This is a genomic window from Comamonas sp. A23, from assembly GCF_004522605.1.
GTDB classification, from domain to species: Bacteria; Pseudomonadota; Gammaproteobacteria; order Burkholderiales; family Burkholderiaceae_C; genus Comamonas; species Comamonas thiooxydans.
On the sequence record NZ_RSDT01000001.1, the window covers coordinates 1 to 53,312 of the forward strand.

A 53,312-nucleotide genomic window follows, 5' to 3' on the forward strand; every position below is an offset into this window, starting at 1 on the left:
AGGACTGGCGGCCGAAACCGCGACCGCCCTGATTGAGAGCTCCGCTGTCGGGGCCGATACCCATCTCCAGCGTGAAGGATGCGCTCAATCCGCCTCCCAGATCCTCGCGGCCGCGAAAGCCCAGGCGCGATGGAACGCTGCCCGCCAGATTGGGCATGCGTGTGAGGCTGGACTTGGTTGCGCCCACGTTGTTCATGGTTTCGACGGCCGTGTCCATGATGCCGTAAATCTGTACGGACGATTGTGCATGTGCCAATCCTCCCACCCCCAGAAGCGCAATGGCGCTCGCTACCTTCTTCAGCATGAATGTCTCCAATTTTTAATGTCGTTCAGTATTTTTTGCATGCGTGGCTTGATGTGATGGAGCTATTGAGTCGTGAGCCTCCTTGCTGGTCGGTGCAAAAACAGTGCTTACTTGTGCAGAGACTGGAGCCATTCCCGGCATTCGGATGCAGATGTGGCAGGCCACTCGACACAGATCGTCTTGTCCATCTGACGCACTTCTACGCGTATGACCTGGCCGGCGCGGCGTGCATTGCGGGTACCTCCGAAGATACGGGCCCACCAGCCGGCTTCGCTGTATGTGTCCTGTGTCGAGGCTGTGATGGCTGCTTCCATCTGTCCCTGCGGTACTACGCTAGAGGAGATGGTCGATGCGGCGACAGGTTTGATCTCAGGGCTCGCGACAGCTTGCTTGGCCAATGAAGGCATGGTGGGCGCTGTCGAGGGGCTGGCGGAGGAATGTGGTGCGGCATCAACGATCAAGCCACCAGCCTCGATGCGAGCAGCCAGATTGCTGCCAAACTCTTCCCAGAGACGGTCGGCCTTGGTTTTCATGACCGACAGGCCGAAGGCGCCCAGGCGGCCCAGCACGTCGACATTGACCTTGATGCGCAGATCCGTTCCGCCGTTGGCAGCAGGCGTCAGGAACACTTCGCTGGTCTGCTTGAGCGAACTGGCCACCGAGGCATCCTCGCCGGTGCCTTCCACGCGCATGTATTCCGGAGCCTTCTGCTCGACGATCCTGGTCTTGAGCTTGAACTTGGCGCTGATGAAGGAAATCTTCTGGTGCATCTCCGCCACGTATTCCGTGGGGCTGATGACATCGATGGACTTCATCCCAGGCACGGCGCCGGCCATGATCTGGGGATTGAGGAGCAGATCCCAGACCTGCTGAGGAGGGGCTGAAACGGTCAGGGTTTTTTCAATTTCCATGATGCATCTCCTGTGCCGCATGCAGCACGGATTCGACGATTTGGGTGTAGCCGGTGCAACGGCAGAGATTGCCGCTGAGGCCGTGGCGAACTTCCTCGCAGCTGGGCTGGGGCGTGTTCTTGAGCAGGTCGCAGGAGGCCATGATGAAACCCGGCGTGCAGTAGCCGCATTGCAGGCCGCCGCACTGCATGAAGTTCTTCTGCAGGGGGTGCAGCTGCTCGTTGGCGGCCAGCCCTTCGATGGTGGTGATGCTGCGCCCCTGAACCTGCACGGCCAGCATCAGACAGGATTTGATGACTTCACCGTCCAGCAGCACCGAGCAGGCGCCGCAGGTGCCGGTCTCGCAACCCCGTTTGGTGCCGGTCAGGTGCAGGTCGTCCCGCAGGAAATCCGATAGCAGTCGCCGTGATGCGACTTCGGCGCTGTGCGATTCGCCGTTGACCTGGCATTCGATGTGATGCGTGCTCATGCGGCAACTCCTTCATTGATATCGATTCCGAACAGCGTGGCCACCGTGCGGCGGGTCACCGTGCGCACCATGGCGCGGCGAAACTCGCTGCTGCCGCGCAGGTCGGAGACCGGCTGGATGTCCTCGGCCACGATGCTTGCGACCTCTGAAGCGAGATGCGCATTCATGGTCTTGCCGCGCAAGCAGTCTTCGGCACGGCGCAGCCTGGTGGGAATGGGCGTGGATGCGCCCACAGCCAGACGTGCCTGGTGACATATCTGCCCTTCTCTTTGCACGACCAGGGCCACGCTGACCAGGGGGCGGTGCTCTGCTGCCGTGCGCAGAAAGCGCGTGTATTCCCCCTGAGTGCCGGGCGCCTGCAGCGGCACCCGGATTTCCAGCAGTAGCTCATCGCTCTCCATGGCCGTGGTGTAGTAGTCGACCAGGAACTCTTCCATCGACAACACGCGTTCTCCGCGTGTGCTGCCTAGCACGACCGAGGCGTCGAGGGCCATCAGACAGCCGGGCGGGTCCGTGGATGGGTCGGCATAACAGAGATTGCCGCCAATCGTGCCCTGGTTACGCACCTGTGGATTGGCCACCTGGGCGGCCATCCGGGCCAGCACCGGGGCATGCGTTTTCACCAGTTCGGAGCGAGCCACGTCGATATGGCGGCTCATGGCCCCGATACGAAGACCTTTGCGCGGATCAAAGTCAATGCCATGCAGTCTGGGCAGCTTCGCCACTGAAATCAGGTGCGTGGGCGCGAGCATGCGTTGGCGCATGGCCAGCATCAGCGCCGATCCGCCCGCGATGATGCGTGCATCGTCGCCGTATTCAGCCAGCAGCTGGCTTGCTTCCTCGATGGAGTGGGGCTCTGCAAAATCAAATTCACGCATGGCTTGCTCCTTGCTGCTGCTTGTCGCGCAATGCAGCCAGCACTTTTTCCGGGGTGATTGGCAGATCTGTGATGCGCACGCCAATCGCGTCATAGACAGCGTTGGCAATGGCTGGTGCGCCGGGCAGGATGGCGGTTTCGCTGGCACCCTTGGCGCCATAGGGACCATTGGGGTCGTTGGACTCCACGAGGCCGCCACGCAGCATGGGAACAGCATCGGCGGTGGCCATGTTGTAGTCCGCGAAATTGCCGTTCGCCAGGCGCCCGCCCTCGTAGTGCAACTGCTCATACAGCGTCCAGCCTATGGCCTGAACGGTGGCGCCATTGGTCTGGCCGTGAATCGCAGTGGGGTTGAGCGCCTTGCCGCAGTCGTCGGCGACATAGCTGTCGATGACGCTGACCTGGCCGGTCTCGATATCCACTTCGACTTCAACGGCCTGGGCGGCGTAGGAGTAGGCAGCGGCGATATTGCCGTAGAGCTTGTCGTCATGCATGACGGTCTTGGGGTCCCAGGTTCCGGCGACCTGGATACCACCTCCACCATGGCGCCAGATATGCTGGCGTGCCAGCTCGGCCACGGTGCTGCGGCGTTCAGGCTCCGCGCTCACATAGACGGCACCGCCTTTCAGCGTCAGCGCGTCGTGCGGTGCACCCAGGCGCTCGGCAGCCAGGCTCAGCAACTCTTGCCGCGCCTTGCGCGCAGCGATGATGGCCGCGTTGCCGCCCGACATGGTGACGCGTGAAGCCAGAGTACCCACGGCCACTGGTGCGACATCGGTGTCGGGTGCAAGCACATGAATATCGGCCAGAGGCAGGTCCAGTTCATGGGCCACGATCTGGCTGAGCATGGTGCTCGCTCCCTGGCCCATATCGCATTCACCGCTGATGAGGAAAACTCGACCGTCCTCATTGATCTTGATGACCAACGTCGATCCATCCCAGTTGCCTATGGTGCGATTGCCGCTCACATGCATGGCCGCTGCCATGCCCACGCCGCGGCGCTTGATGCCACTGGCCTTGACGCGTTGGCGTTTGCTTGCCCTCCCTATGGCCTTGGTTGCCATGTCTATGCACTCCAGCAGTCCTGTGCTGCCGATATGCCAGCCGTGAATCGAGACATCACCGGCCTTGAGCGCGTTGAGCTTGTGCACCTGCACCGGGTCCAGGCCCAGTTTCTCCGCCATGGTGTGGATATGGCTGTTGAGCGCAAACTGCATCTGGGTTCCGCCAAAGCCCCGGAAGGCACCGCGTGGCGGATTGTTGGTGTAGTACAGCGTCGCTTCAGAACGCACATTGGGATTGCGGTGCATGTTGTCGCTGCGCATGGCACTGACGTGCATCACATCACCGGCAAGGCCTGCATATGCACCGCATTCGGCAATGATGCGAACCTGCTTGGCGACAATGCAGCCGTCCTTGAGCATGCCCAGCTTGAGGGTGATGCGCTCGGGCACGCTGGCACATGCGGCCTGGAAGTCCTCCAGGCGGTTGTTGACCAGCCGCACCGGACGTCGGGTATGCAGAGCCAGCAGGCCGGCAAGCAACTGGTTGTCGTCCTCCACGATCTTGCCGCCGAAGCCACCTCCGGTCGCGGCCTGAATCACGCGCACGTGGGAAATGGGCAGACCCAGGGTCATGGCCACCTGCATGCGCACCAGATTCACTGCCTGGGTCGAGGTATAGAGCACAAGCCGGCCATCGGGGTCCAGCGAGGCCACCGTGGCCATGGGCTCCATATAGCCGGGGTATTGAGAATGCGTGGTGTAGGTGGCTTCGTGAATCAGATCCGCGGCGGCAAAGCCTGCCTCCACGTCACCGCGCTCGAACTGGATATGCTGGGCCACATTGTTGCGCCCTGGATGGATGCCGAAGGCTTCCTCGTCCATGGCTTCCTCGGGCGTCAGAATGGCGGGCAGTTCTTCGTATTCCACCCGAATCAGATCCAGCGCGTCGCGTGCGATCTCTTCGGAAACAGCGGCCACGGCGGCCACCTCTTCGCCGCAATAACGCACCACGCCTTTGGCCAGGACGGCGCGCTCCTTGTGATGCGCCCCCCAAAGATTGGCGGGCGCATCCTCGCCGGTCAGGACCGCCTTGACGCCAGGCAGCGCGCGCGCCTCGGTGGTGTCTATGCGAGCGATGCGCGCATGCGGGTAAGGGCTGCGCAGAACCTTGCCATGCAGCATGCCGGCAAGCTTGAGATCTCCTGCGTAGATGGCCCGACCAAGCACTTTTGCCTTGGCCGTCACCTGTGGAGTGTCCATGCCCAGCGTGGATCGAGATGAAAGAGCAGATGTCATATCCGTACCTCGCAGCGGAAGGCCCGGGGTCGCTGCGGACCAGAGGCTTGTGCCACTTCAGTCATATAGAGGTCTGTTGGAATCGCCCAGGACTGCGCCTGAACGATTCATTGGTGTCACTCGGCCACGATGCCGAGTTCCTTGATGGCTTTGCCCATCACCATGTACTCGCGTTGATTGAGATCGCTGAGCACCTTGGGCGACCCGCCCGCAGGCAGGGCGCCGAAGACAGCCAGTTTTTCCACGACTTCGGGCTCACGCAAAATGGCATTGAGGTGCTCGTTGAGCAGATTGATTACCGCTGCCGGAGTCTTTTTCGGCGCGAAGAAGCCGTTCCAGGCGCTGACCACCACATCCTTGTAGCCCAGCTCGGTCAATGTCGGAACGGCAGGTGCCAGCGATGAACGCCTGGTATCGCCGATGGCCAGCGCCACCAGCTTGCCGGAGTCCAGATACTGGCGCACAGGCCCGAAAGTGACCCAGGCAGTATCGACATGGCCGGCCACGACATCGGTTACCGACGGGCCGACGCCGCGGTATGGAACATGGGACAACTTGACGCCAGCGGCTTTGTTCAGCCATTCGCCGGCGATGTGCATGGGCGAGCCGGCGCCGGGGCTGGCATAGGAGACGGTGGCGCCACTCTTGGCCCTGGCAATCAGTTCGGGCAGGTTTTTGACACCGAGCTTGGGGCTCGTGACCAGCACCAGGGGCTGGGTGGCGGTGTTGATGATGGCTTCGTAGCCGTTGAGTACGTCGTAGGCTGCAGCGCCCGACAGCTTCATGACCAGGGGGGCGGTGGTGAAGGGGTTGGGAGTGAACAGCAATGTGTAGCCATCGGAGCGTGCACGCCCCACCATGCCGTTGCCTATCGCCCCGCCGGCACCCGGGCGGTTGTCGATCAGCACGGTCTGCTTGAGCCTGTGGCTGAGCTTGTCGGCAAAGAGGCGGGCGATTGCATCGGTATCCCCGCCCGGCGGGTAGGACACGATAACCGTGATGGGCTTGCTCGGATAACTTTCTTCGGCAAGCACCGGCTGCGTAAGCAGCGTGCCGCAGGCAAGAGCGGTAAAGCAAAACTGGCGTCTATCAACTGACATGGTCGCCTCTCCTTGGGCCGTGGGTATAAATCTGGCGTGCGATCTCAAATGATTCATAAGTGAAACATTGAATCGCAAAAGAAACAATAGACGGAGTTATACGCTTATGGTTGATCGATCAAATTGCCGTTTTCACTATTGACATATGAATTTGTTAATTCGGATGGAACAATGGCGCATGAACAAGAAAACATGCGAAACGCCCTGGTCGCAGCTCAATGCGCAAGGCGACGGACTGACGGTGGACGACTTCATCACCACCTTGATGAGCCAGGTGGGAAATGCTCTGCGGCGCACGATTACCGTGCCCTATGCCGAGAAACACGATCTGACGGTCTCTGAGTGGCGCTTGCTGGCCTTGATTGCTCACTCGAAGCGGTTGGCCTTCTCGGATCTGGTCATTCAGTCCACCTCGGACAAGGCCTTGGTGAGCCGCGCTCTCAAGCGGCTGCAAGCCAAAGGCCTGGTGGATCTGCAGGGTGAAGGCAATACGCCGCGCAAGAAGATTTTTTGTCAGGTCACCGAACAGGGCGAGGCCCTGCATGCACAGGTCATGCCCTTGGCGCGTGCCAGCCAGGCTGCCGCCATTCGGGCATTGCCTGAAGATGAGCGCAATGCCATGTACAACGCGCTGATGCGCTTGCGTGCACATTGCGAGAAAGCAGGCGCTTTGTCCGGCGAGGATGAAGCAGGTCTGGAATAGTTCCTGTGTCCCTGTGTTGGACAACCGCCAGAATGCTGTTGCAACACATATAGACGCACGAATTTCCGCATGCTGCAGGCGGGGTCATCCGCACATTAAATGTGCTTCGCCGGTTGATGCGCCATTTGAGAATGAGGGCCGGGGTCCGCAACTTCCAAAGCAGCGGCCGGAAGTCACAGGCCAGTACTTTCTCGCCTGGCTTCCGAGGCCGCTCGTCACCGTCCTCTGACATGTCTCGCAAGTCAGCAGCGCTTGGCGAGATCCGGATCGATGCGCTCCCGCAGACGCCTGTTTTCTTGCTCATGGGCAGAGGCAGGCTCATGCAATGGGCCAAGCAAGGCATGGGCGCCTGCCAGCCATGCACCGTGGCTTTTCGCCAGATGCCGACAGCGCCACGATGCCCGTTCAAGACCGCACCATCAACCCCCGAAGGCGCTGCGCAGGGCAACACTGCCGGGGTGTACTGTCGTTCAGGTAGAGCAGGCAACCGGCTCGGCCGTCAAAGCAACTTGCCACGCGTCATAGCCATAGACCCAGTCGGCATTGCCTCCGGCACGCAGCCAGTTATTGCCTCGCGAGCCTATCTGGATCTGGCTGGTGCGCTGCTTGCGCATGGCCTCGTAGTTCTGCAAGGCTTGCGCAACGCCTTCGGCATCCTGCACTGCATCAAGGTTGCGGGCCAGCACCACGGCATCTTCGATAGCCATGCCGGCGCCCTGGGCCATGAACGGCATCATGGGATGGCTGGCATCGCCGAGCAGCGACACTCGTCCCTGCGACCAGTGCGGCAGCGGGTCGCGTTCATACAAAGCCGTCTTGAGCACGCTGTCACACGCATCCAGCAAGGCTCGTGCATGTGGATGAAAGCCGGCATAAAAGCTGCGCAGTTCGGTCACGCTGCCCTCGGTGGTCCAGGATTCCTCATGCCAGGATTCCTGCGCCGTGGTGGCGAAGATAAAGGTGTCGCGGCCCTGATTGAGCGGAAAGGTCACGATCTGGCTGTCAGGAGTCGGTCCCCACCATTTGGTGAAGGCCCCGATATCGGGAACATGGCGCACACGCTCGGTGGGCACCACGGTGCGAAATGCCACCACACCGGTAAAGCGTGGGCTCTCTGCGCCAAACAGGGATGTGCGCACCACCGAATGAATTCCGTCCGAGCCTATCAGCGCATCCAGTCCATCGACTCGCGCGCCGTCGGAAAATTCCACGGCAACACCGGCATCGGTTTGCACAATCCGGTTGACGCGTTTGGCGAACTTCACCTGCTCATGGGGAAAGGCATCGGCCAGCGCAGCCAGCAGGTCGGCGCGATGGATGGTGAGTTGTGGCGCACCGTATTGACGCTCGGCCTCATTGCCCATGGTCAGGCGCGATGTTTCCTCGCCGTTGTCCCAGGTGCGGCTGATACGGTGCGTTGGGCGGGCTGCCGAAGCCCGTACGGCAGCCGCAATGGCATCGCCCAGTCCGTCTAGTGCGCGCACAGCATTGGGCGTCAGATTGATGTCGGCGCCCACGCGCAGGTATTGCCGGCTCTGCTCGAACACCGTCACCTCGTGTCCGCTGCGGTGCAGCGCGTTGGCGGCGGCCAGGCCACCAATGCCGCCTCCCACAATGCCTATTTTCAATCGTGTCTTGGACATGCTTGCTCCTTGATATGGGTATGGTTTGCACGTTCCGGGCTGCGCAGGCAGCCCGCATACGGTGCCTGCCAGTGTCGACAAGGCCGCCTGTCACGTGAAGCGCAAAGCATCCATAAAATGACACAAATCGTCCGGAATCCTCCATGAAACAAAGCAGCGACCATTTAAGCGACGTGCTGGCCATCTGTCGAGCCGAGCGCGCGGTGACGGCCAGCTTTTCATTGGGTGAGCCTTGGGCGCTGGCGTCCGAGGGAGTGCCGGGGACCATGATCCGCATCGCCCAGGGACAGCCGTACTGGCTGCAAGTACAAGGCCAGTCACCGTTGCTGGTTTTGCCTGGCGATCTGGTGGTGTTGCCGCTGGGCAGTCCGCACGTAATTGCGTCGGACCTCGCGCTGGCACCGGTTCCGTTCGCACGCATGATCGAACGCTTTGCCCAGGGGCCGAAGGACGAGAATCCTCTGACGTTCGAGCATGGCGGAGGCGGGGCCCAGACCCGCATCGATTCGGTGCTGCTCTGGATATCTGCCTACTGCCGGCACTCCATATTGACTCTGCTGCCGCCGCTGCTGCACATACCTGCAGCGCAGGCCGCTCCACCGGCCATGCTGGGCAATATGCTGCAGACTCTGATAGAGGACTCGCTGGCGCGACGCGCCGGCTGGCGTTTGGCAGCCGCGCGCCTGGGTGAGTTGGTCCTGATCCACGTGCTCAGCAACCATTTCGCCGCACAGCAGCAGCGCGGTCAAGGCTGGGTGCGCGGCCTGGCCGATGTGCAGATTGCCAGGGCCATGGCCGCCATCCACGGCCGCCCCAGCCATGGCTGGACCTTGCAGGCCCTGGCCAGGGAGGCGGCTATGTCGCGCTCGCTCTTTGCCGAAAAATTCAAGGCGCTGGTTGGAGAATCGCCCATGGCCTATCTGCAGCAGCAGCGTATGGCCCATGCAGCCCAGCAACTGGAATCGGGTTTGCCGCTGGCCCAGATCGCCGAGGATTGCGGCTACGAGTCAGAGCGTGTTTTTGCCCGCGCCTTCAAGCGCTGGTGCGGTTTGCCACCGCGCGCCTATCAGCGCAGCGCCAAGGCGCTCAGAAACGAATTTGCTGCGCTGAAATGAGGTTCTCCAGCCGCTTGCGTGCAGCACTTCAATCAAACGCAGCCTGCCTTGCCAGCCGACCTCACAAACTGCAGAGAAGGTGTCTTTGACGCCTTCGCCTCGGATCCATAGTGGCGGCTGGGCATTGTTCGCATTGCCTGCCCGTTCAGTAACGATAGGTGGCAGTCAGCAGAAAGTTGCGGCGTTCGCCGTAGAAGCAGTCGCCGCGCGACAGGCATTGGGTGATCACCACCTTGTCGCCGATATTGTTGGCATGCAGGGCAAGGCGCCAGTCGCCGGCGTCATAGGCCACCATCGCGTCTGCCAGCAGGGATGAGGGCGTGTCGATGGCAGAGGTGCCGCTCCACTGTGGTCCGATATAGCGCAGACCGGCGCCGAGACTCCAGCCTCCGCGGCCCTGAGCGGCAAATCGATGCATCAGCCAACTGGAGGCCATATGGCGCGATACCGAGGCCACGCGCTGCCCCTGGTCGCCAGCATTGCTGCGGCTGATTTTTGCGTCGGTATAGGCATAGGCCAGCGTCCAGTCCCAGTTTCTGGCCAGGCTTGCGATCAGCTCGGCTTCAAAGCCCTGGGTTTTGACCTCGCCCAGTTGCAGGCTGTTGAGCGGGTTGCCCGGATCATTGGTCTTGCGATTCTGTTCGCGCAGGCCGTAAACCGCGGCATAGCCAGAAATGCCTCTGCCCTCGGGAATCCATTTCACGCCGGCTTCCAACTGCTTGCCGCGCTGGGGCTTGAACGGCGTGCCGTAGAAGTCCACGCCGCCCAGTGGCTGGAAGGACTCCGTGTAGCTGACATACGGAGCCCAGCCGCCACCGGCCTGATAGGTCACACCCAGGCGCTTGGTGGTGGCAGAGTCGTCGGCAGCCGCTGCCGGGCGACCTTCGGTCTCGGTTTTGGCCTTGTCGTGACGCAAGCCTACTGTCGCGGTCCAGGGGCCCCAACGCAACTGGTCCTGCAGATAGAAACCGAGCTGGCGCTGTGACACGTTGGGCGCACGTACCAGCCGGGAGGCCGAGGGCGGCGTGAACGTGCCATACACGGGGTTGTAGACATCGAGCGCAGTGCCTGGCCCGCGCCAGCTGGATTGGTTGCTGGTGTTGCGCTGCCAGTCCATGCCTGCAAGCAGCTGGTGCTGAACCTCACCGGTTTGCAGCAGGCCTTCGAGCTGCGTGTCGACCAGCAGCATGCGTCCGCCATTGATCTGCCATACGGCATCGCGCTGTACGGTGCGGCCGTTGGCGTCAAACACCGGACGTGCCGGACGGCCCGTGGCTGCGTTGGCTGCAAAGCTGGTGTAGAGCGTGCGGTAGTCCACCTCGCTGATGGTGCGGCGCAGGTTCTGACGCAGTGTCCATTGAGGGCTCAGACGATGGCTGAACAGATAGCCAAAGGACTTGTTTTCGGAGTCGTACTTGTCCCAGTCCGGTTCGCTGATAAAGGTGTTTGTCGGAATCTGTCCGTAGGGGCTGGGCAGGCGCGTGCCCTGCCAGGGAAAGAACTGGGTGATGGAGCCGCTCTTGTCCTTTTGGTACAGGGCTTGCAGCGTCAGCGAGGTATCGGTACTGGGACGATAGGTCAGCGAAGGCGCAATCACCACGCGGTCGTCCTTGACATGATCGACCTGGGTGTTGCTGTCGCGGCCAACGGCCACCAGTCGGTAGAGCCACTTTCCTTCGTCGTCCATGGCGCCCGTCATGTCGCTGGCAATCTGTTTGCGGCCGTGGCTGCCCAGCTGTATCTGCACCTCACGCATGCGCTCGGCCTGGGGGCGTTTGCTGGTCAGGTTGAGCACACCGCCCACGCTGCCCTGGCCATAAAGCACGGAGGAGGGGCCGCGCAGGAATTCCACGCGCTCCAGCGTGTAGGGCTCGACTTTGATGTTGTTGTAGGTGCCGTAAGTGCGCAGCAACCCGTCCTGGTACTGACTGACATCACCGCCGCGGGCCTTGAAAGAGTCCACGCGGTTGTCGAAATAGCTGGAGTTGATGCCCGCCGTGTAGCGTGTGGTTTCGCGCAGTGTGGTCACGCCCTGGGCTTCGAACTGGTCGCGCGTGACCACGCTGATCGATTGCGGCGTTTCGATCAAGGGTGTATCTGTCTTGGTGGCCGAGATCGCACGCCGGGCGACAAAGCCGCTGACCGGACCTGTGGCAGTTTCGCCGGCCAGGCTGTCTTGCACGGTAACGGGGGCCAGCATGACTTCGGCACTGCCGTCTGCGCTGGGTGCGGGAAGCGAGGTCTGTGCCTGAGTGCCCAGGCTCAGGCAGGCCAGGGCGCTGAGCAAGGTCAGCGATGGTCGGCTGGGTACGCCGGGGAATGGGTAGTTCATGATGCTGTTGTCAAATAGATGGTCACGGACAATGACCATCAGGGTTGGTTGGAGCGGTTGCTGGAGTGAATGGGAGGCTCTGCGTCAGGGCTTGATGGCGGACGGCAGGGCGGGGGATGGCATGCCGTCCTTGACGCTGAAGCTCAACGTGGTCACATAGCTGGCTTCGCCATAGCGCTTGCCTTGCGCTTCGCCGCCTTGCTTGTCGCTGTGATGCACTTCGGCCACGTACAGGCCCTTCCAGGGCAAGGCAAAGTTGACCCGGCCCTGCTCGTCGCTTTGCGCCTCGCGCGACCAGCCCGAGGGGGCGACGATTTGCACCTTGGCCTTGGGCAGGGCCTGACCGTTGAAGCTCACCATGAATTGGCCCGGCTGGCCCGTGGGCACCAAATCCAGGGCCTGGGCATTGACGGCCACGGCCTGTGTCGGCGTTGCTACCCAGCGGGCCGCAGGTACCCACAGCAAAGCTGGCTCATTGCGCTTGCTGCGGTCGATCAAGGGATAGGAGGCGCTGGCAAAAAGGGTTTGGGCCTGGTTTGCCGCGTTGTAGCTGAAACCCGTGGCATTTCGCTGGCCGCTCAGTTGCAGCGTGCCGCTGGCTGTTTGCTGGGCCAGCGTGGGTGTGGCCAGAAATTTGTCCAATGCACCGGGCGAAGTCTCGCGCAGGTTGTCATTGAACTCGCCAAAAAACAACTGGGTCTGGCCGCCATCGTTCTCCAGCCAGACTTGATGAGCATGGGCTGTGCCCAGACTGGCAAGCAGCAGAGTGGCGAGAGCAATGGGATGATAAAAATTGCGCATGAAAATCTCCTTGGATGCTGGATAGGTGAATGAATTGCTCTGCACGAGTGAAGGTCTTCTGCCCGATATCCAGACTCAAGCACCGGTCTGGACTCCAAGAAAAGAGCGCCTGTTGATCTCTTGTATGGCCCTGTGCTCTTTCCTTGCACCTCTTGTTCAATCGATTGGCCACGGCCAGCCATGCAAGGGCCGAGGCGGCTGCTGCATCGCGATGCGCATGCAATGTCCTTGCCCGGTCATGATCGGGATTCCTGTTGCATCAATAGCTGCCTGGGTTCTCAGTCATTGATGCTCAGCGACTCTCTGATTCGTGGCCCCTGCAGGTTCTGAGTGCAGTCCGTCAAGGACCGAGGCGGTCGAAGGTAAAAACCAGTATTCCCAGTGCCAGTGCCATCAAGCCAAACAGAGGCAGGCGCTGCGCTTGCCAGGTCGCCATGCTGGTGGCGGCCAGAGCCGCCAGGCAAAGAGCGGCCGTCCACACGGTGGCCGACATGGCTGCGGTGGTTGCGCCCGGAAAGCCCAGAGCAATGCCCAGTGACAAGGCCAGCAGGATCCAGCCGGCTTGGAACAGGCGCTGGCGGCGCAGTACTGCGGCGGGAGCTTCACTCTCGATATCCGGCCAAGCGTCTTCATGGTGTCGGTCCATGGCCAGGGCAAGAGCCGTCCAGGCGGCAAAGCACAACAGAAAGTCGAGCAGCATTGCTATGCCTCCTGCGCAGTGTTGTTGCCAGGGATCCCTTGGGAGCCGGGCTTGCGTCCAGGGGCTGCCGCGGCCTTGGCGGGGGGCGCATGTCTGGCTGCGGGCAGGGGCCTGTGTTTCAGCAGATGTCGGGTGAGGGCGGCAAGCATCAGCCCCGTGACCGCAAAACTCAAATCCATGCCGGCCCAGCTCCACTCCATGGCCGGCAGGCTGATGCCCAGATGAGTTGAGGTGGTCAAGGCATTGACCAAAGGCAATAGCAGGTATGCGGTGGCGGCCATGCCCAGAACCAGTGCCCATCCTTGGCGCGTGGGCCGGATCAGGCCCAGCAGCAAGGCCAGAGCCCAGGTGCCGAAGAAGCAGGACAGTTCGGCATCGGGGCGGCCTGGCATCTCCAATGGCAGCAGCCGGTTGGCCAGCAGGTAGGCCGCGATCGCCAGCGGCAGGCCGCCCATGAGGCCGATATTGAAACTTGCCACCAGCCGTTCGCCAAAGGGCAGGGGGGCGGCAGGTGTCTTGCGCAGGGCCTGGGTGCGGCGCTTGACCGACCACAGTATCAGGCCCGAGGCAATCATCAGCGAACCCATGACGCCAAAGCCAAACAGCACCCAGCGCATCCCGATGTCGGCGAAACGCCCCAGATGCAGGCCATAGAGCACGCCATAGGTTTTGATGGCTGGGCTTTGTGGATCGACCTGGGTTTGCAGCTGGCCGGTGCGGCCATCGAAGCGCAGCCGCGCTGGTCCGTATTGCAGCCTGTCGCCGTCGTGGCGGGTGATCTCCACCAGCGGGCCCTGGCTGTCGCTGCGCACGGTGATGCTGCCGACACGACCGCCCTGCCACAGCTGACTGGCCTGGCTCAGCATGGGGGCCAGATCCAGCATGGGCAGGGGTTCGGCCTGTGCGTTGCTGCCACGCCTGGCGCTGCGCGCACCGGGAACATCGCCCTGCAACTCGGAGAAATAGCTTTGCGAATCCGTTCCTTTCGCACCAGGGTAGGCGGCGGCTATGCCGGCCGGCATATACATGGCGTGAAAGATCATCAGACCGCTGAACGTAATCATCAGATAGAACGGCAGCACCAGTACCCCCGAGACGTTGTGTGCGTCCAGCCAGGCGCGCTGTCCGCCCTTGCGCGGGCGAAAGGTGAAGAAGTCCTTGACGATGCGGCGATGCGTGATCACGCCGGTCAGCAAGGCAATGAACATCATCAGCGTCGCCGCGCCCACCACCCAGCGGCCCTGGATCGTCCAGCGGCCCTTGTGAGCGGTGCGAAGCTCGAAATGGAAGCGGTAGAAAAATTCTCCGCCAGCGGTCTCTCGGGCCTGCAGTGCGGCACCGGTTTGCGGGTGCAGCAGCAAGGTGTCGAAGCGGCTGTTGGGCTTGTCGCGCCACAGCACATTGACGGCCGGCGTGCGTTCATCGGGCAGACGCATGATGAAGTTGCTGACTCCCGGCGCGTGCTCGTGCAGCGCCGCCTGGGCGCGTTGCGCAACGTCGCTGTCGGGTAGTGGCAGACCATGCAGCTCGGGTCGCATCCACAGATTGAATTCGTTCTTGAAGAAGCTCAGCGTGCCGGTGACGAAAATCGCAAACAGAAGCCAGCCCAGAATCAGTCCCGACCAGGTATGCAGCCAGGACATGGCTTGGCGAAAACCCTCCTGCTCGGGCTGGTGCGTGGTTCTGGCGCTTGTCTTGGTTTGAGGGGCGGTCATGCTTCCACCCCCAACCACAATGGCCCATACAGCGCTGCGCTTAGGGCTAGGGCAGGAAGGAGTACACCGGCCCAGGCAAGCCAAGCCGTGCGTGCATAGAAGGTCCAGGCAATAGCCATGGCGTAGATGACCCAGGACAGCAAGGTAGCTGTCATCACCGCCTCCACGCGGCCCATCAGGGAACTCAGCAGCAGACTCAGGGCAGCCGTACTGACTGCGGCCAGCGCATAGCCTCCAAGGATGGCAGCCAAACTGCGCGAGGCAACCGCAAGGCGGTAGTGAATAAGGGGCGATGTGGCTTTCATACCGCCTCCTGATGCGCTGGAGCTGGGCGGCAAGAATTGCCGCAGACAGGAGCTGCAACGACAAAGCGCGGGTGAATCACCCTTGGCGAGGAAAAGCAGGTATACGGAGAGCTCAGCATGACAGACAACCAAACGATGCAGTCGGTTCGCTGGCTGGCTTGTGTCAAGAAATCATGCTGGCATGCGAAGAAATGTAAAGCCGATTATAGATGAAATTGAGAATGATTGTTATTTATTTGTGATTCGGCTTACAGGGCCTAAATGCACAGGCCCTGCATGGGCTCTCTGGCCGTTCTGGTCTCTTTGCTGTTGTGGTTAACCTCGGCTCAGGTGGGCGACGATGTCGGCATGTCGGGCCTGCTCTATGGACTGACGGTCTGGATGCTCCTGCCGCAGGTCCTGCTTTACCGGAATCCCGCGGCTGCCGCCGTGCTGCTGCTTGTCATGGGCTGGCTCCATGGAACGTCTGCGACGGTATCGATTACCAACAATTGTCGGCATTGGCCTGCAGACTTCGGAGTTGCAACGCACAATGCCAGCCTGTGTTTTTTAATCGTCGTGATCATGTCCGATTCCTCTGCGGCTTTGCCAGCCAGTCTGACACCATCCATGCGCGATGTGCTGCGTCGCATGGAGCGGGCCGCGCGCACTCCCATGCACGAGCTCGGTGCGGAAGCTGCCAAGGCGGCTTATGAAGCTGGCGCCGGCGTGCTTGAAATCCCCAAGCAGGCCTTGCCCCGTGTGGAGGACCTGCAGATTCCCGCACGCGACGGAGCGAATCTGCCGGCCCGCCTCTATGCTCCTGTGACCCGCGATGAGGCCCCCGCTGCGGGCTTGCCTGCGCTGCTGTATCTGCATGGTGGCGGCTTTACGGTAGGCAGCGTGGCCACGCATGACCAGCTTTGCCGCCAGCTTACACACCTGGCGGGTTGTATGGTTGTGTCGCTGGACTACCGCCTGGCGCCGCAGTTTCAGTTCCCCATTGCACATGACGATGCCTGGGATGCGCTGCAGTGGCTGACGGCCCATGCGGCGAGCCTGGGGGCGGATGGCAGCCGCATGGCTGTCGGTGGCGACAGCGCCGGCGGTACGCTGGCGGCAGCCTGTGCCATCGAAGCGCGCAACACCGGCCTCAAGCTTGCCTTGCAGCTGCTGATCTATCCGGGAACCACGGCGCACCAGGATACCGACTCCCATCGCCGCTTTGCCCATGGACTGGTTCTTGAAGAAGCTTCCATCACCTGGTTTTTTGCGCAATATATCGCCAGACGCCAGGATCGCGAGGATTGGCGCTTCGCTCCTTTGCTGGCTCCCGATGTCGACGATGTCGCACCCGCCTGGATCGGCCTGGCCGAGTGCGATCCCCTTGTGGACGAGGGCGTGGAATATGCTGACAAGTTGCGCATGGCAGGCGTGCCTGTGGATCTGGAAATCTACAAGGGCGTGACCCATGAGTTCGTCAAGATGGGGCGCGTGATTGCCGAGGCGCGTCAGGCGCACCGGGACATGGCGCAGGCCTTGCGCGGCGCGTTTGGATTGAATTGAAACCAGAGTGAGAACCATGAATCGACAGGACTTTCGCAGCTTTACGCGTATCGAGGTGCGCTGGGCCGAAGTGGACGCGCAGAAGATCGTCTTCAATGCCCACTATCTGATGTATGCCGATGTGGCCATCACCAACTACTGGCGCCAGCTGGCCATTCCTTACGAGGCAGGCTTTGCATCACTGGGCGGCGAGCTGTTTGTGAAAAAGGCCAGCACGGTCTATCACGGATCGGCCGCTTTGGGCGATGTGCTGGATGTCGGCATCCGCTGTGTCAAACAAGGCAATACCTCGCTGCAGTTCGAGGCAGGCATCTTCCGGGGCATGGAGCTGCTCAACACCGTGGAGCTGGTCTATGTGTTTGCCGACGCGGCGACGCAGACCCCCAGGCCCGTGCCCCAGGCCATGCGGGATCTGCTCACGGCCTATGAAGCAGGGCAGGAGGTCGTCACGCTGCGCTCGGGCAGCTGGAACGATCTGGGGCGCGATGCCGAGCGCCTGCGCCTGGCCGTGTTTGTGCGCGAGCAGGGCGTGCCGCGCGAGATCGAGATCGACGAGCTCGACCCTGTGGCGCGTCATGTGGTCTTGTTCAACGGCTTGAACCAGCCCGTGGCCACGGGCCGGCTGGTCAGCGATGCGCCGGGCGTGGGGCGTATCGGCCGCATGGCCGTGGATCGCAGCGTGCGCGGCGGCCGCTGGGGGCGCATGGTGCTCGAGAGCCTGATGGATGCGGCGCGCGATCGCGGTGACAAGGAAATCGTGCTGCACGCGCAGCGCCATGCTGAAGCCTTCTATCTGCGCGCAGGCTTTACGCCGGTAGGCGAGCCTTATGAGGAGGCTGGCATTCCCCACATCACGATGTGCAAAGTGCTTTGATACATCTTTTTGATAGCTTATAACGTTTTATATGTAAGCGTTTAAGCCCGATTTGATGCTTGATGCGAAGGAGCGCCCATGGCAAGAATCATGACCGTCCTCAGCCTGATCGGGGTGGCGGTAGCCGCCTATGTGGCTTATCGCTACGGGGTCTTCTGAGTCCGTTCGGCCGAGGTCCGGGACAGAGGTGAGCGGGCGGCTGAAGGTGGGGGCCACCCGCTGGCGAGAGCGCTCTGCGGCGGCCTGCTTCGCAGGCCTTGCCGCACGCAGGCTCGAGCCCAGCCCTTTCTCCGCTGCGTGCCGGCGGCATTGCTGCAGCTGATCCTTCAGCGCGGTGATGGCCTTATGAGCGCAGGCTTCGTCCAGATGGCCGCCAGGCGCACCGGCCACGCCAATGGCACTAATGGCACCAGTGTTTCATTGCCGATCTTCAGGGGCACGCCGCCGCCCAGCACCAGGAAGCCGGGGATATTCGCCATGCCGGCCGCATCGGGATTGGACTGAATGGCTTTGGCGATGCCGCTGGTGGGGTTGCGCGACGAAGCAGAGGTGAAGGTCTTGGCGTGCGAGGCTTCAGCGGTGTGAGGGCCGGCACCATCGGCACGCACCATGGCCAGCAGCACGCCAAAGCGGTCCACCACCGAGGCGCTGACGTTGTAGCCGTCGGCGCTGCAGGGCACCACGGTCTGCCGGGCCAGCTGCACGGCGCTGGTGCTGGCAATGTTGCGGGTGGAGGCGGTCGCTGGAGCTGCGCTGCGGGCTCCAGCAAAGTCTGGCCGTTGAGGCGTCGCAGACCACTGCCATCCGGCAGGACGTTGTCGTCCAGCAAGTGAGAGGAATCAATGCGAACGCAGAGCCAGCTTTCGGGGTCTGCTATCTTTTTGAGGAAAAGATAATGACCCGGGTGCAAGTGAAGTTTAGCGGTGGCCGGGCCCGCACTGCCAGGCCTGCGGCAGTGCGGGTCCGAGACGTTCAGATATTCGCCAGCAGCTCGTAGGGCAGGGGCTGGGTCTGCAGTGCGATTCCCTTGCCCGCATCGGCGCTCTGGCCTTCGGCCAGCGCTGCATGGGCAAACAGGTCGTCGCGGGTGGAAGAGGCAATCTGCATCGAGACGATGGCATCCCAGCCGCCTTGCACAGCTGCTGCTGCCTGCACCACGGTGCCTGTTGCCTGCTCGAGGTCTTCGGCGCTGAAGACTTCCTGGCCGACGCTCAGAGCCTGCTCGGCATGAACCAGATAGGCGCGGCGCTTGAGCGTGCCGCGGAACTGGCTGCGAGCCACCACTTCCTGGCCGGGGTAGCAGCCCTTCTTGAAGTTGACGCCGCCCAGGGATTCGTAGTTCAGCATCTGGGGCACGAAGGCATCGACCACGGGAGCCGATAGCGTGGCCACGCCGCTCTGGACTTCGGACCATTGCCAGAGGTCTTCGCTCAGCAACTGTCCTTCGGGGGCCTGACCCGCAGGGCCTACCCACAGCGCACGCTGGTTGCCTGCAGCGGGGTAGAGCGCGATCACATGGGCATCGCCTTGCTGCTTGAGCGCCCAGGCGGCCGCATTCTTGCCGGCAAGCTGCTCGGCGGCCTGGCCGGCCAGGCCGTAGAGGGCGAAGTCAGCCGTCGCATCGCTGAGCTTGCACTGGGCGCGCAGCACAAACATGGACAGGCGCTTGAGCGTGGGGGCCAGCAGGCTGCGGTCACAGATCAGCACGATTTCATCAGCGCTGCGCCTGAAGCCGATGAAGCTGGCCAGCATGCGGCCCTTGGCCGTGCAAAAAGCCGCAAGGCGGGCCTGATCGAACTTGAGCAGCGCGAAATCGTTGCTCAACTGGCCATGGAGAAAGCTGGCTGCGTCGGCGCCAACGGCGCGGATGACACCAAGGTGGGAAATGGGGGTAATGCCGTTCAGGGGCAGCGTCTTGGGCTGGGTCATGGCTGAATTATGATCGTCGCTCTGTGTACTGATGGATCTAGCTTGTGCGTGCCCTTATTCGAGCACTGATATTTTTGCTGCTTCTGGCTGCCCTGGCGGCGGGAGGCGCCTGGTGGTGGCTGAACCAGCCGCTGCAGTTGTCCGAGCCCAGTCTGGAGCTGGAGATAGAGCCCGGCACCACGCCGCGTGGCGTGGCGCAGAACGTGGTCAAGGCCGGAGTGCAAACCGATGCGCGCCTGCTCTATGCGTGGTTTCGCCTCTCGGGCAAGGACCGCGCCATCAAGGCCGGCAACTACGAACTGAGCACGGGTCTCACGCCCTATGTGCTGCTGCAAAAGCTGGCGCGCGGCGAGGAAAGCCTGCGTGCGCTGACTCTTGTCGAAGGCTGGAACTGGCGCCAGGTGCGTGCGGCGCTGGCGCGTGAGGAATTCCTCAAGCAGGACAGCGCAGGGCTCAGCGACGAGGCTGTGATGACGGCACTGGAGCGCGCGGGCGTGCCGCCCGAAGGCCGCTTCTTCCCCGATACCTATACCTACGCCAAGGGCAGCTCGGACATGGCCGTGCTGCGCCGTGCGCTGCATGCCATGGATCGCCGTCTGGCCGATGCCTGGGCCATGCGGGCGGCCAATACCCCGCTCAAATCCGCCGATGAGGCCCTGATCCTGGCCAGCATCGTGGAAAAGGAAACCGGCCGCGCCGCAGACCGCGCGCAGATTGCCGGCGTTTTCTCCAACCGCCTGCGCATAGGCATGCGTCTGCAGACCGATCCTTCGGTCATCTATGGCGTGGGGGCCAGCTTTGACGGCAATCTGCGCAAGCGTGATCTGCTGGAGGACACGCCCTGGAACACCTATACCCGTGCGGGTCTGCCCGTCACGCCGATCGCCATGCCCGGCAAGGCTGCGCTGATGGCGGCCGTGCAGCCCGATCAGACCAAGGCCCTGTACTTCGTGGCCAAGGGCGATGGCACCAGCCATTTCAGCGCCTCGCTGGACGAGCACAATAGAGCCGTCAACCGCTACCAGCGCGGTCAGTGAGCAATCTTAGAGGGTACAAGGCCGTGGCCTGTGCCCTGTGTCGAATCAAACAACTGGTGCCGCCATGCGCCGCACTAGAGGAAATATCAGTGAGTACAGCTTTACCCAAGGGTCTGTTCATCAGTTTTGAGGGCATCGATGGCGCGGGCAAGTCCTCGCATATCGAGGCACTGGCCCAGGCTTTTCGCGATCAGGGCCGGGTGGTCACGCTCACGCGCGAGCCCGGAGGCACGTCACTGGCCGAAAAGCTGCGCGCCCTGATGCTGCATGACGCCATGGACCCGCTGACCGAGGCGCTGATCGCGTTTGCGGCCCGGCGCGACCATCTGGTGCAGGTCATAGAGCCGGCGCTGGCGCGTGGCGAGGTGGTCATCAGCGACCGCTTCACCGATGCCACTTTCGCCTACCAGGGCGCGGGCCGCGGCTTCAGCTGGGAGCAGTTGTCGGCTCTGGAGCGCATGGCTCAGACCGGTACTGCGCTGCATGCCGGTCCGGACTCGGACTTCATGCGCGAGCCCGACATGACGCTGTGGTTTGACCTGCCTGCCGAAGTGGCTGCCGAGCGCCTGGCCACGGCCCGTGTTCCCGACCGCTTCGAAGCCCAGCCCGGCGAGTTCTTTGCCCGCGTGGCCAAAGGCTATGCGGAGCGAGCCCGGACTGCGCCTGGGCGCTTTGTGCGCATCGACGCCCATGCCAGCCGCCACGCCGTGTGGCAGCAGATCACCCAGGCCGTGGTGCGCAAGGGCTGGCTGGCCATCATGGTGGGCAGCAAGCCATGAGTGCCGGCGACGTTGAAGCGCCCTGGATCGCCGCGCAGCGTGGCCGCCTGCTGGCCCAGCGTGGTCATGCCTGGCTGCTGCAAGGGCCTTCGGGTCTGGGTCAGTACGCTCTGGGACTGTCGCTGGTGCGCGCCTGGCTTTGCGAGCAGCCGTCTGCGCAAGGCGCTTGCGGCCACTGCGCCAGCTGCCATGCCATCGAGGTGCGTGCCCATGCCGATCTGTGCGTGCTCATGCCCGAGGTGCAGATGATGGAGCTGGGCTGGCCGTTGCCGGAAAAAGCCCAGGCCGACATCGACGACAAAAAGCGCAAGCCCAGCAAGGAAATCCGCGTGGAAGCCATGCGCGATGCCGTGGAGTTCTGCCAGCGCACCAGCGCGCGCGGACGCGGCAAGGCCGTGCTGGTCTACCCGGCCGAGCAAATGAATGCGATTACCGCCAACGCCTTGCTCAAGACGCTGGAGGAGCCACCCGGAGACACCCGCTTCGTGCTGGCCAGCGAGGCCGCGCACCAGCTGCTGCCCACCATTCGCAGCCGCTGCCTGACGCACACCATGACCTGGCCGGCAGCGGCCGAGGCCGTGCAGTGGCTGCAGGCGCAAGGTTTGAACGAGCCGGATGCCGCAGCGGCCTTGCAGGCTGCTGGCGGCCGACCCGGCGATGCGCTGCGCATGGCGGCGGACTCGGGCAAGGCCGCCGCCTGGGCGCAACTGCCAAGGCAGCTGGCCAAGGGAGATGTGGCTGCGCTGGCGGCTTTTGCTCCCGTGGATGCCGTGCAGGCGCTGCAGAAAATCTGCCACGACCTGATGGCTCTGGCCGGCGGCGGCGAGCCCCGGTATTTCTCACCTGCCGATCTGCCGGGCAAGCCGCTGCCCATGGCGCTGCTGGCCGAATGGTCGCGCGAGCTGGTGCAGGCGGCGCGCACGGCCGATCACCCCTTCAATGCCGGGTTGATGATGGAGGCCCTGGCTTCCAGGGCGCGGGCGGTGCTGATCTCGGGCAAAGCCGCCAGAGCCGTGCGCTAGGTCATGAGGCAAGGGTTTGGTCAAAATTTTTCCGGGTGTTAACCTCGCGAGTACAGCCGCCCGGCTGCCACAAGAATTCTGCTATCCACTATGAACGCAACTACCACCCCTCGTCCCAGCGTGATGCAGCTGGCGATCAAGGAGAAGGCGGCGCTGTATGCCGCCTATATTCCGTTGTTCGCCGAAGGGGGGATTTTTGTGCCCACGCAGCGTGACTACCGATTGGGCGATGATGTCTATGTGCTGCTGACCCTGCCCGACGATCCGCAGCGCTACCCGGTCGCGGGTCGTGTGGCCTGGGTGACGCCCGAGCGTGCTTCCGGCAATCGCACCCAGGGCGTGGGCATCCAGTTTCCCAAGGATGCTAAGTCCGCCGAGCTCAAAGCCAAGATCGAGCAGATTCTGGGCACGGCCCTGAGCTCCGAGAAGCCCACTCAGACAATCTGATTTTTAACACTGGCGCGCTCCCACATCAGAGACGCCGAGCAAGAGCCGTCTCGCAGCGATGGCGTCGACCCCTGGGGGAAGCGGCGCAGCCGCTCAGGGGAGGTCCAATTTCTATGTTTACCGATTCCCACTGCCACCTGAATTTCCCCGAGCTGAGCGCCAATATCGCGCAGATCCGCGAAGCCATGGCTGCCGCCAAGGTCACGCGCGCGCTGTGCATCAGCACGACGATGGAAGAGTTTCCCGAAGTGCACCAGCTGGCGCTGGACTACGACAATTTCTGGGCCACCGTGGGCGTGCACCCCGATACCGAAGACATGACCGAGCCCAGCGTGCAGGACCTGGTGGAGCGCGCAGCGCTGCCGCGCGTGGTGGCCATCGGCGAGACCGGTCTCGATTACTACGGCATGGAAGACCGCAAGGGCGGTCGCACGATTGCCGATCTGGAATGGCAGCGCGAGCGTTTCCGCACGCATATCAGGGCTGCGCAGATCACGCAAAAGCCGCTGGTCATCCACACCCGCAGCAGCTCCGACGACACCCTGGGCATTTTGCGCGAATGCGGGGAGGCCGATTCCGCCACCCAGGCCGGCGGTGTCTTTCACTGTTTTACCGAAACGGCCGAAGTGGCCCGTGCCGGGCTGGACATGGGTTACTACATCTCCCTGTCGGGCATCGTGACCTTCAAGAATGCCCAGCATCTGCGCGACGTGGCGGCCTTCGTGCCGCTGGACAGGCTGTTGATAGAAACCGACAGTCCTTATCTGGCGCCCGTGCCCTACCGCGGCAAGACCAATAATCCTTCATACGTGCCCTTTGTGGCCAAGCAGATTGCCGAGGTGCGCGGCATTTCCATTGAGGAGGTGGCCGCCGCCACCAGTGCCAACTTTGACCGCCTGTTCAAGGGCGTGACCTTGTCAGCGAACTCTGGAGCCAGTGCATGAGTCTTTTTGCTGCCCCATCGATTGCATCGTCATTGAGCCGCCGCCAGAGCCTGCGCTGGGCCGGTGCTGCTGTCGTCGGGGTGGCGGGCCTGCCAGGACTGGCACGAGCCAATGACTACGAGGACTATTCGCGGGCGCTGGTCAGCGACAACTCCAGTGCCATGGTGAATCTGATCTTTCGCGGCTTCAATGCCAACACCCTGGATTCGCGCGGGCGGCCGGGGCTGGTGGCGGCCCTGCATCAGGACTCGCTCAAGGTCTTCGATGTGCTGCTCAAGGCGCCGCGCATCGATGTCAATCTGGCCTCGCGCCAGAATGAGACGCCGCTGATGATGGCCTGCATCAAGGGCCATCTCGACATCGTGCGCGAGCTCATCAAGCTCGGTGCCGACGTCAATCGCGAAGGCTGGGCGCCGCTGCATTACGCGGCCTCTGCCGATACGCCGCAGACGCTGGACATCGTCAAGCTGTTGCTGGAGGAAAGCGCCTATATCGATGCCGCTTCACCGAACGGCAGCACGCCGCTGATGCTGGCCGCCCAGTACAGCAGCGAAGCCGTGGTCAGGCTGCTGCTGGAGGAGGGCGCGGACATCACGCTGCGCAACCAGCGCAATATGACGGCAGCGGACTTCGCCAGGCTGGTGGACCGGCAGTACATGGTCGATCTGCTGGGCAAGGCGCTGCAGCATGAGCGCCGTACCCAGCCCCCGCGCGGGAGCTGGTAGCGGACGGGTTCAGAATCGGACTAGCTATTTTGATAGCTGCTAGTGCCCAATGAAAAAGGACTTCAGGGTCATTTGACTCTGAAGTCCTTTATTTATATGCGGTAGAAGCTCTTAAATTTGAGGCTCGCCTGGGGTCGAGCTGCGCACCTGATTGTGCAGGCGGGCATAGAGGCCGCCCAGCTCCATCAGCTGTGCATGCGAGCCTTGCTCGGCAATCTGGCCGCGCTCCATGACCACCACGCGGTCCGCATGCTCAATGGTGGACAGGCGGTGGGCGATCACCAGCGTGGTGCGGCCCTGCATCAGCCGGTTCAGGGCTTGCTGGACCAGGCGCTCGGACTCGTTGTCCAGTGCCGAAGTTGCTTCGTCCAGAATCAGGATCGGCGCGTCCTTGTAAAGCGCGCGGGCAATGGCCAGGCGCTGGCGCTGGCCGCCCGAGAGCTGGCTGGCATTGTGGCCCACCAGGGTGTGCAGGCCCTGAGGCAGATTGCGCACGAAGTCGCCCAGATTGGCGGCTTCCAGCGCGGACCAGACGCGGGCCTCGTCAATCTCCTTGCCCAGCGCCACATTGGCCGCGACGCTGTCGTTGAGCATGACCACGTCCTGGCTGACCATGGCGAACTGCTGGCGCAGCGTGTTCAGGTCCCAGTCGGCCACGGGCACGCCCTCCAGCATGATCTGGCCGCTGGTGGGCGAGAAAAAGCGGGGCAGCAGATTGACCAGCGTGGTCTTGCCGGCACCGGATGGACCGACCAGGGCCACGACTTCGCCGGCCTTGACATTCAGGCTCAGGTGCGAGAGGGCCGGAGCCTTGTCCGGGCCGAACTGCACGCTCACGTCGTTCAGTTGCAGTGCGCCGCTGACCTTGGCGGAGGGCTTGAAACTGCCGCCTTGCTCGTCGGTGGAGCCTTCGAGCAGGGCCAGACCACGCTCCAGTGCGGCCACGCCGCGCGTGATGGGGTTGGCCACATCGGCCATGCGGCGAATGGGCGCAATCAGCATCAGCATGGCCGAGATGAATGCGGCAAAGCCACCCACGGTCACATCCTGCACGCTGGCCGAGCCGATGGCGGCGCCGCCTTCGCGGCTTTGCCACAGGGCGATGCAGAGAATCACCGACAGCGCAATCGCTGCCAGCACCTGGGTCAGCGGCGTCATGGCGGCCGAGGCGATGGTGGCCTTGGTGTTCAGGCCGCGCAGCTGACGGCTCAGCTCGCCAAAGCGCGACTGCTGCGAAGCCTGGGCGCCATGGAGGCGCACCATGCGGTGGGCCAGCACGTTCTCCTCCACCACATAGGCCAGTTCGTCGGTGGCCGTCTGGCTGGACTTGGTGATGCGGTACAGACGGCGCGACAGCGTCTTCATGACCCAGGCCACGCCCGGCACCATGAAGGCCACGATCAGCGTGAGCTGCCAGTTCAGATAGATCAGGTAGCCGAGTAGGGCGATCAGCGTGAAGCCGTCGCGAGAGATGCTCATCATGGCCTGCACCAGCTGCTGGGCACCGGTCTGCACCTCGTAGACGATGGTGTTGGACAGCGCCGATGCCGATTGCCTGGAAAACAGGCTCATGTCGGCGGCCAGCAGGCGCTCGAACAGCTTCTGGCGCAGACCCAGCATGCCGTCATTGGTGATGCGTGCCAGGGCGTACTGTCCCGTGAACTGGGCCAGGCCGCGAATGACGAACAGGCCGATCAGAAACACCGGCACCGTCCACAGCGCAAGCGAGCCAGCCGTAAAACCGCTGTCGAGCAAGGGCTTGAGCAGTGCCGGCATGGCGGGCTCGGTGGCTGCCCCCACCAGCGTGGCCAGTATGGCCAGACCCCAGGCCCAGCGCTGGCCCGAGAAATAAGGCGTCAGGCGCTTGAGGCGCTGCATCAGCGGCAGCTCGGATGGATTGACGGGGGCCGCTTGAGCGGGAGCTGGGGCAGGGACGGCCTTGGCGGTCTCGCTCGGCGATGGGGACGGTGTGGCTTGCATAAGCGCGTGATTTTAGGGCTTGTGCTTTTGGAGTCCGCACGGATCTCAATAGATGAAATTCTGGATGAAGTTGTAACGAACTATGCCTGTTTGAATATAAAGCGCAAGCCTGCGGCAGAATTGGCCTGGGGCTTGTCCCTGCACTCATGCAGACTCTGGCATGCTCCCGATCTGAAAGTTTTGTGGCACTTGCGTTTGATCACCCTACTGAGCACGTTCTTACATCAGGAATCCGTCAGTGTGTGTAACATTCGCGCTTGTGTTTGTACCGGGCAATTCCGGAAATTTTGATGGCTGCCAATGACTATTGACCGACTTCCATCCCTGACAACCTGGGCGGCAGGGCCGCGCGCTTCCCGCAGAGCCATGCTGGCAACGTTAGCCGCCACGCCGGCCCTTCCGGCACTGGCCCAGTTCAGGGTTGAGGTAACAGGCGTGGGCCTGACACAGTTGCCGATCGCAATTGCCCAGTTCAAGGGAGAGGGCTCGGCCCCACAGAAGATTTCCGCCATCATCCAGGCCGACCTGGAGCGCAGCGGACAGTTCCGCGGCGTGGATGCCTCAGGCCTGGCGCTTGACGAGACCTCACGCCCCGATGTGGCCCAGTGGCGTCAGAAGGGTGCCGATTCGCTGGCGACCGGCAGCATCACGCGTCTGGCGGATGGCCGCTGGGATGTGCGCTTCCGCCTTTGGGATGTGGTCAAAGGCCAGGATCTGGGTGGTCAGGGCTTCGCAGTCACCACCGGCGATCTGCGCCTCGTGGCCCACCGCATTGCCGACTACATCTATGAAAAGCTCACGGGCGAGAAAGGCATTTTCTCCACCCGCATTGCCTATGTGACCAAGGCCGGTGCCCACTACCGCCTGTGGATTGCCGATGCGGACGGCGAGAATGCCCAGTCCGCGCTATCCAGTCCCGAGCCCATCATTTCCCCTGCCTGGGCGCCCAACGGCACGCAACTGGCCTATGTGTCCTTCGAGTCACGCAAGCCCGTGGTCTATGTGCACGATGTAGCCAGCGGCCATCGTCGTCTGCTGGCCAACTTCCGCGGCTCCAACAGCGCTCCCGCCTGGTCGCCAGACGGCAGCCGTCTGGCCGTGACGCTGAGCCGCGACGGCGGCTCGCAGCTGTATCTGCTCAGCGCCCAGGGCGGTGAGCCCCGTCGTCTCATGCAAAGCAGCGGCATCGATACCGAGCCCTGCTTCTCCAGTGACGGTCGCACCATTTACTTTGTCAGCGATCGTGGCGGTGCACCTCAGGTCTACAAGGTCTCGTCCTCGGGCGGCAGCGCCGAGCGAGTGACCTTCACCGGCAACTACAACATCTCGCCCGCCATCAGCCCCGACGGCAAATGGCTGGCCTATATCTCCCGCGTAGGTGGTGGTTTCAAGCTCCAGGTCATGGATCTGGCGACAGGCACAGTGAACTCGGTCACGGACACCACGGCGGACGAAAGCCCGAGTTTTGCGCCCAATAGCCGTCTGATTGTTTACGCCACCATTCAGGGCGGCCGTGAAGCACTCATGACCACCACGCTGGACGGCAAGATCAAGGCGCGTCTGGCCGGTGCAAGTGGAGACATACGTGAGCCCGACTGGGGCCCGTTCCAAAAACACTGATCTGAAGTTTGCTTTCCCTCTTTCTTTCTAGTGATGAAGTCCGTTGTGGACTGTTCGGAGAAATCTCATGTTGACTATCAAACGTCTTTCCCTGGCTTTGGCTGTGACCGCGCTGGTCGCAGGTTGCAGTTCTGGCGTCAAGCTGGACGACAAGCCCGTTGACGGTTCGCTGTCCAGCCAGGGTGCTGGCACCAGTGGCCAGGGCCAGAGTGGCGTGTCGGGCGTGGACCTGACAGGTTCCGCCGCTTCCAAGGCAGGCCCTCAGGGCGTCAGCCGCATCGTCTACTTCGACTTTGACAGCTACTCTGTCAAGGCTGATGCACAGCCCCAGATCGAAGCCCATGCCAAGTTCATCAAGGCCAACCCCGCTGCCAAGGTGCAACTGGAAGGCCATACCGACGAGCGCGGCGGCCGTGAATACAACCTGGCCCTGGGTCAAAAGCGCGCTGAAGCCGTGCGCCGTTCTCTGGGCCTGCTGGGCGTGAACGACGCTCAGGTTGAAGCAGTGAGCTACGGCAAGGAAAAGCCCGCTGCTGAAGGTCATAGCGAAGACGCCTACGCTCAAAACCGTCGCGTTGAAATCAACTACCGTTAATGATGAAGCAGGCCTTGTTGACTCTCCGTCACGCAACGCTGCCTCGCTTGGTGGTGGCCGGCCTGCTGGCCGGCTCTGCCATCAGCGCCCATGCAGCCCTGTTTGGTGATGACGAGGCGCGCCGCGCCATCATCGAACTGCGCCAGCGCGTTGACAGCCTGCAGCAATCGCAGGAGCAAACCCGCCGCAGCCTGCTGGATCTGCAGTCGCAGATCGAGTCGCTCAAGTCGGACCAGGCCAAGCTGCGGGGTCAGAACGAGCAGCTGACACGCGATGCCGCAGAGTTGCAGCGTGGCCAGAAAGATCTGGCCAAGGGCTTTGACGAGCGGCTGCGCCAGTTCGAACCCGTCAGCGTGACTGTGGACGGCGTGGAGTTCACCGCCGATCGCAATGAGCAGCAGGAATTCGAGCAGGCTCTGGGCATGTTCCGTTCGGGCAAGTTCCCCGAGGCCGGTCAGGCCTTCGCCGCTTTCCTGCGCCAATGGCCCAAGAGCGGCTATACACCGTCGGTGCGCTTCTGGCTGGGCAACTCGCAGTACGCCACGCGCGACTACAAGAATGCCATCGCCAATTTCCGCTCGGTCATGACCAATGCACCCATGCATGCTCGTGCACCGGAAGCGGCCCTGTCCATCGCCAACTGTCTGGTGGAACTCAAGGACACCAAGGCAGCTCGCAAGACCCTGGAAGAGCTGCTGCAGGCCTATCCGAACTCGGAAGCCGCAGGGATTGCCAAGTCCAAGCTGGCGACACTCAAATAATGGCTGAATATTCTCAGCCTCAAGCGGAAACAGCGCCCCAATCCGGCGCTGTTTTTTCTATGGAAGAAGCAGATGTGCAGCGCCGCTTTGGCGGTTTGGAGCGCCTCTACGGCGTGCAGGGGGCAGCCCGGATTCGTGCGGCCCATGTAGTGGTGGTCGGTGTGGGCGGAGTCGGTTCATGGACGGCCGAGGCTCTGGCGCGCAGCGGCGTGAGCCGCTTGACTCTGATCGATATGGACCATGTGGCCGAGTCCAATATCAATCGCCAGATCCACGCGCTGACCAGCACTGTCGGTCAGGCCAAGATCGATGCCATGCGTGATCGTATCGCCGAGATCAATCCGGCCTGCGTGGTCAATTGCATCGATGAATTTGTCGACCCAGACAACTGGCAGCAACTCTTGCCGGCAGATGCCGATGCGGTGATAGATGCTTGCGACCAGATCAAGGCCAAGGCCGAAATGGCGGTACATGCGCGCAAAACCAGGCAGTGCTTTATCTCCGTCGGTGCTGCAGGTGGCAAGCGCATGGCCCACTTGGTGGACATTGCAGACCTGAGTGCGACAACCCATGATCCGCTTCTGTCGCAGCTGCGCTACCGGCTGCGCAAGCAGCATGGCGCTCCCAAGGATGGCAAGCGCATGGGGGTGACTTGTGTGTTCAGCCGCGAGGCCGTCGCACCACCGGATGCATCTTGCTCAATCGAGGGCGGTGATGGCAGTCTCAACTGCCACGGTTATGGCTCGGTCGTAGCTGTGACAGCTACCTTTGGTCAGTGCGCAGCAGGCTGGGTACTTGATCAATTGGCTCGCAAACCAAGCTAATCCAACTAATTCAAGAATTAGGCAAAGAGCCGGAAAAAATAGATTACAATAACGTCATTCCACTGATTAGGCAACTACTGCTTTTGATGTGTGGCAGGGTCTTTAGCTCAGTCGGTAGAGCAGCGGACTTTTAATCCGTTGGTCGCGAGTTCGAATCTCGCAGGACCCACCAAAGATAACAAGGCCCCGTAGCAATACGGGGCCTTTTTATTTTGCTATCAATTAAGCAGCAAGAATAAAATTCAAGCTGCCTTTCTTTTGGCTGGTGTGCGGATTTTTTTGCCAACCAACGCAACAGCGGTCTGAAGAGTCTGGGTCGCAAGGTGGCTGTAGCGCTTGGTGCTAACCGCCGACTTGTGCCCCAATACCCCACCAACCGTGTAGAGATCAACCCCGGCGTTGATCATCTCGCTCGCCGTGCTGTGCCGCAAGTCGTGCAGTCTGGCATGACCGAACCCAGCCGCACGAGCGCCAGCCTTGAATGCCTTGCTGACCGTCCACTTGGTAGGCTTCACCGGCCATAGGTCCGGGTTGCGCACGATGTGGGCGACTCGGGGGTGAATTGGCACAGCGCGGGGCTGTCCGTTCTTGGTGTGCTGGCTGCTCAACTCAAACACATCTCCCCCGTAGGCGACTTTGGCCAGGCCCACCTCGGCCGCCCGCATTCCACTGTAGAACGCAATGCGGATTGCGGCCCTCTCCTTGCCGGGCTTGATCTTCGAGCAGATCTTGAGGAACTCGGCTCGGCCCAGGTAGACATGACGCTCGTTGCGCACCTTCGGCATGCTGATGCGTTCGGCTGGGTTTCGGTCTCCTAGTCCATGGTGCTTCCATGCATAGCGGCAAGCCGCCCGAAGGTAGGAGAGCCGGTTGCGCACCGTCGCCGCAGACATCAGCTTCTTGTCGTCACCTACAGGCCGGTAGCTGATGGCGATAGCCGGAAGCGCCGAGAATGGCTTACCGGCGTAGGCGCTGTAGCAGGCCTTGAGCTCGCGCACGATGTTCTCATAGCTCTTGAGCGCTGGTGCGTGGTACTTCAAATAGAGCAGCACCGCATCTTCAATCAGTGGCTCGGGCTTGCTGACACCAGTCGCAATCGAGTGGAGTCGCTTGGTCTCTTCGAGGTCGAACTTTTGGGCCTCGGCTTTGGTGTAGCCTTTTGGAAGAAGGCGGCTAGCCCGCTGCCGCTGGCCCGCAATAACCTGGTCGAACTCAAAGCGCCAACGCTGGTTGCGGGAGTCGAAACGGATCGGCATGATTTTTTGTATTCCTCTATGTCAGATTCTTCAAAGCGCACAGCGCTACCGAATCGGTAGCAGTGCAGGCGCCCGGATTTTGCGAGTTCATAGACGGTTCGCTCGCTAAGTCCGAGCATCCCGGCAACGGCTTTTGCATCAAGCATCTAGGTCTCCAAAAGCAAAACCCCGCATTAGCGGGGCTCGGGGTGGTTGATAGGTTCGCGCCATCTGTCGCGCTTGTCGCCTCGGTCGCGGGCTCGCTTGCTCATCCTTGCGATCCTTCCTTGGCTGCGGACTGGGCGGCGATAGCGGCGCGCTGAGCGTCCCAGCTGCGCGGCATGTATTGGCAATCCACTGTTGGGCGGCGCAACTTATCCAACTCCGAGCAGAGCCAAGGCAGATCGGTTTCGCGGCACTTGTGCTGCTTCATTGCGGCTTCCAAGGTGAAGCGCTCTGCATCGTCCAAGCTCGTCGTGTAGCCCCCACCTGAGCGCCAGAAGCTCGGGCAGTTTCCGACCATTGCGCTCCAGCGAGCATCCTGCAGGTAGTACATGACATCCGCATCCCGCGCGTCTGCCTGCGCCTGGGGTGCTGCGAGCCGGGCATGGGCCTGCGCCATGCGGAAAATGCTTTTCGCATGCCAGTCCGGGTCAACAATGATGGTGTCGGCCGGATAGTTCTTTGCAAACCACTCGCGGAAGCTATCGGGCGTATCCGCCTGCGCGGGAAGTTCGGTAGCAGTAGCCAGCAGGGCGCGCAGCTCGTCTGACGCATCGGACATGGCTTCAACAGCCTCGCTATCAAGTACGCGGTTCAGCAGCTCGACTGGCGCCAGAATCTTCCCGCCATTTACTGCGGGGTTGGTTGCCACGTCGATATGCCAACAGATCAGTTCATGGGTCGCCCACTTTGCCTCGTCTCGCATTGCATTGTTATTTGCTACTCCGAGGTGAGCAGACACCAGCTCTTCGTCTATCACTTGCTGCCATACGTTCGCAGGCGCATCTGCTGCCGGGGTGGCTGCAAGCGCGATCAGTTCACGAACGAAGGACTCAAACTGATGCTGCTCGGCTTGGACTGCACGAAGCTCACGCGGTGGCTCGTCATCTTCGAACAGCGTGGAGTGCTCGATCCAGATGCGATGCTTGCGCATCAGTGCCTTGATTTGTGCCTCATCAGGCTTTTCCGCGACTGCGGGCGCTGCCTGGGCAGGGGCCGGCTCCTGAATCTGGTGCAGGCAGGTGCTGCGCGCTGCAAGTGCCGCTTCATAGCCCAGCACCCACATAGCCTTGTCATTGGTGTTCAGGCACTCAGGTGCATCTGCGATCGTGATCTTGTCCTGCATATAGGTGGCTCCCAGAATGAGAAAAGCCCGCGGCGGCGGGCTGGGGTGTTGTTGGTCAGGCGACTTTTCGGAGCTTGGCCTCCTTGGCGATGAGCCAGACACGGCCCCGGCTATCACCCGGGAAGCGCGACATGGTGCGCACCTCGAGCTTGTCGGCCTTGCCCTGGCTGGCGATCCACTTGCGCATGGCCGCGCCCAGGGGCTGAACTTCATCAGGCTCGCAGGACAGACATTGCCCGGGCTTCATCTTGGCGAACAGCTCTGCATACTTGCCTTCTGGGCATGCGCGCTGGCCGGGGAAGGGATCGTTCTTGATCGTGATGAGCTCAACGTCGATGCTCTTCACGGTCTTGTGCACCTTGCGGCGCGGCTTGGCTTGGTCGAATGCGTTCATGACTGGGCCTCTCCAATCACAGCAGCAGCAAATGCATCCTCGGGAGTCTGCTGCTTCTCGCCACCTTCGTCGTCCTCGATGTCGCGCTGATCTGGGTTGCCACCTGTGCTGGGCGTGTCCGGCTTGCCAGCCCGGTAGCCCTTCTTGGCCTGGACCAGTTCGGCAGGGGCCAGCAGCTTGATGGAGATCTCGCCTTCGGCGGCCAGGCCGGAGAGCTCACCGAACAGCTCGTTGTCCTGCAGCTCTTCGCCGTTGTACGAGATGGTCCATTTGATGGTGACGCTGCCGCCCTCGGAGAGCTCGTACTGCAGGTTCGACACCACCACATCAGTGAAGTCGACGTGGTATTCGTCCAGGCCCCAGTCTTGGGTGAGGCGGTAGCCGCGGAACTTCAGGCCCTTGCCATAGTGGTACAGCAGCGGCAACTGGGGGTGGCGCAGGTTCGGCAGCGGGATATCCAGGCCGGGGATCTCGTTCTGGCCGTCCTTGGCCGCCTTGTTGCAGTAGTGGTGCGCACGCAGTCCGGGCTCGATCAAGTCCAGCAGCGTGTTCTCACCGGTCAGAGAGCATGCCAAGTCGATGGCGCGCACCTTCTCTTCGCCGTGGAGCTCGCGGCGGGGATTGGCGTTGGTGATGACGACATTGGTGGGGTGGGTCAGTTCAAAGGCCATGGAATCCTCTTTTCAATGAAAAAGCCTGCTGGGTTAGAGCAGGCTTGCGGTGGTTGCTATTGATGTCGATCAGGCGGTGACTGCCTGCAGTTCGTCGGCCAGCTTGCGAAAGCCCAGAGACAGCAGCAGCGCCAGGCGCTTGACGTTGGCTTCGGTGATCTGCACTGCTCCACGTTCACGGGTGAACGGGATGCCGTGATGCTCCAGCGTGGCGGCACTGATCTTGCCCAGGCCGGCGGCCTCGAGCAGCGTGTTGACCTGTCCCAGCGTCATGACCGGGCTGGTGTCAGCTGCTGCAGCGCTGGCCTTGGCCGTGCTGATCGCCTGCTTGGCGTCGATGCCGGCCATGCCTTCCACTGCCTTGTCCTGCACCAGGCCTGCCAGATCGTCAGCCACGGGTTGAGCCAGTTCACCGGCCTGCTGAGCCTGGGCAATCGCGGCCTTCTCCTGCTGGGCCTGCTCTTCGATGCGCTTGCGCTCTGCCGCTGCAGCTTCTCGCTCCAGCTTGGCAGCTTCTTCCTTGCGGATCTGATCGCGCTGGGCTTCCAGGCGGGCGGCCTCCTGCTGCTTGTGGTTGCCAATGCGCAGGGCGGCCAGGGCTTGGAAGTCCTCTGCAGCCTTGGTGCCCACGGTGGCGAAGTCGGCGAACAGAGCAATCCAGTCGCCGTCCTCTTGCACCAGGTGCTTGCGGTTGGCTTCCAGTCGGTCGGCCAGTTGGTTGGCTTCGTGCTTGGCATTGGTCAGGGCCACAGCCACCTTGTCGCGCATGCTGTCCAGCGACTTGAGGCCTTTGATTGTGCCTGCGAAGTCGGCAGCAACCTGGGGGAATCGGCAGGGGCGGCCGTCGATTGCTTCCAGGCGCTTCTCCAATTCACCAATGTGGCAGTCCAGATCCTTCTTGGCATCCGTCACCAACGCAGTGCGGCGTGCCTCCTTCTCGGCCGTTACCAGCTTCTCGCGGGCCAGACGCGTGGTGCGCATCAGGTTGGCCAGGTCGTTGGCGGTGCGCGTGAAGGCTTCCACGTCACTGACCTGGGCCAGTGCGCTGGCCACGGCTGCCTTCATTGCATCTTCGCCAGACTTCAGGGCCTTGCACTCCGCCTCGGCATCAGCGAATTCCTGATCGGTAGCGGGCTTGGGCACCATTCCGTCGATGAAAGCACGCACGGCCACGGCCACCTGATCCAGGTTGGAGACAACGGCCAAGCTGCCCTGCAGCTGTACAGCCACGGCCGGCAGGCTTTCAATCGGCTCAGCCACCACGGTGGCCGGGCGCTCGGCATTGGGATCGTAGGCCGCCACATCCTTCTCCAACTGCTCCCAGCCGGCGATGATCTGGGCGCGCAGCTCGGCGTTCGGCTCATACCAGCAGTGCAGCGCTTCCACTGGCAGGCCTTCGGCCGTCCACTTGCTGGCCATGAACAGGATGCGCTCAGCGCCGGAGACCATGGCCTGCTGCTCCATCTGCACCTGATACTGCAGCGGCAGGTCAGCGCCGTCGCAGCCGCGCGCCAGCAGCTCGCGCAGGTCGGCATTGAGCGTCTTGTGCTCAAAGGCCGTGTCGTTCATGAAGGTCAGGCCGTCGAAGCTGGCAGAGTACTTGCCACGGGTTCCGACACAGGGCGAGAGGTCTTCGCCGATGATCTGCTCAGCCAGCGGCCGGGCCAGGGCTTCGAACTGGTGCCCATCGTTGAAGCGGCGCTGAGTGGCTGCATCAATCTCAGGCGTGATGCCCGTGGCCAGTTCCTTGATCAAATCCGAGCGCTTCTTGTAGGGGCTGCATCCCATCATGGCCGGCGCGTCGCTGGCGTTGAAGTGATTGCGGCGGTGGGCATGCCATTCGGCGCTGCCCTGGACGAGATTCACGAGTTGCATGGTCATGCTTGCTCCAGTTCTGCCACGCGGGCGTCGAAAATGTCGGTGAGGGTGGCTTGCTGCGACGGGTCAGCAATGGTTTCGATCTGGTTGCCCAGGTCGTACAGCTTGTTCAGGTCAGTGCAGGCCTTGATTTCGGCGGCCAGCTTTTCATGGTCAGGCGCCGCGGTGCTGGTGTTGGCGGCCTGCTGTAGCTCCGCAACCTTGTCGCGCAACTCCTTTTCTTGCTCGGGAGTCACCTTGCCCTTGCTGCCAAGCCACGCCAGGGCGTCCTCGATGGTCTTCCCCTGGGCGATTCCGTTCAGGATCTGAGGCAGGCGCTCTGCCCATTTGTCGGCCGGCCACTCGGGCAGCACCACCTCTGCCTGCCCCATGTCAACGGGTTGGCGTTGACCCATGGGCTGGGCTTCCACGATGCGCTCTGCTTCGTCCTGGTCGTAGATACCGCCGTATCCGAAGGCGAGGCGCGCGCACTGAATCATGGCCTTGTGGCGCAGCATGCGCTTCGGATGGGACTGCCAGGGGCCGGTGCCGCGCTTGCACTCGGCCATCCACTCCGTCACCTTGATAGGGCGGTTGCGATCCTTGCGGAAGATGACGCAGGTGCAAGACTGGTCGTCCTGTTCAAATTCGATACCGTCGAATTGCGGGTGCGAGTTGATGATCCGGCTCCAGCCATCCACGCCGACCACGGGCACGATGCCGTTGTTCTTGTCGGGGAAGGCGTAGATTTCCTTCGTCCAAGGGTTCAAGGCGTACTGGTTGGCGACCACCATCAGGGCGGTCATCTGGGCATCTGATACTTGGCCCTTGAAGGCCGTGGCCTTGAGAGTCTCGATCAGACCAGCACCATCGCCCATGTCCAGGGTGGCGGCTAACTTCTGGGTCAACGTAACTAGAGCACTGCTCATGAAAACCTCACTTGAGTGATAAAGGCGACGAGGGCGGCAGCGCTGCTGGCCACCCACAAAAGAAAAGCCCGGGCGGTACCGGGCTTGGTGTCTGTTTTGCTCATGGCTTCCTGGCTAGGGCGAAGAAGGCGAGAGCGATGAAGAGCAGGGCGAGCGCTTCAGTCATAGGGCTGACCTGTGGCTTTGGCGATGGCGGCTCGCAGGCGCGTCGTTCTGCAATCAGCTTCGCCGCATTCACAGAAGAGGCCCAGCTCTTGGAGCGCCTCTTGGAAATCCTTGGCGACCTCCAGCAGATCCGGCGCTGTGGCAATCAGGCGTGCATTGGCTTCGAATTCTTTGTGATTCAGTCCAGCGCGAGCTACCGCGTCATCCCACTTTTCAGCCGAAATTCGGCCATTAACAAGCTGTCTCTCGGCAAAAATCTCGAACGCTTTGTCATCATCGTCCTGGATGCAAACCACCCAAGGCCCCGGCGTGTGCTTTGCTTCGGTCATGGCTTTTCCCTTTCCTTGAGCATGGCATCGGCCATCTGATATGCCCAGACTGCGCGGATTGCAGGATCGAGAGCGGTGTGGACGCCGCAGGAGTCTGCGATCGAGCCTTGCATTGCCTTGGCCGCGAAATAGTCACGCAGGCTCATGCCAGAAATGGCTTCGGCTCTGGCTTGCGTGTAAAACGAGTCGCGGTTAACACCTTCCGGCGCGGCGTCCAGCTTTGCGGCGGCATAGGCATGGATGGCCTGACCATCCTGCATAGGGAATGCCGTGCCGCCGTTGTTCTTCTGATTCATGGCTTTTCCTTCAAACATTGAACGGTCTGCGTATCGAGCCACTCGGCATGCATCCCTGGGCAAAGCCACGCGCCGGCGGCAGCACGCTTGAGGTCGGCGGCTGAAGTGGTGATCGGTGCATCAGCCGCCTGGGCGCTGCAACCGGCCAGTCCGGTGCACAGCACGATTAGCAGCAGGGCCAGAAACAACAAAGCCCGCTTGGGTGCGGGCTTCTTGCGGCGTGGGAGGCGCTGGAGTTGGATGGGGGAGGGCATCAGGTGGCTCCTTCTGGGTTGGCACCATTGAATACCTGTTGCACCGCCTTGCCGACAGCAATCATGCAGGTATCACAGAGGTCATAGCTTGCGTTATTGCTGGCGACGGCATGGCCATATGCATCCAGACCATTTCGGAAGATATCAACCTTGGCCTCAAGACGCCCATTTGATTGATCCCGCTCATTGCCGCAGCAGTCGCAGATCACGATCGTTCTGGCAGGGATGAGTTTTTTCGCCATGGCTAGATCGCCTCATACTGGTTTTCGGTTTCAGGGGCCAGAGCAGCGCGGATCTGCTCGGGGGACAGCGGCTCTGCCATCTGGGCCAGCACCTGCTGGGCGCAGAACTCGGCAAGGGCTGGGTGCTGGGCTACTCGTTGAGCGGGTGTCATTGAAGGTCCTCCAGATAGTCGGTGTAGATCGCAAAGGCGTGGAGCTTTGCGAAGTGGTTGGCGATGGCCTCGCGCAGCTGCTGGGCCGCGGGGCTCACCATCAGCTCAGAAAAGGCGGCTTGCGTCGCGTCATCACTGGCTTCCATGGCCTGATACAGCAGCTCGTCTGCGCTCATGCCGCCGGCGAAGGCGTACTTGTCGAACCAGTCCCCAGGCTTGACCACCTTGGCGAACTGTCGCGCCACGATGCCAGGCGCCTGGACGGCTGCAGTCTCGTGCAGAGCGTTGGCAGCCTCCTGCTCATCGTTCCAGCGCTCGGCGTCTGCATGAGGGTTTGGCGTGGGGCCGAGATAGATAGGAGGTCGGGCGTTCATGACAAGCTCCAGGAATAAAAAAGCCACCCTGAGGTGGCAAGCTCACTGCGAAGTGAGGGGGAGTAGATAGACGACGCAGCGGTTCGCCAGATGAGGGTCCAGCTAGACAAATGCGCAAGGGTTAAAGAAATGCCGCGCCATCTGGTGTGACCACTGTCGCCACGACGCAAGCGCCGCGTTCCTAATTGCCGCCAGCCCAGGCCCATTCCTGAGCTGCCGTACCTGCTCGAGCAGTCACGCCAGATAGCTGCCGCTTACGCCGGCAAGTCGTGCTGGTGGCCAGCGGTCGCTATTCTTCGTCGGGCTTCCAGCCTTTCACCTCATAGGCGAAGGCTGTCCACTTTGCTTTTTGCTCTTCCGACATATCGCGCCATGCCTGCGCCTCATCAGCCTCGATCACTTCGCCGTTTTTTAGCTTGAACACACCGCAGTTGCTGCCTATGTCCTCGTCTGCATACGTGATGGTGATCACTTCCTCGGGAAACTGCTTGGAGAGCGCCACGAAGATCGGCTTTGGACAAGCCCAGGCGGTGTCGAATTGAGCAGTCCCGCTCTGTGCATCAACCACGCTCTCGTAAGCGTTCCACTTCGTGCCCCATTCTTTGCGAGCGAAGTCCATGTTGTGCAGGTAGCCGCAGGCTCGATGGTTGCGCAGCATGCCGATGAACTGTTCAAAGCTCTCGTCATCCAGCTTTTTGATATCGGCGTCTTGGCGGCTTTGGGCTTCAAGTGCCCGAAGTAACGGGTTAACTGAAAGTGCGCGGCCAACTACGGCCTCTGCCATGGTTTCAGCGCTGATGCTGATGCCATTCCAGTCAGCTCCCACGATGCATGGCGAGGGCATTGCTTTGCTGAAATCAAACTGCCCTTGTTGATTGGTCGCGGCCTCAATCACTGCCTGCGAAGCTTGAACCTTGTTCGTGACCCAATTTGGCATCTTGGCTCCTTGAAAAAAGAAAAGCGCCTTCTAGTGAAGACGCTTGTGTGTTTGTTCCCCGCTGCTTTCCCGGGGTGTTCATGATGGGCACCTAAGACCGGTGCGATTACCCTCTTGCAGTATTCCAGCCGGGCCTTGCAGGCCTGGTTTGTAAGAACCGGGGAGCCGACCCCCGGCACCATCACGGCGGTGGACTGGGCCGCCTAGACCTAGCGCGCAAGGCGCATCGGTGTAGCCCACGGAGTCGAACCGTGTCCAGTCCACCTGCGTGATGGCCCCGCTAAAGCCCTGCGGGGGAAGGCACATGCATGCCGCATGCTGGCGAATCGCTCACATTTCAGTCACCTCATATTCCCAAGTTCGATTTGTAGGCGTCAAGGAGACCTTCTTCTCGGAGCGCCTCGGTTGCCTTCTGCGTGGCGGCCGTGATTTCATGCTTGAGGCCATGGGCGGCCAGAGCGTCACACAGAAGCTCGACCAGAGATGCCTTCCTCCGATCCTTGGCGATCAGCTTGAGCTTCATCAGCTCCACCTTTGTGCGCTGGCGGTCGGCCTCCAGGCAGGCGATTTCAGAATCCAGAGCTACGCGATCCTTGATGTCGGTGTGCTCGCCGTAGACGAGAAACCGCTCCTTGTTCCTCAGCCGCAGAGCCTCCTTATCGAAGAGCTCCCGCTTGTTGATCTCGCGCTTCAGCGTGAGCTCGGTGATTTGTTGTTCAAAGCTGCTCATTTACGCCCTTTCGTTGGTCAAACCGCAGCGCCCTGGTTCAAGGCGCTCTGGTTTGTCCCGTATCGCGTGACGGTTGGCACTGCAGGATCTCCCAGCCGCTGCAGGCTTCCACCCCCGGCCTCAGAGAGACGCAGACCTCGGCGGCTGCTCAGCTACGGGATTCCTTCGCTGCTCTCGTCATTGGCTTGACCGCTGCACTTTTGCGTTACTGCTTTGTGCTGCGATGGATGTATTGCACCATTCGGTGTCATGCATGTCAATACCATTTGGTGTCATTGAGGCTACTTTTTTTTTGGTGCACTGCTTCAGGTGCCTGAAGAAGGCATGAAAAAACCCGCCAGGAGGCGGGTCGGTTTATGGATGAAGTTGCTTAGGCAGGGTTTCTGATGAAACCGCGCGCTATCCAGCCGATGATGGTGGCGGCCAGATAAATTAAGGCTGCCCCACCTAGTGCGTAACCAAAGTGCTTTAGCAGATCAACTATCCGTCCCTTGAAAAGCATGCTGTTCAGGGCCTCAAGCTGCTCAGGAGTTGGACGGAAATTTGCACTGACAGAATCAGCATAAAGACGAACATTCGCCGAAGTGCTTGAGTCCATCCAAACCATGCCTTTGGAAGTGTGATCTTTGTAAGGAATCAGCATCTTCCCATCATCAGATTTATGGGCCTTGAAGCACAAGGACCCATACACCTTCTTTCCAGGCAAATCCAAAGTGACCGGCTGATACTTGTCTTCAAACTCACATTTACTGTCTTCAATCAGAATTGGTGGAAAGCCAAGTGCGAGGACTTCAAAGGTTGCTCTGTCCATTGGCGGGTTTAGAAATCCAACTGCTATGGCCGATGCCGCCCATAGGGCCATCAATGCATATGTGATTCTTCTAAAACCAGAGAACAGGTCAAGCTTCACAGTTTTGCTCCCATCCAAATCGCACGCCCCTGCACAGCAGTTTCTGTGGCACCGTCTATCAGGATGTCATCATGGTCGGGATTGTCCGATCTAGCCACCCATCCATCGTTTACCTTGAAAAAGCGTTTCACCATCATCTCGCCATCCCAGCTAAAGGCATAAATATGGCCGGCTCGTGGTTCTCGATCGGCCTTGTTGATCAAAAGTACAGCACCATCTTTTATGGTGGGCTCCATGCTGGCGCCCCTCACGGTCACTATTGCTGCGTTGGCCGGGCTTACACCGGCATTGCGCAAGAAGTCACGGCGGAACTGCAGGGTTCCAGCTTCTTCCACGATTTCAACTAATCGGCCTGGGCCCGCACCGACTTCGACGGTCAAGATGCTCACGCCGACGAAATCAGAAGACTCCTCATCTCCATCGAGCGAATATTTCGGGAGGTCGAGCTTCTCCTCAATCTCTCTAGCAAGTTCGGCCCCGATATCTCGTGACCCCTGAAGGCGGTTGCTCCAGAAACTGGACGAACGGCCGAGCAGATTTACCAGGTCGGAAGGGGACCCGGCGTCTGGGTTCTTCCGGCTCACCCAGCCTCTGCGCACACAAAGGGCGTTCAGATTGTGTTTTCGGATCTCAGATAAAGACGACATGCCCCGAATAGACATCATGAATGACACCATTTGGTATTGACACCTAATTGCACCATGTGGTGCAATGAGGCATGGACCTCAAAAAATACCTTATGGCGTTGTCGCCAACCGAGCGCGGCGAGTTTGCTTTGCGCTGTGGAACGACCATCGGGCATCTCACGAATGTCGCGAATGGACACAAGCCCTGTTCGCCTGAGCTCGCTGTTGCGATTGAGCGCGAATCCTCCGGCGATGTCCGAGGGGAAGGGCTTACCCAGAAGCTCGACTGGGCCTACATCCGATCCGGCGCTGCGCACCTGACCCCAGAGCAGCCCGCCCCCGTTTCCCCCACCACAACTACTCAAGAGGCCTGAAAGATGACCTACCGCAAGCGCGAACTCGTTCGTCGTCCCAGCGCAATGGTGCGCACCAACGAGAAGGAAGAGTCCGAGCTGGACATCCTGGTGGAGTTTTATGGCGGGGTGTCGAAGAGCGAAGCCTTCCGTCTGGCCTTGCTGGAGATTGCTCGTGAGAAACGTCATGAGAGCAATTCTTTGGCGCCGCGACGTTTGGCCCAACCCGTTGACGGCAACGCCTTTTCATGCCTGCGGGCGGCGTGAGCCATGACATCACTGGGGAGACCACCAGACATGGCACCGCCAAAACCGACCATTACTGAGACACCAGTCTCACTTGAAGGCTTTGAACTTCAAGACATTGCTGCTCTTGAAAAAGTAGCAGAAGACCGCGGCATTTCTTTCGATGAAGCGTGCAGGCAGCTGCTGCAAGAGCACGCCCGTAGCCTGCGCAAATCGCAACCAAAGGGCCTGCTGCAGCGCCTGTTTGGCAACCGTGCGGCGCACTAAGAGTTACTCAAAAGTTATGCATACGAACGACCACAAAGAAAAACGCCTGCGGCTTTTGGCGAAGCGTGCAGGCGTTCTTTTGGAGGTCGCCTATCTCGGAGGCAACCGGGATAGGGCAATTCATTTCCTAAATCGAATGAACCGGATCTTAAAGCTGGTTCAGCAAGAAAACAAGGGGGCCTGATATGGCTCGCATCAGAACCATCAAACCTGAATTTTTCACGTCCGAAGACATCGTGTCTTTGTCGCCGCTGGCACGCCTCTTTTACGTGTCACTGTGGTGTGAGGCTGACCGCGATGGCCGCCTTGAATGGAAGCCTCGCACCTTCAAATTGCGCTACCTCCCAGGCGACAACTGTGATGTTGATGTGCTTGGCTCGGAGCTGACAAGCGCCGGTCTTGTGGTGCTCTACGAGGCCGAAGGAAAGGTCTATGCGGAGATTCCAAGCTTCACAAAGCACCAAATCATCAACAACAGGGAGGCGGAAAGCATCATCCCGGCACGCGTGAAGCACGCGTCAACCACGCGTGAAAGCGGAAAGGAAGGAAGGAAAGGAAAGGAAGGGAATGACGCGTCAAGTCACGCGTCGTTGTTCGAGACCTTCTGGGAGACCTATCCGAAAAAAGTTGGGAAGGACGCTGCACGCAAAGCCTTCGAGAAGCGAAAGCCTGACGAGCCATTGCTCGAAAAAATGCTCAGCGCGATCCGCCAGCAGGCCCAGAGCGACCAGTGGACGAGGGACGGCGGGGAGTTCATCCCGCACCCGTCGACTTGGCTGAACCAGGGGCGTTTCGATGACGAACCGGGCGGTAAGGCGGCCGCCGGCCAACCGGGCAGCGCCATTGGGAGCTTCGTGTGATGCGGGGCCAAGAACCTTTGCTGCAGATGCGTCGAGCCGGCGTTTTGCCCAGCGCAACAGCCTGGGTGACAGACACGGAATGCGAGCTGGACGCCTGGCTTTCGCGCAATTGGCACGGCGCCCCAAATACCGCCACTGGGCACCTAGAGCCATGCATTCACCTCGATGAACGCGACGTTCCAGAGCTGCTCGACTTCCGATGCCTGATCGGCCTGCAAGTGCACCTGCACTGCTGGAGAGGCGATGAACGGGCAAAGCGCCTGTTTGCCGCGATCCGCAATGCAGGGCCCGCCGCCTTGGCATGTGCCCGAGACAACGAAGTTTGGTTTTTTACGAAAGAGCAGGGTGGAAATGGCAAACGTCTACGTACCTGATGACATCGATTTCGCTCAGTACGAGCAGGAAACCGAAGCGCAGCGCAAAGTTCTGCCAGCGTCTCTGTGGGTGCAGCAGCTGATCGACCGCATCCAGAACCCAGTGAAGGCGAAGCATCGCCTGATGCCTTGGAAAAAGACCCATGGCCTGTTGCAGTTCCGTCCTGGAGAAGTCACGGTCTGGGCCGGCGCCAACGGTCAGGGCAAGTCGATGGTCACCGGCATGGTCGCCCTGAGCTTGGCCGCCCAAGGGGAAAAGATCTGCATCGCCTCGTTCGAAATGAAGCCTGAGCGGACTCTTGAGCGCATGGGCCGTCAGTTCGCAGGCATGAATCCCGAGGCCGTGGCTGCCCGTGGCAGTGAGAAGTCGATCAAGAACCTGCTTGACGTGTATGAGCAGTTCCGCGATTGGACGGACCAGCGCCTATGGCTCTACGACCAGCAAGGCACCGTGGCCTGGACGAATGTGTGTGCAGTGGCCCGCTACGCCGCAAAGGTGCTGGGCGTCACGCAGATCTTCATCGACTCGCTCATGAAGTGCGTGCAGGGCGAGGACGACTACAACGGCCAAAAGGCTTTTGTGGACGAGCTGACGGCCATCGCGCGCGACTACGGGGTGCACATCCACCTGGTGCACCACATCAAAAAGCCAGCAAACGAAGAGCACGCCCCCAACAAATACGACCTCAAGGGCACCGGCGCCGTGTCTGACCTCGTGGACAACGTGGTGCTGGTCTGGCGCAACAAGGTCAAAGAGCGCAAGCGCGAAGAAAACAAGCTCACAGAAGAAGACGAGGTTCGGGAGCCGGACACGGTTCTGATCTGTGACAAGCAGCGCAACGGCGAGTGGGAAGGAAAGATCGGCCTCTGGTTCGACAAGCCAAGCCAGCAGTTCCTGGGCATCCATGGTGCCGACCCATTGCAACTCTATGTAGACCCCAGCGAATAAAACAGGAGCAACGAATCATGATCATCATTGGAATTGACCCAGGTTTGACAGGTGCTTGCGCCGTCATGGACCACAACGGCGTGCGGGCCATCTTCGACTTGCCCACCATGCCCGTGCCTGGCGCCGGCGAGAAAGCGCTGGTCAAGCGCAAGATCGACGGCAAGGCCTTCTGCCAGCTGCTGCTGAAGCACTGCCCGGCCGGTGAAGGCAAGCCACTGGCCGTGCTGGAGAAGGTCAACACCATGGGCGGCGCAAACAACGCGGTGCAGACCCAGGGCAGCCTGATGCGTAGCCTGGGCGCGATCGAGAGCGTGCTGGAGTGCCTCGGCTACCCGACCGAGCATGTCGCGCCCCAGTCGTGGAAAAAGCTGTTCCGCCTAGGCTCCGAGAAGACCAAAGCTCTGGAAATGGCCCGCAAGCTGCACCCCGAAGCTGCCGGCAACCTCACACGCCAGAAGGACCACAACCGCGCCGAAGCGGTGCTGCTGGCCCACTGGGGAAAGGTGGAGCTGGTATGAGCTGGCTCTGGCTTATCCCCGCATTCCTGGCCGGCCTGGTCATCGGCATCTGGCTCGGCATCGCCTCGGTCTCCAACAGCATGGATGGGTACTGACCATGGACACGACCTCATCCAACGTCATCCCCCAGAGCTTCGGCGGCCGGCCCTACCCGCAGATCGCTGAGCTGGTCGACGACCTGAACGCAGTGCTGGGCAAGTACGACGGCCAGATCCCGCTGGCGGCTGCAATCGGCGCGCTGCGCATCGTGGAGCACGGGCTGCTCCAGCAGGAAGGATCGTGATATGCGCGACCGCCTCACCCTTGTCCTAAAGACCCCAGAGCAGGGCCACATCGCCATCATCAGCGCCTGGAAGCAAGCCAAGCAGGTGCTGGCCGATGGCCGCCGGCTGGTGCTCGAGCTCCGACCCGAGCGCCGGCAAGAACGCCACAGCCGCCACTTCCACAGCCTCATCAACCAGATCAGCGCGCATGTGGGCGGCGACCTATCCAACACCGACGACGCCAAGCGCATCCTAATCAGCGCCTTCCGCATGGACACCCTGCGCGATTCCCAGTTCTGCGACGAGTGGGCACGCTTCGGTGATCTGCGTATCGGTCGTGGCCTGCGCGGTGAGACCGTGATGCTGGGCACCCAGTCCAAGGACTTCACCGACAAGCTGGCCCGCGGCTTCATCGAATGGCTGTATGCATTCGGCGCTGAGGCGGGTGTGGCCTTCAAGCCATGGGAGGGCGACCAGTGCTGAACCGCCTGACCAACGCCGAGCGCGAGCACCTTGCCCGGGTGAAGCAGCTGCCCTGCAGCGTCTGCGATGAACCCGGCCCCAGCGAAGCCCACCACATCAATCAGGGCCAGCAATACACAGCTGTTGCTCTGTGCCCCAGCTGCCACACCGGCTCCCTCATGGGCTGGCACGGCCAGAGGCGCATATGGGCTATCAAGAAGATGGATGAAATCGCAGCGCTGAACATAACAGTCAAGCGCTTGATGCTAGAAAAATAGGAGCAAATATGAACGCAGTGGCAGAACACCAGCACATCGATGAGTGCCAGCTGAACGACTTGCTCAACGAGATCCTGAGGGAGTGGCACATCTGGTCAGCCGGCGACACGATTGCCGAGGGCTACCCCAGCCGCTCCCCGTCCTGCGCCCTTGGACCGGCGGGTAGTGATGGGGATGGCCCATGCATGGAAACTGTGGACGCCGTGATGGATGCCATTCCTCAGCCCCACCGTACAGCCCTGGCATTCCAGGCGCGCAACCTTCACAGCCGCGCCCAGGTGTGGAGCAGCCCCAGGCTCCCGGCCAACTGGGAGGAGCGCCAGATTCTGCTGATGGAGGCCCGAAACCTGTTCACGCGCGGCCTGATGGCAAAAGGCGTTTTAGGGGGTTGACGCAAAAAACAGTTCGTGCAGAATACGTCTCGGGCCGTTGCGCCCAAAAATTCCAAAGCCCTGGCCTCAACCGCCGGGGCTTTTTCGTTTGTCTCCTGCTGGCCGAAAGCCGGCACCTGCCGCCCAGGTTCGCCTCGGCGGCTTTTTTATTCCCGCTATGACCGAACTCGAACTTCAACGGGCAAAGCGCTGCTACGCACAGATGGTGCGTCCATCACGCTGGGAACGGTTCCGCACATGGCTGCGATCTTTCTCGCCACAGCAGAAGAAGCTGGCCAAACGCCGCGTGCAGCTCGATCGCAAGGCGGAGGTAGAGCGAAAGGCTCGTGAAGCCCTCTGAGCAGTTTCGCCACCACCAGGCGCGTCCGGCAAAGCATGCACTGACACATGGGACGCTAGGCCTGTGTGGTGGCACCTATTAAATGGCAGTTATCTACATTGCCTTGATCGATTCCGACAACCAGTTCATGGCATTCGGCGCTTGAGTTAGCCCGTAATCCAAAGCCTTGGTCAAGAGGTGTTTTGCGCCTTCTTCTCCTAAAGAGGAGAGCTTTTTAGAGAGCGTGGATTTTTCTTCTACGGGGAGGTTTGATTCTTCGATGCGCCGCTGTAATAAAGCCGTCAAGGTGTCCTCATGTAGCTTGACGGTGACCACATCAAGGATCTTTGATAAACCGCCATCATCCAAAAGGAAATCCATGCCTTTATGCGTAGCTAAGAGGGCGAGGATGCCGACTTTGCCGCCAAACATGTGCTCGGACTTCATGTCAATCAGTCCATGCTGCTTCAGATAGTGAAGGTTGGCATAAACGACTGTGAAATCTGGGTGCCAGCGCCTTATTTCCGCAGTTATGTCATCAAGATCAAACGGATATTTCTCAGCAAGAGCCTTCAATATCGTGGCTTGAAGGTTGCGATCTAAAAGAGTTTTTGTTTCCATATCCACATATTTACATACTCCTATGGCACTCACCCCAAAGCAAGAGCGCTTTGTGGCCGAGTACCTGATTGACCTGAACGCGACTCAGGCCGCGATCAGGGCTGGCTACAGCCAAAAGACAGCTGGCCAGATCGGCGAGCAAAACTTGAAGAAACTTGAAATCGCTGAAGCGATCAAGGCCGCCATGGAAAAAAGGGCTGACCGCAACAGCGTCACCCAGGATGAAGTGATCAGCGGACTGCGAGAGCTGCGCGACATGGCCATGGGCAAGAAGCCTATGCGGGTGACAGAGATCCTGCGGGTCTCCGGGAAGCCTCCCAAGACCATCGAGCTTGATGTGAAGGTCTTCGAGGCTGCTGCTGCCAAGGGCGCCTTGGAGCTGCTCGGAAAGCACATCGGCATGTTCAAGGAGAAGGTCGAGCTCACCGGTGCCAACGGCGGCCCGGTCGAGACAGTCTCGCGCGTCACGCGCACCATCGTGGACCCCAAGGCATGAGAACGCTGGACCTGAAGACGGCGCGAGTGTTTGCGCCGCTGCTGGAGCCTGCCCGCTACAAGGGCGCGCACGGCGGCCGGGGCTCTGGGAAGTCCCATTTCTTCGGCGAGATGCTGATCGAGGATTGCTTGTATGAGCCTGGGGCCAGTGGTGGAGAGGGCCTGAGATCAGTGTGCATCCGTGAGGTGCAGAAGGATCTGAGCCAGTCCAGCAAGGCGTTGCTCGAGGGCAAGCTATCCGCGCTGAACCTGGGGTCGGCCGATGGCTTCCGGGTCTACAAGGACGTCATCACGACGCCTGGCGACGGCCTGATCATCTTCAAGGGCATGAACGACTACACGGCCGACAGCGTGAAATCGCTGGAAGGCTTCAAGCGGGCATGGTGGGAAGAGGCGCAGACTGCCACACAGCGAAGCCTGGACCTGCTGCGGCCAACAATGCGCGCACCGGGCTCACAGCTCTGGTTCGGATGGAATCCGCGCTTTGCAATGGATCCGGTGGACCGCATGTTGCGCGCTGCTGAGCTGCCCACAGGCGCCCTGGTGGTGCAAGCCAACTGGCGGGACAACCCCTGGTTTCCTGCAGAGCTCGAGCAAGAGCGCCTGGACTGCCTGAGGCAGCAGCCTGACAAGTACGACCACATCTGGGAAGGCGGCTACGAGACGGTCAATGAGGGCGCCTACTTCGCCAAGCAGCTGACAGCAGCCAAGGCAGAGGGCAGGCTTGGCGTGGTGGCGGCTGACCCCAGCATGCGCCTACGGGCCTATGTGGACATTGGCGGCACGGGCCGGAATGCCGACAGCTTCGCCATGTGGATCGTCCAGTTTGTCGGCCTGCAGGTGCGCGTGCTGGACTACTACGAGGCCCAGGGACAGCCCATGGCGACGCATGTGCAGTGGCTGCATGACCGTGGCTACAAGTCTGATCGCCTGGACATATGGTTGCCACATGACGGAGACCGCTCCGATGTGGTGTTCGCTGTGACGCCGGCGAGCGAGCTGCGCCGCCTTGGCTACACCGTGACCACGATCCCGAACCAAGGTAAGGGCGCTGCGCTCAAGCGGGTCGAAGCCGCGCGCCAGCTGTTTCCCAGCATCTGGTTCAACCAAGAGAGCTGTTCCGGTGGCCTGGCGGCCCTGGGCTGGTACCACGAGAAGCGCGATGAAAAGCGAGGAATCGGCCTGGGCCCAGAGCACGACTGGTCAAGCCACGGCTCCGACGCCTTCGGGCTCATGTGCTGCGATTGGCAGCCGCCAAAGATCAAGACAAGCAAGCCTGCGCCCGTGGCGTCTGGCTGGATGGGATAGACATGGCCACTTCTGACAATGACATCCTGACAGATGCTCGGGAGCGCATGCGCGCCTGTGTGGATGCCGAGAGCTCTGGACGCTATGAAGCGCTGGATGACCTCAAATTCCTGCTGGGCGGCAAGAACCAGTGGCCCGCGCAGGCAGTGAAGCAGCGTGAGATGGAAGGTCGCCCTTGCATGACCTTCAACCAGTTGCCGGCCATCCTGCAGCAGGTGACGAATGACCAGCGCCAGAACACTCCATCCATCAAGGTTCACCCTGTGGACGACGGCGCGGACGTCGAGACGGCTCAGGTGCTTCAGGGCCTGATTCGCCACATCGAATACAGCAGCGATGCAGACGCGGCCTACGACACGGCGGTCAACTCGGCTGCGGCATGCGGCTTCGGTGTCTGGCGACTGATCACCGAATACGAGGCCCCTAACAGCTTCGATCAGGTGATCCGCTTCCAGCGCATCCGAAACCCGCTGAGCGTCTACATCGATCCATTCGCCCAGTGCCCAGTGGCATCGGACATGCGCTACTGCTTCCTGACAGACCTGATCCCCACAGAGCAATTCAAGCGCGAGTACCCGAATGCCAAGGTCACCGATGGAGTCGAGTGGCAAGGCGTGGGCGACACCTACAAGCAGGGATGGGTGCGCGATGACGGGATCATCGTGGCCGAGTACTACCGCATCGTCCTGACCTCGGACACCCTGGTCTTGATGCAAGACGGCAGCACCGCCTGGAAGTCTGACCTCAGCGAGGATGCCAAGGCCGTCAGCGCCAAGACCCGGCCCAGCATGCGCCGCAAGGTCAAGTGGGCAAAGATCACTGGCTGCGATGTCCTGGAAGAGGCAGAAATACCCGGAAGCTGGATCCCCGTTTTCCCGGTCTATGGACAAGAGCTGGACGTTGAGGGCCAGGTGCACCGCTGGGGCGTGATCCGCAATGCCAAGGACCCGGCCCGCATGTACAACTTCTGGATGACATCGGCCACGGAGGAAGTGGCCATGCGTCCGAAGACGCCATGGGTTGGCGCGAAGGGCCAGTTCGAAGGCGTTGAGCAGCAATGGACCAATGCCAACCGCTCCAGTCAAGCCTATCTTGAATATGAGCCGGTCAGCCTGAACGGCCAGCTTGCGCCGCCTCCCCAGCGTCAGCCCATGGCCGACGTCCCGGTGGGCGTGCTGCAGATGGCCATGCATGCTCGTGACAACCTCAAGAGCACGACTGGCCTTTACGACGCTTCGTTGGGCGCCCAGGGCAACGAGACCAGCGGCCGCGCGATCCTGGCCCGCCAGAAAGAGGGCGACACGGCCAACTATCACTTCGTGGACAACCTGAACCGGGCCATCAAGCATTGCGGCAGGGTGTTGGTGGAGATGATCCCGCACATCTATGACGGTGAGCGCGTCATCCGCATACGAGGCGAGGACGAAGAGATCAGCACGGCTCGGATCAATGCGACGGTCAAGGATGAAGGGGGTGTCGATCGCATCCTGAACGACCTGACTGTCGGCAAGTACGACGTCACGATCACTGCGGGCCCGAGCTACACCACGCAGCGCCAGGAGGCCGCCGAGGCAATGACGCAGTTCGCGCAGTCCTGGCCCAAGCTGATGGACGTGGCCGGCGACAAGGTTGTGGCCAGCATGGACTGGCCCGGCGCCGAAGAGATCGCTGAGCGCATCAAGAAGACCATCCCGCCCAACATCACCGACGACGGCGAGGGCGAACAGCCACAGCTGCCTCCTGAGGTACAGCAGCAGCTTCAGCAGATGGATCAGACGATCCAAGGGCTCACCCAGGAGCTGGAGCAAGCCCAGAGCGGCCTGGAGAAGGCGCGCATCGATGCCGCAAGCCGTGAGCGTGTGGCTGAGATCAACGCCCAGGCCAAGCTTGATGTGGAAGAGCTGAAGGGCATGGTTTCGATGCTGGTCCAGCAGATGGTGCCGCCGCCGGCCCTGGTCGCCGCGGCTGCGCAGACCGGCATGCCGCCACCTCCGATTGGTTCACCGCCTCAACAGATTCCCGAACCACAACAAAACCCGCCAAGTGCGGGTTTTGACGTTTCTGGGCCTGAAGAAATTCGCGCAGACCTGCCGCCCGCAGGGTCTGAGATCGCGCCATTTGCGGGAGAAGGGCTACCGGATGGCCCGCAACTCACCGGGCAGGAGATCGCGGAATGACCGTGCAAACGATGGACCCCGTCCCCACCAATGACGCTCCCCAGGAGCAGCCAGCCAGCGGCCAGGAGCAATCCCAGCAGCAAGCCGAGCAGCACCAGGAAGGACAGCAGCCAGGCGGCGAACAGCAGCCCGGCGAAGGCCAGGAGCAATCCGAGACTGTCGAGCAGCAGCAAAAGAATGGTGGCGTGCAAAAGCGCATCAATGAGCTGACCCGCAAGGCCCATGAAGCCGAGCGCGAAGCGAAGTTCTGGCGCGAACAGCATGCCGCCAAGCAGGGCGCCCTCTCGTCGCAAGACGCACCCAAACCCGCCCGCACTGACTTTGCCAGCGAAGACGAGTACTTGGAGGCAATGACGGATTGGAAGGTTGAGCAGCGATTCAATGCGCACAAGCAGCAGACCGCTGCCGAGCGCGAGAACGAAGCCCAGGCCAAGCACCAATCCACTCGCATTGAGCTTTACCAGCAGCGTGTCGCCGAAAGCGCCGAGTCCATGCCGGACTTCGCCAAGGTCGTTGGCGCAAGCGAAGTTCCCACTGCAGAGCATGTGCTCGAGTCCATCCTGGATTCTGAGTACGGCCCCCAGCTGGCGTACCACCTTGCCAAGGACCCTGACGCCATTCAGCGCCTGAACGACATGAGCCCGCTGCAGGCCGCCCGTGAGATCGGGCGCCTGGAAGCCCAGTTGGGCAAGCCTCAAGGCGAACAGCCACCCCCTCAAAAGCGCACCACCAACGCGCCGGCACCGATTAACCCGGTGCGCGGCGGTAACGGCCAGTTCCTGAAGCCCCCTGAGGCTATGAGTGACGCCGAGTGGTACGCATCTCAACGCAAATGATTTGAAAGGGCCACACCATGGCAAATACCATCCTCACCCACCAGATGATTGCGCGCGAAGCCGCCAAGATGCTGGAGGAAACATCCCCTTTCCTGGCGAACGTGAATCGCGGTCGCCAGGATGAGTTCGGCGAGGCCATCAACGGCTACAAGAAGGGCGAAAAGGTTGATATCGAAGTGCCTCGCGCCGGCGTGGTCTTCGATGGCAAGACCTTCGCCGGTGGCGGCGCGGCTACCGACGTCATCGAGGACAAGGTGCCTCTGGTGCTGGACACTCAAAAGCACATCGGCATCAAGTTCGGCGCCAAGGAAAAGCTACTGGACATCACGGACTTCAAGGAGCGCATTCTGCGCCCTCAGATGACAACGCTCTCATCGGTTGTCGAGGCTGACCTGATCCGCCGCGCGGTTGTGGCCACCCCCAATATGGTGGGCACCCCTGGAACCGCCATCAGCACGATGAAGACCTTTGCTGAAGCACGCGCCGTACTGCAGCGCTACCTGACTCCGGCAGCGGATCGTTCTACTCTGATCAGTTCCGAAATCAACGTTAGCCTGACCGATGAAGCGCGCAAGCTGTTCAACCCCCAGGCAGCCAACTCCAAAGCCTTCTTGGAAGGATCTCTGGGACGTGCGATGGGCTCGGATTTCTACGAACACCAGAGCGTGCCTGTGGTTACCAACGGTGCAGCAGCCACGGTGACGGTGAACGGTGCTGGTCAGACGGGCAACAGCCTGACCATTGCGGCAACTACGCCCGGCTTCATCAAGGGCCAGCTGTTCACGATT

At 61.3% G+C, this 53,312-nt stretch carries 61 protein-coding genes, 1 tRNA gene and 2 pseudogenes (1 of these 64 running past the window's edge); 31 read left to right on the forward strand and 33 right to left on the reverse strand.

The window, feature by feature from the left end:
• From EIC84_RS00005 to EIC84_RS00030, 6 genes are all read right to left on the reverse strand, one after another.
• Window positions 1-304, reverse strand: a 304-nt coding sequence (locus EIC84_RS00005) for a porin (RefSeq protein ID WP_134737283.1), incomplete at its 3' end; no start/stop codon positions are given.
• Window positions 305-411: 107 nt separating this feature from the next.
• Window positions 412-1,215, reverse strand: coding sequence for an SRPBCC family protein (locus EIC84_RS00010; RefSeq protein ID WP_003061470.1), 804 nt, complete (start codon window positions 1,213-1,215; stop codon window positions 412-414).
• Window positions 1,205-1,684 (reverse strand): (2Fe-2S)-binding protein, encoded by a 480-nt coding sequence (locus tag EIC84_RS00015; protein WP_003061472.1) that lies wholly within the window; start codon window positions 1,682-1,684, stop codon window positions 1,205-1,207. Before EIC84_RS00015 ends, EIC84_RS00010 begins: the two co-directional genes overlap by 11 nt.
• Complete coding sequence (locus EIC84_RS00020) at window positions 1,681-2,562, reverse strand: xanthine dehydrogenase family protein subunit M (protein ID WP_003061474.1); 882 nt, start codon at window positions 2,560-2,562, stop codon at window positions 1,681-1,683. Before EIC84_RS00020 ends, EIC84_RS00015 begins: the two co-directional genes overlap by 4 nt.
• On the reverse strand, window positions 2,555-4,861 hold the full coding sequence (locus EIC84_RS00025; protein WP_034361223.1) for a xanthine dehydrogenase family protein molybdopterin-binding subunit: 2,307 nt from the start codon (window positions 4,859-4,861) through the stop codon (window positions 2,555-2,557). The genes EIC84_RS00020 and EIC84_RS00025 overlap by 8 nt, the downstream gene beginning before the upstream one ends.
• A 116-nt stretch (window positions 4,862-4,977) precedes the next feature.
• The gene (locus EIC84_RS00030; RefSeq protein ID WP_003061477.1) at window positions 4,978-5,961 is read right to left on the reverse strand and encodes a tripartite tricarboxylate transporter substrate binding protein; all 984 of its coding nucleotides are present in this window, start codon (window positions 5,959-5,961) and stop codon (window positions 4,978-4,980) included.
• Window positions 5,962-6,139: 178 nt separating this feature from the next.
• Between EIC84_RS00030 and EIC84_RS00035 the strand changes: the two genes are divergently transcribed.
• Window positions 6,140-6,664, forward strand: a complete 525-nt coding sequence (locus tag EIC84_RS00035) for a MarR family winged helix-turn-helix transcriptional regulator (RefSeq protein WP_003061480.1) — start codon at window positions 6,140-6,142, stop codon at window positions 6,662-6,664.
• 470 nt (window positions 6,665-7,134) lie between these two features.
• Here the strand turns inward: EIC84_RS00035 and EIC84_RS00040 are convergent, their stop codons facing one another.
• On the reverse strand, window positions 7,135-8,307 hold the full coding sequence (locus EIC84_RS00040; protein ID WP_003061482.1) for an FAD-dependent monooxygenase: 1,173 nt from the start codon (window positions 8,305-8,307) through the stop codon (window positions 7,135-7,137).
• 143 nt (window positions 8,308-8,450) lie between these two features.
• On the opposite strand from EIC84_RS00040, the gene EIC84_RS00045 reads away from it, so the two are divergent.
• Entirely contained in the window at window positions 8,451-9,422 is a 972-nt protein-coding gene (locus EIC84_RS00045; protein WP_003061484.1) for an AraC family transcriptional regulator, read from the forward strand.
• Window positions 9,423-9,567: 145 nt separating this feature from the next.
• Here the strand turns inward: EIC84_RS00045 and EIC84_RS00050 are convergent, their stop codons facing one another.
• The 5 genes from EIC84_RS00050 to EIC84_RS00070 form a co-directional block, all read right to left on the reverse strand.
• Window positions 9,568-11,793: a TonB-dependent siderophore receptor gene (locus tag EIC84_RS00050; protein WP_003061486.1), complete on the reverse strand. Its 2,226-nt coding sequence runs from the start codon at window positions 11,791-11,793 to the stop codon at window positions 9,568-9,570.
• Between the two features lie 45 nt (window positions 11,794-11,838).
• A complete protein-coding gene (locus EIC84_RS00055) occupies window positions 11,839-12,555 on the reverse strand; it encodes a DUF4198 domain-containing protein (protein WP_034361231.1) in 717 nt (238 codons plus the stop codon).
• Between the two features lie 340 nt (window positions 12,556-12,895).
• Window positions 12,896-13,255, reverse strand: coding sequence for a DUF3325 domain-containing protein (locus EIC84_RS00060; RefSeq protein WP_003061490.1), 360 nt, complete (start codon window positions 13,253-13,255; stop codon window positions 12,896-12,898).
• Window positions 13,256-13,257: 2 nt separating this feature from the next.
• A complete protein-coding gene (locus EIC84_RS00065; RefSeq protein WP_003061492.1) occupies window positions 13,258-14,970 on the reverse strand; it encodes a PepSY domain-containing protein in 1,713 nt (570 codons plus the stop codon).
• On the reverse strand, window positions 14,967-15,275 hold the full coding sequence (locus EIC84_RS00070) for a DUF3649 domain-containing protein (RefSeq protein ID WP_003061494.1): 309 nt from the start codon (window positions 15,273-15,275) through the stop codon (window positions 14,967-14,969). Before EIC84_RS00070 ends, EIC84_RS00065 begins: the two co-directional genes overlap by 4 nt.
• Before the next feature lie 564 nt (window positions 15,276-15,839).
• Here EIC84_RS00070 and EIC84_RS00075 point away from each other — a divergent pair.
• Window positions 15,840-16,820: an alpha/beta hydrolase gene (locus EIC84_RS00075; RefSeq protein ID WP_034361233.1), complete on the forward strand. Its 981-nt coding sequence runs from the start codon at window positions 15,840-15,842 to the stop codon at window positions 16,818-16,820.
• Window positions 16,821-16,836: 16 nt separating this feature from the next.
• On the forward strand, window positions 16,837-17,694 hold the full coding sequence (locus EIC84_RS00080) for a GNAT family N-acetyltransferase (protein WP_003061498.1): 858 nt from the start codon (window positions 16,837-16,839) through the stop codon (window positions 17,692-17,694).
• Between the two features lie 312 nt (window positions 17,695-18,006).
• Here the strand turns inward: EIC84_RS00080 and EIC84_RS00085 are convergent.
• Together EIC84_RS00085 and EIC84_RS00095 are read right to left on the reverse strand one after the other, a co-directional pair.
• Window positions 18,007-18,455: pseudogene (locus EIC84_RS00085) on the reverse strand (heme-binding protein); the annotation flags it as partial.
• 211 nt (window positions 18,456-18,666) lie between these two features.
• Complete coding sequence (locus tag EIC84_RS00095) at window positions 18,667-19,623, reverse strand: folate-binding protein YgfZ (RefSeq protein WP_003061501.1); 957 nt, start codon at window positions 19,621-19,623, stop codon at window positions 18,667-18,669.
• Window positions 19,624-19,667: 44 nt separating this feature from the next.
• On the opposite strand from EIC84_RS00095, the gene mltG reads away from it, so the two are divergent.
• From mltG to EIC84_RS00125, 6 genes are all read left to right on the forward strand, one after another.
• Window positions 19,668-20,660 (forward strand): endolytic transglycosylase MltG, encoded by a 993-nt coding sequence (gene mltG / locus EIC84_RS00100; protein ID WP_012837770.1) that lies wholly within the window; start codon window positions 19,668-19,670, stop codon window positions 20,658-20,660.
• Between the two features lie 89 nt (window positions 20,661-20,749).
• Window positions 20,750-21,439, forward strand: a complete 690-nt coding sequence (tmk, locus tag EIC84_RS00105) for a dTMP kinase (RefSeq protein ID WP_003061505.1) — start codon at window positions 20,750-20,752, stop codon at window positions 21,437-21,439.
• The gene (locus tag EIC84_RS00110) at window positions 21,436-22,461 is read left to right on the forward strand and encodes a DNA polymerase III subunit delta' (RefSeq protein WP_003061507.1); all 1,026 of its coding nucleotides are present in this window, start codon (window positions 21,436-21,438) and stop codon (window positions 22,459-22,461) included. The genes tmk and EIC84_RS00110 overlap by 4 nt, the downstream gene beginning before the upstream one ends.
• A gap of 123 nt (window positions 22,462-22,584) precedes the next feature.
• Entirely contained in the window at window positions 22,585-22,908 is a 324-nt protein-coding gene (locus tag EIC84_RS00115) for a PilZ domain-containing protein (RefSeq protein WP_012837773.1), read from the forward strand.
• A 113-nt stretch (window positions 22,909-23,021) separates the two neighbouring features.
• The gene (locus tag EIC84_RS00120; RefSeq protein WP_003061510.1) at window positions 23,022-23,852 is read left to right on the forward strand and encodes a TatD family hydrolase; all 831 of its coding nucleotides are present in this window, start codon (window positions 23,022-23,024) and stop codon (window positions 23,850-23,852) included.
• A complete protein-coding gene (locus EIC84_RS00125) occupies window positions 23,849-24,577 on the forward strand; it encodes an ankyrin repeat domain-containing protein (RefSeq protein WP_003061512.1) in 729 nt (242 codons plus the stop codon). The genes EIC84_RS00120 and EIC84_RS00125 overlap by 4 nt, the downstream gene beginning before the upstream one ends.
• 111 nt (window positions 24,578-24,688) lie before the next feature.
• On the opposite strand, the gene msbA is transcribed toward EIC84_RS00125, so the two are convergent.
• Entirely contained in the window at window positions 24,689-26,557 is a 1,869-nt protein-coding gene (gene msbA / locus EIC84_RS00130) for a lipid A export permease/ATP-binding protein MsbA (RefSeq protein ID WP_003061514.1), read from the reverse strand.
• A gap of 300 nt (window positions 26,558-26,857) precedes the next feature.
• On the opposite strand from msbA, the gene tolB reads away from it, so the two are divergent.
• From tolB to EIC84_RS00155, 5 genes are all read left to right on the forward strand, one after another.
• Complete coding sequence (gene tolB, locus EIC84_RS00135; protein ID WP_034361226.1) at window positions 26,858-28,177, forward strand: Tol-Pal system beta propeller repeat protein TolB; 1,320 nt, start codon at window positions 26,858-26,860, stop codon at window positions 28,175-28,177.
• Between the two features lie 67 nt (window positions 28,178-28,244).
• Window positions 28,245-28,772: a peptidoglycan-associated lipoprotein Pal gene (gene pal / locus EIC84_RS00140; RefSeq protein WP_003061517.1), complete on the forward strand. Its 528-nt coding sequence runs from the start codon at window positions 28,245-28,247 to the stop codon at window positions 28,770-28,772.
• Window positions 28,772-29,533 (forward strand): tol-pal system protein YbgF, encoded by a 762-nt coding sequence (gene ybgF / locus EIC84_RS00145; RefSeq protein ID WP_003061519.1) that lies wholly within the window; start codon window positions 28,772-28,774, stop codon window positions 29,531-29,533. Before pal ends, ybgF begins: the two co-directional genes overlap by 1 nt.
• Complete coding sequence (locus EIC84_RS00150) at window positions 29,533-30,357, forward strand: ThiF family adenylyltransferase (protein ID WP_003061521.1); 825 nt, start codon at window positions 29,533-29,535, stop codon at window positions 30,355-30,357. The genes ybgF and EIC84_RS00150 overlap by 1 nt, the downstream gene beginning before the upstream one ends.
• 96 nt (window positions 30,358-30,453) lie before the next feature.
• Window positions 30,454-30,529: transfer RNA gene (locus EIC84_RS00155), tRNA-Lys, on the forward strand.
• A 70-nt stretch (window positions 30,530-30,599) separates the two neighbouring features.
• Here EIC84_RS00155 and EIC84_RS00160 read toward each other — a convergent pair.
• From EIC84_RS00160 to EIC84_RS00235, 17 genes and pseudogenes are all read right to left on the reverse strand, one after another.
• Window positions 30,600-31,613 (reverse strand): tyrosine-type recombinase/integrase, encoded by a 1,014-nt coding sequence (locus EIC84_RS00160; protein WP_003061523.1) that lies wholly within the window; start codon window positions 31,611-31,613, stop codon window positions 30,600-30,602.
• A 14-nt stretch (window positions 31,614-31,627) separates the two neighbouring features.
• Window positions 31,628-31,759 (reverse strand): annotated as a pseudogene (locus EIC84_RS26585) (helix-turn-helix domain-containing protein); the annotation flags it as partial.
• A 101-nt stretch (window positions 31,760-31,860) separates the two neighbouring features.
• Window positions 31,861-32,940, reverse strand: a complete 1,080-nt coding sequence (locus EIC84_RS00170) for a hypothetical protein (RefSeq protein WP_003061525.1) — start codon at window positions 32,938-32,940, stop codon at window positions 31,861-31,863.
• A 55-nt stretch (window positions 32,941-32,995) separates the two neighbouring features.
• The gene (locus tag EIC84_RS00175) at window positions 32,996-33,334 is read right to left on the reverse strand and encodes a hypothetical protein (RefSeq protein WP_003061527.1); all 339 of its coding nucleotides are present in this window, start codon (window positions 33,332-33,334) and stop codon (window positions 32,996-32,998) included.
• Entirely contained in the window at window positions 33,331-34,005 is a 675-nt protein-coding gene (locus tag EIC84_RS00180) for a hypothetical protein (protein ID WP_003061528.1), read from the reverse strand. Before EIC84_RS00180 ends, EIC84_RS00175 begins: the two co-directional genes overlap by 4 nt.
• 69 nt (window positions 34,006-34,074) lie before the next feature.
• Window positions 34,075-35,886, reverse strand: a complete 1,812-nt coding sequence (locus tag EIC84_RS00185; RefSeq protein WP_003061530.1) for a lambda-exonuclease family protein — start codon at window positions 35,884-35,886, stop codon at window positions 34,075-34,077.
• On the reverse strand, window positions 35,883-36,791 hold the full coding sequence (gene bet, locus EIC84_RS26590; protein WP_034361228.1) for a phage recombination protein Bet: 909 nt from the start codon (window positions 36,789-36,791) through the stop codon (window positions 35,883-35,885). The genes EIC84_RS00185 and bet overlap by 4 nt, the downstream gene beginning before the upstream one ends.
• 158 nt (window positions 36,792-36,949) lie before the next feature.
• The gene (locus EIC84_RS00195; RefSeq protein ID WP_003061533.1) at window positions 36,950-37,285 is read right to left on the reverse strand and encodes a hypothetical protein; all 336 of its coding nucleotides are present in this window, start codon (window positions 37,283-37,285) and stop codon (window positions 36,950-36,952) included.
• On the reverse strand, window positions 37,282-37,581 hold the full coding sequence (locus EIC84_RS00200; RefSeq protein WP_003061535.1) for a hypothetical protein: 300 nt from the start codon (window positions 37,579-37,581) through the stop codon (window positions 37,282-37,284). The genes EIC84_RS00195 and EIC84_RS00200 overlap by 4 nt, the downstream gene beginning before the upstream one ends.
• Window positions 37,578-37,835 (reverse strand): hypothetical protein, encoded by a 258-nt coding sequence (locus EIC84_RS00205; protein WP_003061537.1) that lies wholly within the window; start codon window positions 37,833-37,835, stop codon window positions 37,578-37,580. Before EIC84_RS00205 ends, EIC84_RS00200 begins: the two co-directional genes overlap by 4 nt.
• Window positions 37,835-38,077 carry a hypothetical protein gene (locus EIC84_RS00210; protein ID WP_003061539.1) on the reverse strand — a complete coding sequence of 81 codons (243 nt, stop codon included), beginning with the start codon at window positions 38,075-38,077 and terminating at the stop codon, window positions 37,835-37,837. The genes EIC84_RS00205 and EIC84_RS00210 overlap by 1 nt, the downstream gene beginning before the upstream one ends.
• A 2-nt stretch (window positions 38,078-38,079) precedes the next feature.
• The gene (locus EIC84_RS25865) at window positions 38,080-38,229 is read right to left on the reverse strand and encodes a hypothetical protein (protein ID WP_003061541.1); all 150 of its coding nucleotides are present in this window, start codon (window positions 38,227-38,229) and stop codon (window positions 38,080-38,082) included.
• Window positions 38,226-38,603: a hypothetical protein gene (locus EIC84_RS00215; RefSeq protein WP_003061543.1), complete on the reverse strand. Its 378-nt coding sequence runs from the start codon at window positions 38,601-38,603 to the stop codon at window positions 38,226-38,228. Before EIC84_RS00215 ends, EIC84_RS25865 begins: the two co-directional genes overlap by 4 nt.
• A gap of 289 nt (window positions 38,604-38,892) precedes the next feature.
• On the reverse strand, window positions 38,893-39,540 hold the full coding sequence (locus EIC84_RS00220) for a hypothetical protein (RefSeq protein WP_003061545.1): 648 nt from the start codon (window positions 39,538-39,540) through the stop codon (window positions 38,893-38,895).
• A 346-nt stretch (window positions 39,541-39,886) separates the two neighbouring features.
• A complete protein-coding gene (locus EIC84_RS00225) occupies window positions 39,887-40,270 on the reverse strand; it encodes a hypothetical protein (protein WP_003071429.1) in 384 nt (127 codons plus the stop codon).
• Between the two features lie 370 nt (window positions 40,271-40,640).
• Window positions 40,641-41,180: a hypothetical protein gene (locus tag EIC84_RS00230; protein ID WP_131361393.1), complete on the reverse strand. Its 540-nt coding sequence runs from the start codon at window positions 41,178-41,180 to the stop codon at window positions 40,641-40,643.
• Window positions 41,177-41,845: a S24 family peptidase gene (locus EIC84_RS00235; protein WP_237704535.1), complete on the reverse strand. Its 669-nt coding sequence runs from the start codon at window positions 41,843-41,845 to the stop codon at window positions 41,177-41,179. The genes EIC84_RS00230 and EIC84_RS00235 overlap by 4 nt, the downstream gene beginning before the upstream one ends.
• 53 nt (window positions 41,846-41,898) lie before the next feature.
• On the opposite strand from EIC84_RS00235, the gene EIC84_RS00240 reads away from it, so the two are divergent.
• The 11 genes from EIC84_RS00240 to EIC84_RS00295 all read left to right on the forward strand — a co-directional run bounded on the left by EIC84_RS00240 (window position 41,899) and on the right by EIC84_RS00295 (window position 47,108).
• On the forward strand, window positions 41,899-42,180 hold the full coding sequence (locus EIC84_RS00240) for a YdaS family helix-turn-helix protein (RefSeq protein ID WP_003071438.1): 282 nt from the start codon (window positions 41,899-41,901) through the stop codon (window positions 42,178-42,180).
• A 3-nt stretch (window positions 42,181-42,183) separates the two neighbouring features.
• A complete protein-coding gene (locus EIC84_RS00245; RefSeq protein ID WP_003071440.1) occupies window positions 42,184-42,426 on the forward strand; it encodes a hypothetical protein in 243 nt (80 codons plus the stop codon).
• A 30-nt stretch (window positions 42,427-42,456) separates the two neighbouring features.
• Window positions 42,457-42,672 carry a hypothetical protein gene (locus EIC84_RS00250; protein ID WP_131361395.1) on the forward strand — a complete coding sequence of 72 codons (216 nt, stop codon included), beginning with the start codon at window positions 42,457-42,459 and terminating at the stop codon, window positions 42,670-42,672.
• A 16-nt stretch (window positions 42,673-42,688) separates the two neighbouring features.
• Window positions 42,689-42,856: a hypothetical protein gene (locus tag EIC84_RS25870; RefSeq protein ID WP_003071448.1), complete on the forward strand. Its 168-nt coding sequence runs from the start codon at window positions 42,689-42,691 to the stop codon at window positions 42,854-42,856.
• Window position 42,857: 1 nt separating this feature from the next.
• A complete protein-coding gene (locus EIC84_RS00255) occupies window positions 42,858-43,532 on the forward strand; it encodes a hypothetical protein (RefSeq protein WP_003071450.1) in 675 nt (224 codons plus the stop codon).
• 351 nt (window positions 43,533-43,883) lie between these two features.
• A complete protein-coding gene (locus tag EIC84_RS00265; protein WP_003071453.1) occupies window positions 43,884-44,855 on the forward strand; it encodes a DnaB-like helicase C-terminal domain-containing protein in 972 nt (323 codons plus the stop codon).
• A gap of 17 nt (window positions 44,856-44,872) precedes the next feature.
• Window positions 44,873-45,373, forward strand: coding sequence for a hypothetical protein (locus EIC84_RS00270; protein WP_003071456.1), 501 nt, complete (start codon window positions 44,873-44,875; stop codon window positions 45,371-45,373).
• 97 nt (window positions 45,374-45,470) lie between these two features.
• On the forward strand, window positions 45,471-45,656 hold the full coding sequence (locus EIC84_RS00275; RefSeq protein WP_003071461.1) for a hypothetical protein: 186 nt from the start codon (window positions 45,471-45,473) through the stop codon (window positions 45,654-45,656).
• A gap of 1 nt (window position 45,657) precedes the next feature.
• Window positions 45,658-46,119, forward strand: a complete 462-nt coding sequence (locus tag EIC84_RS00280) for a recombination protein NinB (protein ID WP_003071465.1) — start codon at window positions 45,658-45,660, stop codon at window positions 46,117-46,119.
• A 265-nt stretch (window positions 46,120-46,384) separates the two neighbouring features.
• Window positions 46,385-46,768, forward strand: a complete 384-nt coding sequence (locus EIC84_RS00290; RefSeq protein WP_003071470.1) for a hypothetical protein — start codon at window positions 46,385-46,387, stop codon at window positions 46,766-46,768.
• 157 nt (window positions 46,769-46,925) lie between these two features.
• Window positions 46,926-47,108, forward strand: a complete 183-nt coding sequence (locus tag EIC84_RS00295; RefSeq protein WP_131361397.1) for a hypothetical protein — start codon at window positions 46,926-46,928, stop codon at window positions 47,106-47,108.
• Window positions 47,109-47,201: 93 nt separating this feature from the next.
• Here EIC84_RS00295 and EIC84_RS00300 read toward each other — a convergent pair whose 3' ends face one another.
• Window positions 47,202-47,714 (reverse strand): hypothetical protein, encoded by a 513-nt coding sequence (locus tag EIC84_RS00300; RefSeq protein ID WP_131361399.1) that lies wholly within the window; start codon window positions 47,712-47,714, stop codon window positions 47,202-47,204.
• 16 nt (window positions 47,715-47,730) lie between these two features.
• Between EIC84_RS00300 and EIC84_RS00305 the strand changes: the two genes are divergently transcribed.
• The 5 genes in view from EIC84_RS00305 to EIC84_RS00325 are tightly spaced (at most 17 nt apart) and all read left to right on the forward strand, a layout consistent with a single transcriptional unit that may run on beyond the window.
• Window positions 47,731-48,204, forward strand: a complete 474-nt coding sequence (locus tag EIC84_RS00305; protein WP_003071475.1) for a terminase small subunit — start codon at window positions 47,731-47,733, stop codon at window positions 48,202-48,204.
• Window positions 48,201-49,511, forward strand: a complete 1,311-nt coding sequence (locus tag EIC84_RS00310) for a PBSX family phage terminase large subunit (RefSeq protein WP_003071478.1) — start codon at window positions 48,201-48,203, stop codon at window positions 49,509-49,511. The genes EIC84_RS00305 and EIC84_RS00310 overlap by 4 nt, the downstream gene beginning before the upstream one ends.
• 2 nt (window positions 49,512-49,513) lie before the next feature.
• Window positions 49,514-51,688: a portal protein gene (locus EIC84_RS00315; protein ID WP_003071481.1), complete on the forward strand. Its 2,175-nt coding sequence runs from the start codon at window positions 49,514-49,516 to the stop codon at window positions 51,686-51,688.
• A complete protein-coding gene (locus EIC84_RS00320; RefSeq protein ID WP_003071483.1) occupies window positions 51,685-52,524 on the forward strand; it encodes a hypothetical protein in 840 nt (279 codons plus the stop codon). Before EIC84_RS00315 ends, EIC84_RS00320 begins: the two co-directional genes overlap by 4 nt.
• 17 nt (window positions 52,525-52,541) lie before the next feature.
• A protein-coding gene (locus EIC84_RS00325; protein WP_003071486.1) for a P22 phage major capsid protein family protein crosses the window boundary here: on the forward strand, window positions 52,542-53,312 show its 5' portion. 420 nt of this gene lie beyond the right edge of the window; only the first 771 of its 1,191 coding nucleotides appear in the window; the start codon lies at window positions 52,542-52,544; the stop codon falls past the right edge of the window.

Excerpts from the sequence above, each read along its gene's own strand:
- EIC84_RS00010 (WP_003061470.1), bottom strand. The coding sequence starts at position 1,215 with ATGGAAATTGAAAAAACCCTGACCGTTTCAGCCCCTCCTCAGCAGGTC.
- EIC84_RS00015 (WP_003061472.1), bottom strand. The coding sequence starts at position 1,684 with ATGAGCACGCATCACATCGAATGCCAGGTCAACGGCGAATCGCACAGC.
- EIC84_RS00020 (WP_003061474.1), bottom strand. The coding sequence starts at position 2,562 with ATGCGTGAATTTGATTTTGCAGAGCCCCACTCCATCGAGGAAGCAAGC.
- EIC84_RS00025 (WP_034361223.1), bottom strand. The coding sequence starts at position 4,861 with ATGACATCTGCTCTTTCATCTCGATCCACGCTGGGCATGGACACTCCA.
- EIC84_RS00030 (WP_003061477.1), bottom strand. The coding sequence starts at position 5,961 with ATGTCAGTTGATAGACGCCAGTTTTGCTTTACCGCTCTTGCCTGCGGC.
- EIC84_RS00035 (WP_003061480.1), top strand. The coding sequence starts at position 6,140 with ATGAACAAGAAAACATGCGAAACGCCCTGGTCGCAGCTCAATGCGCAA.
- EIC84_RS00040 (WP_003061482.1), bottom strand. The coding sequence starts at position 8,307 with ATGTCCAAGACACGATTGAAAATAGGCATTGTGGGAGGCGGCATTGGT.
- EIC84_RS00045 (WP_003061484.1), top strand. The coding sequence starts at position 8,451 with ATGAAACAAAGCAGCGACCATTTAAGCGACGTGCTGGCCATCTGTCGA.
- EIC84_RS00050 (WP_003061486.1), bottom strand. The coding sequence starts at position 11,793 with ATGGTCATTGTCCGTGACCATCTATTTGACAACAGCATCATGAACTAC.
- EIC84_RS00055 (WP_034361231.1), bottom strand. The coding sequence starts at position 12,555 with ATGCGCAATTTTTATCATCCCATTGCTCTCGCCACTCTGCTGCTTGCC.
- EIC84_RS00060 (WP_003061490.1), bottom strand. The coding sequence starts at position 13,255 with ATGCTGCTCGACTTTCTGTTGTGCTTTGCCGCCTGGACGGCTCTTGCC.
- EIC84_RS00065 (WP_003061492.1), bottom strand. The coding sequence starts at position 14,970 with ATGACCGCCCCTCAAACCAAGACAAGCGCCAGAACCACGCACCAGCCC.
- EIC84_RS00070 (WP_003061494.1), bottom strand. The coding sequence starts at position 15,275 with ATGAAAGCCACATCGCCCCTTATTCACTACCGCCTTGCGGTTGCCTCG.
- EIC84_RS00075 (WP_034361233.1), top strand. The coding sequence starts at position 15,840 with ATGTCCGATTCCTCTGCGGCTTTGCCAGCCAGTCTGACACCATCCATG.
- EIC84_RS00080 (WP_003061498.1), top strand. The coding sequence starts at position 16,837 with ATGAATCGACAGGACTTTCGCAGCTTTACGCGTATCGAGGTGCGCTGG.
- EIC84_RS00095 (WP_003061501.1), bottom strand. The coding sequence starts at position 19,623 with ATGACCCAGCCCAAGACGCTGCCCCTGAACGGCATTACCCCCATTTCC.
- EIC84_RS00110 (WP_003061507.1), top strand. The coding sequence starts at position 21,436 with ATGAGTGCCGGCGACGTTGAAGCGCCCTGGATCGCCGCGCAGCGTGGC.
- EIC84_RS00115 (WP_012837773.1), top strand. The coding sequence starts at position 22,585 with ATGCAGCTGGCGATCAAGGAGAAGGCGGCGCTGTATGCCGCCTATATT.
- EIC84_RS00120 (WP_003061510.1), top strand. The coding sequence starts at position 23,022 with ATGTTTACCGATTCCCACTGCCACCTGAATTTCCCCGAGCTGAGCGCC.
- EIC84_RS00125 (WP_003061512.1), top strand. The coding sequence starts at position 23,849 with ATGAGTCTTTTTGCTGCCCCATCGATTGCATCGTCATTGAGCCGCCGC.
- msbA (WP_003061514.1), bottom strand. The coding sequence starts at position 26,557 with ATGCAAGCCACACCGTCCCCATCGCCGAGCGAGACCGCCAAGGCCGTC.
- tolB (WP_034361226.1), top strand. The coding sequence starts at position 26,858 with ATGACTATTGACCGACTTCCATCCCTGACAACCTGGGCGGCAGGGCCG.
- pal (WP_003061517.1), top strand. The coding sequence starts at position 28,245 with ATGTTGACTATCAAACGTCTTTCCCTGGCTTTGGCTGTGACCGCGCTG.
- ybgF (WP_003061519.1), top strand. The coding sequence starts at position 28,772 with ATGATGAAGCAGGCCTTGTTGACTCTCCGTCACGCAACGCTGCCTCGC.
- EIC84_RS00150 (WP_003061521.1), top strand. The coding sequence starts at position 29,533 with ATGGCTGAATATTCTCAGCCTCAAGCGGAAACAGCGCCCCAATCCGGC.
- EIC84_RS00160 (WP_003061523.1), bottom strand. The coding sequence starts at position 31,613 with ATGCCGATCCGTTTCGACTCCCGCAACCAGCGTTGGCGCTTTGAGTTC.
- EIC84_RS00170 (WP_003061525.1), bottom strand. The coding sequence starts at position 32,940 with ATGCAGGACAAGATCACGATCGCAGATGCACCTGAGTGCCTGAACACC.
- EIC84_RS00175 (WP_003061527.1), bottom strand. The coding sequence starts at position 33,334 with ATGAACGCATTCGACCAAGCCAAGCCGCGCCGCAAGGTGCACAAGACC.
- EIC84_RS00180 (WP_003061528.1), bottom strand. The coding sequence starts at position 34,005 with ATGGCCTTTGAACTGACCCACCCCACCAATGTCGTCATCACCAACGCC.
- EIC84_RS00185 (WP_003061530.1), bottom strand. The coding sequence starts at position 35,886 with ATGACCATGCAACTCGTGAATCTCGTCCAGGGCAGCGCCGAATGGCAT.
- bet (WP_034361228.1), bottom strand. The coding sequence starts at position 36,791 with ATGAGCAGTGCTCTAGTTACGTTGACCCAGAAGTTAGCCGCCACCCTG.
- EIC84_RS00195 (WP_003061533.1), bottom strand. The coding sequence starts at position 37,285 with ATGACCGAAGCAAAGCACACGCCGGGGCCTTGGGTGGTTTGCATCCAG.
- EIC84_RS00200 (WP_003061535.1), bottom strand. The coding sequence starts at position 37,581 with ATGAATCAGAAGAACAACGGCGGCACGGCATTCCCTATGCAGGATGGT.
- EIC84_RS00205 (WP_003061537.1), bottom strand. The coding sequence starts at position 37,835 with ATGCCCTCCCCCATCCAACTCCAGCGCCTCCCACGCCGCAAGAAGCCC.
- EIC84_RS00210 (WP_003061539.1), bottom strand. The coding sequence starts at position 38,077 with ATGGCGAAAAAACTCATCCCTGCCAGAACGATCGTGATCTGCGACTGC.
- EIC84_RS25865 (WP_003061541.1), bottom strand. The coding sequence starts at position 38,229 with ATGACACCCGCTCAACGAGTAGCCCAGCACCCAGCCCTTGCCGAGTTC.
- EIC84_RS00215 (WP_003061543.1), bottom strand. The coding sequence starts at position 38,603 with ATGAACGCCCGACCTCCTATCTATCTCGGCCCCACGCCAAACCCTCAT.
- EIC84_RS00220 (WP_003061545.1), bottom strand. The coding sequence starts at position 39,540 with ATGCCAAATTGGGTCACGAACAAGGTTCAAGCTTCGCAGGCAGTGATT.
- EIC84_RS00225 (WP_003071429.1), bottom strand. The coding sequence starts at position 40,270 with ATGAGCAGCTTTGAACAACAAATCACCGAGCTCACGCTGAAGCGCGAG.
- EIC84_RS00235 (WP_237704535.1), bottom strand. The coding sequence starts at position 41,845 with ATGATGTCTATTCGGGGCATGTCGTCTTTATCTGAGATCCGAAAACAC.
- EIC84_RS00240 (WP_003071438.1), top strand. The coding sequence starts at position 41,899 with ATGGACCTCAAAAAATACCTTATGGCGTTGTCGCCAACCGAGCGCGGC.
- EIC84_RS00245 (WP_003071440.1), top strand. The coding sequence starts at position 42,184 with ATGACCTACCGCAAGCGCGAACTCGTTCGTCGTCCCAGCGCAATGGTG.
- EIC84_RS00250 (WP_131361395.1), top strand. The coding sequence starts at position 42,457 with ATGGCACCGCCAAAACCGACCATTACTGAGACACCAGTCTCACTTGAA.
- EIC84_RS25870 (WP_003071448.1), top strand. The coding sequence starts at position 42,689 with ATGCATACGAACGACCACAAAGAAAAACGCCTGCGGCTTTTGGCGAAG.
- EIC84_RS00255 (WP_003071450.1), top strand. The coding sequence starts at position 42,858 with ATGGCTCGCATCAGAACCATCAAACCTGAATTTTTCACGTCCGAAGAC.
- EIC84_RS00265 (WP_003071453.1), top strand. The coding sequence starts at position 43,884 with ATGGCAAACGTCTACGTACCTGATGACATCGATTTCGCTCAGTACGAG.
- EIC84_RS00270 (WP_003071456.1), top strand. The coding sequence starts at position 44,873 with ATGATCATCATTGGAATTGACCCAGGTTTGACAGGTGCTTGCGCCGTC.
- EIC84_RS00275 (WP_003071461.1), top strand. The coding sequence starts at position 45,471 with ATGGACACGACCTCATCCAACGTCATCCCCCAGAGCTTCGGCGGCCGG.
- EIC84_RS00280 (WP_003071465.1), top strand. The coding sequence starts at position 45,658 with ATGCGCGACCGCCTCACCCTTGTCCTAAAGACCCCAGAGCAGGGCCAC.
- EIC84_RS00290 (WP_003071470.1), top strand. The coding sequence starts at position 46,385 with ATGAACGCAGTGGCAGAACACCAGCACATCGATGAGTGCCAGCTGAAC.
- EIC84_RS00295 (WP_131361397.1), top strand. The coding sequence starts at position 46,926 with ATGACCGAACTCGAACTTCAACGGGCAAAGCGCTGCTACGCACAGATG.
- EIC84_RS00305 (WP_003071475.1), top strand. The coding sequence starts at position 47,731 with ATGGCACTCACCCCAAAGCAAGAGCGCTTTGTGGCCGAGTACCTGATT.
- EIC84_RS00310 (WP_003071478.1), top strand. The coding sequence starts at position 48,201 with ATGAGAACGCTGGACCTGAAGACGGCGCGAGTGTTTGCGCCGCTGCTG.
- EIC84_RS00315 (WP_003071481.1), top strand. The coding sequence starts at position 49,514 with ATGGCCACTTCTGACAATGACATCCTGACAGATGCTCGGGAGCGCATG.
- EIC84_RS00320 (WP_003071483.1), top strand. The coding sequence starts at position 51,685 with ATGACCGTGCAAACGATGGACCCCGTCCCCACCAATGACGCTCCCCAG.